Consider the following 54,939-nt stretch of genomic DNA (forward strand, 5'->3'; position numbering starts at 1 on the left):
TCTCGATGAGTCAACGAATCAGACTTCGCGGGCATCTTGACATGAGGCAACAGGGACCCGCACCTGCCCCGCGGCTCGCGTCATGCAGCGATCGTCGCGTGCATCTCCCACACGATGATCTCGGCGCCGGTGTCGGTGGTCACCTGTTGGCCGCCGCCACCGCTGAGCCGGACGGCGTCACCCTCGGCGAGGATGCCGACGCCTTCCATCGACGCTTCGCCGCGCGCGACGAACACGTGGAGGAACGGGGCGTCGGGCAGGGTGATCGGCGCTTGCCCGGGCTGCAGACGTGCGACGTGCATTGCGGCGTACTTGTTCTTGATCCGGATCGCCGAGTGGTCCGCGTAGTGCGGCATGCCCGATGCGACGGGCACCAGTCCCCCGGCGAGCAACTCGTGGTCGATCTCGAGTTGCTCGTAACCGGGTGTGATGCCGGCTTCGTCGGGCACGACCCACATCTGGATGAAGTGGACCGGATCGGTGTGCTCGTCGGCGTGCTCACCGGTGACGCCGTCCAGTCGCCACGAGTCGTTCTTCTCCGAGTGCAGGATTCCGGTTCCGGCGCTCATGCGCTGGGCCAGTCCGGGGTAGATGACGCCGGAGTGTCCCATCGAATCCTGGTGCACCAGTGAACCCTGGAGCACCCAGGTGACGATCTCCATGTCCTGGTGGGGGTGGGTGTCGAAGCCCTGACCCGGGATGACGATGTCGTCGTTGTTGACCATGAGCACCCCGTGATGGGTGTTGGCCGGGTCGTAGTGGTTGCTGAACGAGAACGAATGCTTGGAATCCAGCCAGCCGGCGTCGGTCTTGAACCGGTCGTCGGCTCGGCGGACGTCGATGCGGGGTGGGGTGATGGCGGCAGTCATGAGCGAATCCTCTCCAGGTTTCTCAGAGCCAGGCTTCTCAGAGTCGGGGTTCTCACAGAACGTGTGAGCCGTACATTTCGCCGAGCGGGTCGGCGATGAGTTCGAGGCGGGCACCGTCGGGGTCGCGGAAGTACATCGACACCTCGCTGTGTTCGACCAATTCGACGCCGGCGTCGATCAGTTTCGTGCGCAGGTGGTTCCAGCGGCCGGGTTCGACGCTGATCGCGATGTGGTGGAGTCCGCCGAGCACTTCCCGGTACGGGCCGACGTCGAGGCCCGGGAAGTCGAAGAATGCCAGCAGGTTGCCGTTGCCGATGTCGAAGAAGAAGTGCGACGACCCGGCGTAGTCCCGGTTCTCGATCAGTTCGGTGAGCGGAAACTCGAGTAGGTCTTGATAGAACCGGACGGTGCGCTCGACGTCACTGCTGATCAGCGCGGTGTGATGGAGTCCGCGGGCCGAGGATGCGGGCCTCGACGCCACCGGCTTCAGATGCTCGGCGCGGATCCGGTCGCGTTGCTCCGCGAACCTCTGCGAACGCTCCTGCTCGTCTGTGGTGCTCATTGCCCTGCCCCTCTCCGCGGAGCGCAGTGATTGCGCTTTCAACTAAATTCAGACTACAGCAAGTCGTTGCGCTGTCAACTACTTGGGCTATGCTGGTGCTGTGGAACCGACCCGATGGCTCAGCGCCGACGAACAGAACACCTGGCGCGCCTACCTGGACGCCACACGCCTACTCCTGCAGGCGCTCGATCGACAGCTCACCCGCGACGCCGGCATCTCGTTCACGGACTTCGAACTGCTCGTCGTGCTGTCGGAGGCGCCGCAGCGGCAACTGCGGATGCGCGAACTCGCCGACGCGGTGACCACCACCCGCAGCGGCGTGACCAGGGCCATCAGCAGGCTGGTCGACACCGGCTGGGTGCGCCGCGTCGAATGCGAAGACGACAAGCGGGGAACATTGGCCGAACTGACCGACGCCGGAGCCGAGAAGCTCGCCGCCGCCAGCCCCGGACATGTCGCGGAGGTGCGACGCAACATGTTCGACCTGCTCAGCCCCCGCGACGTCGGCATCCTCGGTCACGACTTCAGCGAAATGCGCACCCACCTGCTGGAAAACCCCTGAGCCCGGAAAGGTCGACCATGAGCAGCACGGCACCCGTGAACGAGTACGTCCACATCGACAAGCAGAGTCCGGCCGTCTATCAGGCGCAAATCGGCGTCGCCAAGGCCGTCCGTCATGCGACCACCGAGGTCGGGATGGACCGGCGATTCGTCGAGCTGATCAACGTGCGCGTCTCCCAGATCAACCGCTGCGCGTACTGCCTGGACGTTCACGTCGCCGCGGCGCTCGCGGCCGGCGAGACCCAGCAGCGCCTCGCGGTTCTGCCCGCCTGGCGGGAGACGGAACTCTTCTCCGACCGGGAGGTTGCGGCGCTCACCATGGCCGAATCGATCACGACCCTCCCGGACGCGCATACCCAGGAGGCCGACTACGCGTTCGCGCGCCAGTTCCTCTCCGAGCCGGAGATCGCCACGGTGAGCTGGATCGCCGTCACCATGAACGCCTTCAACCGGATCTCCATCGTCAGCCGCCATCCGGTCCGGCCGAAGCAGTAATACCGCCGTTCACCAGCCTTTCGCAGAATTTAGTTGACTTCGCAACGACATCGGCCTAACGTAGTAGTTGCAGATTCAATTACCTCGATTTCGAGTGACCGTTCCACAGCCCAAGGAGTTTTCATGACCACCGCCACCGCCACCCTGCCCAACCTCACCGCCGGAACCTGGGCAATCGACACCGTCCACTCCACCGTCGGCTTCTCCGTCCGCCACCTGATGGTCAGCAAGGTCCGCGGCACCTTCAACGACTTCACCGGCGCGATCACCGTCGCCGAGGACGGCACCGCCGCCGTCACCGCCGAGATCCAGGTCGCGTCCATCGACACCAAGAACACCGACCGCGACGCCCACATCAAGTCCGCCGACTTCTTCGACGCCGAGCAGTACCCCACCGCCACCTTCACCTCCACCGCCGTCCGCCCCAAGGGCGACGACTACGTGGTCGAGGGCGAATTCACCCTCCACGGCGTCACCCGCCCCGTCGAGCTCGCCCTCGAGTTCAACGGCGTCAACCCCGGCATGGGCAACGGCCCGGTCGCCGGCTTCGAAGCCACCACCGTCCTCAACCGCAAGGACTTCGGCATCACCATCGACATGCCCCTCGAAGGCGGCGGAGCCGTCGTCGGCGACAAGATCACCATCACCCTCGAGATCGAGGCCGGCCTGCAGGCCTGACCCCACTCGCACCAGCGCCCCGTCATCCACCCGGATGGCGGGGCGTTTCGTCGTTAATACGACGCAACACTTTCGATCGACGTGATCCAGGTCATTGTGATCTTGGGCGGGCTCGAGTGACCCTGGCCCCTTCGATAACGGCGACTGCGAAACGAAGGTGACCACATGGGTAGCGACTCCGAACTCTCGTTCGCGCTCGACCTCACGCTGGACGAGGCGCGGCGGCGCACCGCTGTTCTCGAGGCGATCGGCGAGGACTGGGACCCCGTCGCCGTGCTCGCGGAGGAAGAGCGGGCGTACGACATGCTGTACTCCGGCCTCGACCCCGAGCAGCAGCGCATCTACGACGAGCTGGTCCAGGCGGGTGTGCTCCCGGATCGGACGGTGGGCCGTGTTACCGATTGATCCGACCGCGGACTTCTCCCGTCGCGCCTGGTTGCCCTGCCCTGGCTGCGATCACGGCTCGGACTGCCACGACTGCGGGTCCGGCCGCAATTGCGACCGGCATTGGCAGTACCTGCTGAGCAATCAGGGAACCCACGTCCATCTGCAGTGCCCCGACTGCACCCACCTGTGGAGTATCGACACTCGCCACGGGCGACCGCAGCGGCGGCGGAAGGCGGCGTAGGCGCCGGCCCACCGCTCGGTCATCCCCGACTCCGCGGCCTGTCGGCGAGCAGTTGGGTGAGCCGGTGCGCCTGGCGGAGGAGGAGTTCGCCCAGTTCGCGGCGGCGCTCCTCGCGGAACCGGCTCTCCACCCCCGTGATGCTCAGCGCCCAGGCCGGTGATCCCTGGGCGTCGAAGACGGCGGCGCCCATCCCCCAGCTGCCCTCCACCAGCAGTCCGGGATTGACGGCGTACCCGTTCAGGCGTGTCTCCGCGATGCGCTCGGCGATCTCGTCCCGCCTGTGCTGTGTTCCCCACTCGCCGGTGACGTCGGCGCGCGACAGGTAGTCGTCGATGTCGCGGTCCGGCAGGTGGGACAGGATGACCAGACCCGCCGACGCCACCCCGAGCGGTAGGCGGATGCCGACGTACAGCACGTGGGAGCGCAGCGGGAAGCTGCCCTCCTCGCTCGCGATGCAGACCGTTTCGTCGCCGCGGCGGGCGGACAGGAAGACACTCTCGCCGGTCTCGCGGGCCAGATCGCGCAGGACGTCGCGGGATCGGTCCGTGATGTCGTACCGGCTGGCCGCGAGCGAGCCGAGCAGGTATAGCTCGGGTCCCAGCGACCATTTCCCCGACTTCTGGTCGCGGTCCACCAGCCCCTCCTCGGCCAGCGAAACGAGGAGACGGTGCACGGTGGGGCGGGCGAGACCCGTCTCCCGTGCCAGGGCGGACGTCGAGGATCCCGACGATTCGAGGGCGGCGATGGCCCGGAAGAGGGCGCCCACCCGCCGAATGACCTGCGGCCGCTGCGCGTCGTCCATGACCGCAGTATACGTTCACTCAGTGAACGCTCTCCGGCACTACGTTCAAACCGCGAGCACTCTCTCCGAAACCCTTGAAATGCATGAAGCGACCCCTTTTAGTGGAGCAAAGCTCGTCGCACGAAGACGTTCATCAGGTGGACGATGAGATGCGGAAGACGGTATCGCCGGTACGGCGGCCAGGAGAAAGGATGCACATGGGATCGAGAGTGTTCGACACCCCGGAAGAAGCAGTCGCGGACGTGTCCGACGGCGCGTCGATCGCCGTGGGCGGGTTCGGCCTGTGCGGAATCCCCGACTCGCTGATCCGCGCGCTCGCCGACTCCGGTGTCGGGAATCTCGAGGTCTTCTCCAACAACTGCGGTGTGGACGACCACGGACTCGGAATTCTGCTGGGCGCCCGCCAGATTCGGCGTGTCACCGCGTCGTACGTCGGCGAGAACAAGGAATTCGCGCGTCAGTACCTTTCCGGTGAGCTCGAGGTGGAGCTGACCCCGCAGGGCACGCTGGCCGAACGCCTTCGGGCGGGCGGAGCGGGCATCCCCGCGTTCTTCACCCCCGCCGGTGTGGGCAGCCCGGTCGCCGACGGCGGACTGCCGTGGCGGTACGCCGCCGACGGTTCCGTCGCCCTCGCGTCGCCCCCGAAGGAGACCCGCGTGTTCGGCGACAAGCGCTACGTTCTCGAACTCGGCATCACCGCCGACTTCGCCCTGGTCCACGCACTGCGGGGCGACACCGCCGGCAACCTGGTATTCGACAAGTCGGCCCTGAACTTCAACCCCCTCGCGGCGATGGCCGGGAAGGTGACCATCGCGCAGGTCGAGGAACTCGTGCCCGCAGGCACCATCGATCCCGCCCAGGTGCATCTGCCCGGAGTCTTCGTTCAACGCATCGTCGAGACCGGCCCCCAGAACAAGCGGATCGAGAAGCGGACGGTCAGCAGCACGGAAGGAGCCACTCGATGACCGGCACCAACGGATGGACACGTGAGCAGATGGCCGCTCGCGCGGCCGCGGAGATGGTCGACGGCGAATACGTCAACCTCGGCATCGGACTGCCGACGCTCATTCCCGGATACCTCGGCACCGACGTCACCGTGACCCTGCATTCGGAGAACGGGATCCTCGGCACCGGCCCCTACCCCACCGACGAGAACGTCGACCCCGACCTGATCAACGCCGGCAAGGAAACGGTCACCGTCAATGCCGGTGCCGCATTCTTCGACTCCGCGCTGTCGTTCGGCATGATCCGCGGCGGCCACATCGACACCGCCGTCCTCGGCGGCATGCAGGTCTCCCGCACCGGCGACCTCGCCAACTGGATGGTCCCCGGAAAGATGGTCAAGGGCATGGGTGGCGCGATGGACCTCGTGCACGGCGCGAGCCGCGTCATCGTCCTCATGGAACACACCGACCGGGACGGCAACCCCAAGATCATCGACGCCTGCACCCTGCCGCTGACCGGCCAGGGCGTCGTCAACCGCATCATCACCAACCTCGCCGTCATCGACGTGGTCGGCGACGGCACCCTCGCTCTCCGTGAGGTCGCTCCCGGCGTCACCGTCGACGAGGTCGTCGCCGCCACCGGAACCCCCCTCGAGATCCGCGAATCCGCACTCGTCTGAGCAATATTCGTCACGACACCAAGGACAATCCCATGACTTCTTCCGCCAGGTCCGTCATCGTCGCCGGAGCCCGGACCCCCGTCGGCCGGCTGACGGGTTCGCTCGCGTCACTCTCCGGATCCGATCTCGGTGGCATCGCCATCAAGGGCGCCCTCGACAAGGCCGGGGTGGCACCGGAACTGGTGGAGTACGTGATCATGGGGCAGGTCCTCACTGCCGGTGCCGGTCAGATCCCGGCCCGGCAGGCCGCGGTCAACGCGGGCATCCCGATGTCGGTGCCCGCCTTGACCGTCAACAAGGTGTGCCTGTCGGGTCTCGACGCCATCGCGCTCGCCGACCAGCTGATCCGCGCCGGCGAATTCGATGTCGTCGTCGCCGGTGGGCAGGAGTCGATGTCCCAGGCGCCGCACCTTCTCCCGAACTCGCGGAGCGGTTTCAAGTACGGCGACACCACCCTCGTCGACCACCTCGCCTATGACGGCCTGTACGACATCTTCACCGAGCAGGCGATGGGTGCGCTCACCGAGGACCGGAACGCGAACACCGACAAGATCGGTCGCGAAGAGCAGGACGCCTTCGCCGCCGCCTCACATCAGCGCGCCGCGGCCGCGTGGAAGAACGGACTCTTCGACGACGAGGTCGTACCCGTCACCATCCCGCAGCGCCGGGGCGAGCCGCTCGTCGTCACCGAGGACGAGGGCGTCCGCGCCGACACCACCGCCGAGTCGCTGTCGAAGCTGCGGCCCGCCTTCAGCAAGAACGGCACCGTCACCGCGGGTTCCGCGTCGCAGATCTCCGACGGCGCGGCCGCCGTCGTGGTGATGAGCAAGGCCAAGGCCGAGGAGCTGGGACTCGAATGGCTCGCCGAGATCGGCGCCCACGGCGTCGTCGCCGGACCGGATTCGACGCTCCAGCAGCAGCCCGCCAATGCCATCGACAAGGCGTGCACCCGTGAGGGACTCGACCCCTCGGCGCTCGATCTCGTCGAGATCAACGAGGCCTTCGCCGCCGTCGGCATCGTGTCGACCCGGCAACTCGGAGTCGACCCGTCGAAGGTCAATGTGAACGGCGGCGCCATCGCCATCGGGCACCCGCTCGGCATGTCGGGGGCACGGGTCGTGCTGCACCTCGCGCTCGAGCTGAAGCGACGCGGTGGTGGAACCGGCGCCGCCGCTCTCTGCGGCGGCGGCGGACAGGGCGACGCCCTGCTTCTCCACGTCCCGGGCGAGTGATCACCAGTCACGCACAGTAGGTTTTGCGTCACCACCGGGTCATGATCGACCCGATGCGAGCGCGGCGACGGCCGGCGCGAACATGGTGGACTTGATGGCGCCGAGGGTGCCGGTGTCCTTCCCCGCGAGCGGCGCGATCAGGTCGACAGCGGCGCCGAGGACCGCCCCTTCGGGGGCGGTCCCGTCGACCAGCCCACTCGTCTGCGCGTCGGGGCCGCCGTAGCGGCGGCCGGTGGTCATGGCGGTGATCGCGGTCTGCGGTGTCAGCTTGGCCTGGATCAGCGCGGCCATCCCCGGGGTGAACGGAATGTGGATGTCGACCTCGGGAAAGCAGTAGTACCCGCGGTCGGACCGCATCATCCGGTAGTCGTGTGCGATTCCGAGCATGGCACCGGCGCCGAACGCGTGCCCATTGACCGCGGCCACCGTCGGCAACGGGAGCGTCAGAATCCGGCTGAACAGGGCCTGCACGCGCCCGACGTACCAGTCTGCGCGGTCACCGTTGGCCATCAGCCAGTCCAGGTCGAGGCCGTTGGAGTAGAACTTCCCGGTGGCCGTGGTGACCAGGGCCTGCGCGCCGTGGTCGTGGGCGTCGTCGAGGAGCCGGTCGACGGTGTCGAGCCACTCGGGGGAGAAACGATTCTCGTCGTCGCCGAGGTCGAGGACGGCGATCGTGTCCTGGTAGGTCAAGGTGGCGGTCATCGGGAACCTTTCGTGTTGCTGTCGTGACGTTTCCCCGGGGGCGGGGGGTCGAGAGTGAGGACGGCGCGGACCGCCGCCTCCAGGCGCAAGCGCATGGCGTCGTCCGGTTTTCGCCGGGCGTGCAGCAGCAGTCCGGTGGGGAGCCCGACGACGCACGCTTCGATCACTTCGACCGCGCGACCGTCCTTGCGCCCCCACAACGCCAGCGCCAATCGGACGAACAGTTCGACGAGGACGGAGTCGAGGCGCGACAATTCGGCAGCGACGTCCTCGGGGACCTCGGAGCCGAGCAGTTCGTCGCGGCGCACGGTGAGAAGGAGCCGCGACGACTGCGGGAATCGCTCGGCGAAGACGGCCGGGGTGTCGGCGGCCGCGACGACGGCGTCCACGGGACCGCGCCCCAGAGCCTCCTCGACCGATTCCTGTTGCAGGTCGAGAAATCGGTGCGCCGCCCGCAACCAGGCGCGCCCGACCAGCCCTCCCCGCGAGCCGAATGCGTGATAGATGGCGCCGTTGGACATCTCCGCGGCCGCGGCGACCGCGCGCAGGGTCACCGCGCTCGGTCCGCCATCGACGGCCAGCCGTTCGGCGGCATCGAGCGCGGCGTCGAGGTCGTGGACTCGTGGCCTGGGCATACGGCGAACAATAACAGATCGTGCGTTCTATTACTCGCGGGTAGGTAGCGACCGATCGCGCCGCGGGAACCGCCCGATGATTGGCTTGCCGTTGTGCGCCGAGTCACAATGGGTTAGCTTTGTTCGGACATAAACACATTACGTGTTCTGTACATGGAATACGTCGAGGAGATGTTCATGGCCAGCGATCTCACCCGAACTACCGCCCCGTCCCTGCCTGCCGACGCCCCTGGGCGGCACTCGCACAGACTCGGCATCATCGCCGTCGTCGCCACCTTCGGCGGCCTGCTATTCGGATACGACACCGGAGTCATCAACGGCGCACTCGCACCGCTGAAGGAAGACCTCCAGCTCACCTCGTTCACCGAGGGCCTGGTGGTGAGCATCCTGATCTTCGGTGCCGCGATCGGCGCTCTCATCGGCGGACGGATGTCCGACCGGTTCGGACGCCGGCACAACATCCTGGTGCTCGCGATCATCTTCATGATCGGGACGATCGGCTGCGTGCTGTCCCCGACGTGGGAGGTGCTCGCACTGTTCCGCTTCATCCTCGGCCTCGCCGTCGGCGGCGCATCCGCGACCGTGCCCGTCTACCTCTCCGAGATCTCCCCCACCGAACGACGCGGCAGCGTGGTCTCCCGCAACGAGGTCATGATCGTCGTCGGACAGTTCGCCGCATTCGTGATCAACGCCATCATCTTCAACATCTGGGGCGAGCACGAGAACGTCTGGCGCTTCATGCTTCTGGTCGCCGTCATTCCGGCCATCTTCCTGTTCGCCGGAATGCTGCGGATGCCGGAGAGCCCGCGCTGGCTGATGTCGCAGGACCGGCACGACGAAGCGCTCGCCGTGCTTCTCCAGGTTCGGTCCCCGGTGCGGGCACGTGCCGAGTTGGAGGAAGTTCGGGCGCTCGCCGAGGAAGAGAAGCTCTCACAGACCGGCGGGGCCGCCGACCTGTCGGTGAAGTGGATCCGCCGCCTCATCTTCATCGGCGTCGGCCTCGGAGTGTTCCAGCAGGCCACCGGCATCAACTCGGTGATGTACTACGGCACCCAGCTGCTCGGCGACGCCGGATTCTCCTCCAACGCCGCCATCGTCGCGAACACCCTCAACGGTCTGTTCAGCGTGCTCGGCGTCCTCACCGGCGTCGCCCTGATCAACCGGATCGACCGTCGGAAGATGCTCATCGGCGGCTTCACCCTCACCACCACGTTCCACGTGCTCGTCGGCCTGTCCGCGTTCCTGCTGCCCGACGGCACGCTCAAGGCATACCTGATCCTGACGTTCGTGGTGCTGTTCGTCTTCTCGATGCAGGCCACGATCGGCCCCCTGGTGTGGCTGATGCTGTCGGAGATCTTCCCGCTGAAGATCCGCAGCTTCGCCATCGGTGTCTGCATCTTCGCGCTGTGGATCGCCAACGCGGTTGTCGCGCTGCTCTTCCCACCCGTCGTGGCCGCACTGGGAATCGGTGCCACGTTCTTCATCTTCGCCGGCCTCGGCGTGCTGGCTCTCGTCTTCATCAAAACCCAGGTCCCGGAGACCCGTGGCCGCTCGCTCGAGGAACTCGAAGATCAGTTCCGGCGCGACTACTCGTGACAGTCGCCGCACCGTGTCCCCTGAAAGGTTGATCCCATGACAGTGCTCGTAGCCGTGACCGACTCCTCCGAAGGATCGCACGCCCTCCTCGCCGGCAAGAAGGAAGCCGCGATGCTGGGTGCCGACCTCCTGGTGGTGAACCTCTCCCTCACCGAACCCGAAGAGGTGCACACTCTCGCCGACGACGGTGTGACCGTCCTCGACCGCATCGGACGCGGAGACCGCGATCCCGCGACCGCCGTGCTCGACCTGCTCGACGAACGACCCGACATCGAACGACTCGTGATCGGCGTCAAACGACGCAGCGCGGTCGGCAAGGCGCTGCTCGGCAGCGTGAGCCAGCGCCTCATCCTGCAATCCCCGATCCCCGTCCTCGCGGTCAAAACCCCTCAGTAGGAGCCGAGTTGAGCAAGCAAGGGAGCCTGCGCCTGGTCGCGGGCATGGTCGGCGGCGGGCAGGGCGCCGACATCGGCAAGACCCACCGCTACGCGATGCGCCTCGACGACCGATACGACCTGCACGCGGGGGTCTTCGGGCGAGACGGCGCATCGTCGGCGCGGATCGCCGAGAGTCTCGGTGTGCCGGCCGACCGCACCTATCGCGACTACCGGGAGATGGCGGAACGGGAATCCGCCCGCGAGGACGGCGTCGACGTGGTCGCCGTGACCACGCCGAACGACAGCCACTTCGTCATCGCGCGCACGTTCCTGGAGGCGGGCATCTCGGTGGTGTGCGAAAAGCCCCTCACGCCCGACTCGGCGTCGGCTGCGGAACTGGTCGCGATCGCCGAGTCGTCCGGTGCGATTCTCGCCGTCCCGCACTGCTATTCGGCGTATGCGATGGTCCGGCAGGCGGCCCGGATGGTGCGCGACGGCGACCTCGGCCGGATCCGATTCGCCGCGGTCGAGCACGCGTCCGGTTGGGCCGCGGCACCCGTCGAACTCGGCGAGCACCGGCAGGCACGCTGGCGCACCGACCCCGGCGTCGCGGGATTCCCCAGCGTCGTCGGCGATCTCGGCACCCACGCCTTCCACCTCCTGCGGTACATCACCGGACTCGAAGCCACCAGGGTGTCTGCCGAACTGGACACCCTCGTCCCCGGACGGCGGGTGTTCGACAACGCTACCGTTCGCCTCACCCTCTCCAACGGGGCACCCGCGACACTGTGGGCGAGCATGGCCGCCACCGGCAACGAGCACGGCCTGCGCATCCGGGTGTTCGGCGACACCGCGAGCATCGAATGGCGACATGAGGACCCCCCGCACCTGACGGTGCGCGACCTCGACGGTGGCACGACGATCCTCGCGCAGGGGATGCGCACGCTGTCCGAGGACGCCGGCCGGCTCACCCGCCCCGGCCTGGGACATCCCGAAGGCTTCCTCGAGGCGTTCGCGAACTTCTACCGTGATCTCGCGGACGAACTCCGCGCCCGCCGCGACGACACCCCCACCACCGTCCGCGATCTGTCCTTCCCCACCGGACGCGACGGGCTGATCGGCGTGCAGTTCGTCGAGGCGACGGCCGCCTCGCACGCCGCCGACTCCGCCTGGGTGGTTCCCGCTTTCGCACTCGACAGGGTCGGTATCTGACATGCAGCGTTTCGCCCTCATCGGAGCCGGATTCATCGGTGGAGTGCACGGCGCCAACCTCGCCGCGCACCCCGACGTCGACCTGGCCCTCGTCTTCGACATCGACCTCGCTCGCGCGACGGACCTCGCCAAGCGGCACGGCAGCCGTGCGACGACCGATCTCGCGGAAGTCTTCGACCCCACGGCAATCGACGCCGTCTTCATCGCGTCGTCCACCGACACCCACGGCGAGCACCTTCGCGCCGCGGCGACGGCGGGGATCCCGGCCCTGTGCGAGAAGCCGATCGACCTCGATCTCGCGCGCGCCGTCGACATCGTGCGCTTCGCCGAGACCCGATCGCTGCGGGCGATGGTCGATTTCAACCGCCGCTTCGACCGCGACTACGCCGAACTGCAGCGGGTGGTCGCGTCCGGTGAGATCGGTTCGGTCGAGCTGATCCAGATGACCAGCCGCGGTCCGGCGATGCCGCCGCTCGAGTACGTCGCGGTCTCGGGTGGGCAGATGCGTGACCAGACCGTCCACTTCTTCGACCTGGCTCGGTGGATCTCCGGGCTCGACCCCGAGTCCGTCTTCGCGACCGGTTCCACGCTCGCCGAACCCCGCCTCGCCGAGTACGGCGACGTCGACACGTCGGCAGTCACCCTGCGTCTGCCCGGCGGCGCGCTCGTCCAGATCGACTGCACCCGGCGGATCGGCTACGGCTACGACGAACGCATCGAGGTGCTCGGTTCGACCGGCATGGTCGAAGCACGCCGTCAGCGCGCCGGATCCGTTTCCCGGTACAGCGCGGGCCGCGTCGTCGACGACGGCTTGCACGCGGGATGGTTCGAACGGATCAGAGGCAGCTACCGCACCGCGCTCGACCACTTCGTCGACGCGCTGGAAAACGGTGCCGCGATCGGCCCGACCCTGGCGGAGGCGCTGAAGGCGCAGGCGATCGCCGAAGCCGCGACGCGCTCACTCACCAGCGGCCGGATGGAACCGATCGAGTACCCGGCCTGAACCCGGTCACACCGGGTCACCGAGCACGACGACGTCGGCGCGGGCGCGGCCGGGCGCGACCAACGCGGTGTTGCGTTCGTCGCTGCGCCGCACCCACTCTCGCGCATCGTCGGGCGACTTGCCGAACCGGATGTGCCGCTCGACGAGCCGGGTGACGCGCTCCTCGTCGTCCGGCGCGAGGAACCATGCCTCGTCGAGCAGGTCACGCACCCTCGCCCACGGCTGCTCGTCGAGGAGCAGGTAGTTGCCCTCGGTGATCACCAGCGGCACGTCCGGCGGGACGGCGATCGACCCGGCGTAGGACTCCTCGACGTCGCGGTGGAACTTCGGGGCGTACACCGTCTCGCCGCCGGGTTCACGCAGCCGGCGCAGCAGGGCCACGTAGCCGGCGGCGTCGAACGTGTCGGGTGCGCCCTTGCGGCCGGCCCGGCCGAGGCGGACCAGTTCCGCACCCGCCAGGTGGAATCCATCCATCGGCACCACCACCGCGGACGGTCCCAGCGCCGCCAGCACTGCCGCGGCAACGGTGCTCTTGCCTGAGCCCGGAGGTCCGGCGATACCGAGAATCCGGCGCGTGCCCGGCTCGGTCAGCGCCCGGGCGCGCGCAATCAGTCCCGGCAGTCCACCCTCATACCGCACCGGACCGCCAGTCGTGCCCATTGCGTGCTCGTCGTCCATAGGCAGACCCACCGTGGGCGGGTAGTAGAAGCCTTTCGCCCGCGCATCGTCGGTGAGCCGCGACCCACCGGTGACGACCTTGCCGCCCTCCTCCTGGGCCAGTTCGACGTAGCCGTGCACCTTCTCGAGGTGTCTTTGCTCGATCAGCGGGCCGAGGAAATTCGACGGGTCTTTCGGGTCGCCGACGGTGAGTTTCTTCGCCTCCTCGGTGAACCGGTCGAGGAATTCGTCCATGATCGAGTTCTGCACCAGCAGGCGGGAGCCGGACAGGCACACCTGCCCGTTGCCGCCGAAGATCGCCCGGATCGCCATCGGAACAGCGACGTCGAGGTCGGCGTCGTCGAAGACGATGTTCGCGGACTTGCCGCCCATCTCCGCCGAGACCGGGGTGTGGTTCACCGCGGCGGCCTGGAGGATCCGCACGCCGGTGGCGCTCGAACCGGTGAACGTGATCCGGTCGACCCTCGGGTCCGCGGTGAGCGGACCGGCGACGGCCTCGCCCCCGAATCCGTGGACCACGTTGAGTACGCCTTCGGGAAGGCCGGCCTCGAGGGCGAGTTGCGCGAACCGGTGCGCGGTGAGCGGCGTCTGCGGTGCGGGTTTGAGAACGGTGGTGTTGCCGAAGGCCAATGCGGGGGCGATCTTCCACGTCGCGAGCATCAGCGGCGCGTTCCACGGGCTGATCGCCGACACCACCCCGGCGGGTGGGTACAAAACGTAGGAGAGCAGGTCGCCGTCCTGGTAGGCCTCGTTGGCGGCCATCGACACATAGTCGGCGAAGAACCGCAGATTGTGTGCCACCCGCGGGATCTCGGCGTGCAGGGACTGGTTGATGCTCTTGCCGCCGTCACGGGTCTCGATCAGCGCGAGTTCCTCACGGTGTTCGTCGACCTTGTCGGCTACTGCGTGCAGGATCTTCGCACGCTCCTTCGGCGACATCCGCGGCCACGGACCGTCATCGAATGCGGTGCGGGCTGCGGTGATCGCGGCCTCGCCGTCGTCGGCGGTTCCGCGGGGGACCGTCCCGAGCAGTGAACCGTCGTGCGGATCACGGGTTTCGAAGGTCGCCCCGTCCGAGGCGGCCACCCAGTCGCCACCGATGAGGTGACGAACCTCGGTCGCCCCGGTTACGGATTCCGTCGTGGTCATGGTGCTCCTTGCCTGTCAGACCCCGGCCGGGGCCGGGGTCTCGTAGGTGCGGCCTGCGAGTTCGGAGGCGACGTCGATGATCATGTCTTCCTGACCACCGATGACACCGCGACGGCCGAGTTCCATGAGGATGTCGCGGGCGGGCACCCCGAACTTCTTCGCGGCCCGCTTGGTGGGGTGGAAGAACGTGGAGTACACACCGGCGTAGCCGAGGACCAGTGCGGTCTCGTCGACGATCTGCGGTTCCTTCATCAGCGGTGCGACGATGTGTTCGGCGGTGTCGATGAGCGGGAAAAGGTCGACCCCGGTGTCCCAGCCGGCGCGTTCGAACGCGGCGGCGAGGACCTCGGTCTGCGCGTTGCCGGCGCTGGCGCCGAGACCGCGCAGGGACCCGTCGATGAACGTGGCCCCGTTCTCCGCGGCGGTCAGCGCGTTGGCGATCCCGACACCGAGGTTGTTGTGGGCGTGGAACCCGATGTCCGCGGTGATCGCCTGCCGCAGAGCGGCGACCCGGTCCCCGGCGTGCCGGGGAACCATGGCACCGGCGGAGTCGACGACGTAGACGACGTCGGCACCATAGGAGTCGAGTTTGGCGGCCTGCTCGGCCAGCGGCTCGGGCTCGAGCTTGTGGCTCATCATCAGGAACGTCATCACCGTCAGCCCCTGCTCCTTGGCCCACTCGACCGGCTGCTGCCCGCAGTCGGCCTCGGTGCAGTGCACCGCGATGCGGACGGTCTTGATGCCGGCGTCGATGGCCTTCTGCAGTTCGGCGAGCGTCGCGATGCCGGGCACGTAGAGGGCGGCGATGTCGGCGTTCTCGACGGCGTCGACGGCGGCGCGGACGTAGTCCGGGTCGGTGGCGGCGGCGAACCCGTACTGGATGGACGAGGCGCCGAGACCGATGCCGTGCGCGACCTCGATGGTCGACACTCCGGCCTTGTCGAGCCCGCGGGCGATGTCGGCCACGTTCTGCGGGGTGAACTGGTGCGAGACGGAGGACATGCCGTCGCGCAGGGTGGTGTCGACGATCGTGACTTTCTTACTCACTGTGCTGCTCCCTGGACGAGGTTCTGCTGGGCCATGACGTCGGCGACCTGGACGGCGGCGGCGGTGATGATGTCGAGGTTGCCGGCGTAGGTGGGCAGGTAGTCGCCGGCGCCGACGACCTCGAGCATGACGGTGACCAGGTCGCCGTCGACGTCGACCAGACGTAGCGAGTAGCCGGGGACGTACCGCTGGACCTTGGCGACCATGTCGACCACGGCGCGTTCGATGGCGGCCGGGTCGGGGTTGCGGACCTTGGCGTAGACGGTGTCGCGCATGTTCATCGGCGGCTCGGCCGGGTTGATCACCGAGATCGCCTTGGCATGGTCGGCGCCGGCCACCTGGGCGAGGGCCTTCCCGGTCTTTTCGCTGAATTCGCTGAGGTTCTGCCGGGTGCCGGGGCCGGCACTGTGGGAGGCGATGGCGGCGACGATCTCGCCGTAGGAGGCGTCGGCGACCTCGTTGATGGCGTAGAGGATCGGAATGGTGGCCTGGCCGGCGCAGCTGACCATGTTCACGTTGGGTGCGCTCAGGTGCGCGTCGAGGTTGACCGCGGGGACGACGTACGGGCCGACCGAGGCCGGGGTGAGGTCGATGGCGGTGATTCCGGCGTCGGCGTAGCGCGGCGCCGCGGCGGCGTGGATCTTCGCCGACGTCGCCTCGAACACGAAGTCCGGCAGTTCCGGTTGGGCCAGGAGCCAGTCGAGTCCGCCGGCGGAGGCTTCGAGGCCCTCCTGGCGGGCCCGGGCCAATCCCTCGCTGTCGGGGTCGATGCCCACCATGCACACGGGTTCGACGTGCTCGGACCGCAGCAGCTTGTACATCAGATCCGTACCGATGTTCCCGGATCCGACGATCGCGGCTTTCAATCGACTCATCTTCTAGGCCTTCCCTGGGCAGGCGGGGTGATGCGGTCGACGCTAGGAAGAATTCGCAGGTCCGGGACCGGCGATTCGGCTGTGCCGGACAGCGAGCGCCATCACGCGACCGCTGTTCGGCTATCACGAAAAGCGCTGACCGCCCCGGACCCCGTCCGCCACGCTCGTGACATCGACCACAACCGGTGCAGCAGGCCCGGACGTCGGAAACCAGGAGAAGCCATGAGTGACGCTCGTTTCGACATCGCGCACCTCGCCCGTGCCGAACTGTTCAGCCCCAAGCCGCAGGAGACGCTGGACTTCTTCACGAAGTTCCTCGGGATGTACGTGACCCACAGGGAAGGGCAGTCGGTGTACCTTCGCGGATACGAGGACCCGTATCAGTGGAGCCTGAAGATCACCGAAGCACCCGAGGCCGGGATGGGCCACGCCGCGATGCGGACGAGTTCTCCCGAAGCGCTCGAGCGACGGGCCAAGTCACTGACAGACGGCAACGTCGACGGCACGTGGAGCGAAGACCAGTTCGGGTACGGCAAGACCTTCGAGTACCAGTCACCCGACGGACACAATCTGCAGCTGTTGTGGGAAGCCGAGAAGTACGTCGCTCCCCCGGAACTGCGGAGCAAGATCCTCACCCGGCCGTCCAAGAAGCCGCTGCAGGGTATCCCCGTCAAGCGCATCGACCACCTCAACCTGATGTCGTCCGACGTGACCGCGGTGAAGGACTCCTTCGAACGGCACCTCGGATTCCGGACCACCGAGCGGGTCGTCGACGGCAACGTCGAGATCGGGGCGTGGATGAGCTCGAACGTGCTCGGTCACGAGGTCGCCTGCATGCGCGACATGACCGGCGGGCACGGCAAGCTGCACCACCTCGCGTTCTTCTACGGCACCGGGCAGCACAACATCGACGCCGTGGAGATGTTCCGCGACTACGACATTCAGATCGAAGCCGGCCCCGACAAGCACGGCATCACGCAGAGCCAGTTCCTGTACGTCTTCGAACCGGGCGGCAACCGCATCGAGCTGTTCGGCGAGGCCGGCTACCTGCACTTGGACCCGGACGCCGAGACCAAGACCTGGCAGATGTCCGACATCGACACCGGACTGGCCGTCGGAGGCGCCAAGCTGCCGTGGGAGTCGTATTTCACCTACGGCACCCCGAGCCCGCTGTCCCTGGACCAGCACATCGAAAAGTACGCCCACTTCGGGCCCGGTGCCCCCGATCCCGACGCCCTCGCGGCGGAACTCTCCGTCCCCGACGAGTTGGAGCACTCCCGCGCTGTCGCCGACGCGTCGCTCTGACACACCCTCGGTGAGCGCCAGGGTGGTCGCGGCCTCGTGCCGTGACCACCCTGGCGTCGCGTCGTCTTCGCGATCGAAGACCCACCGGTGTCAGTTCACTCTGCAGCCCTCGGCGATCGGGGTGTCGTTCAACCGGTCGACGATGTAGGACACGGCGCCGTTGGTGTCGTAGCCGTCGATGAGTTCGGGGCCGAAGTGGTTGGGGATGGTGGTGCCCGGTGCGATGGGCGGTAGGTCGTTGGTGCGGAAGGTGACCTGTGCGCCTCGGTCGCACCAGTCGGTGGCGAGTTGGCGGGCCTGCTCGTAGGGCACGGTGTCGTCGTTGCGACCGCTGGTGACGAGCACCGGGCTGCTCGGGGTGAGGGTGCCGAGGCGCTGCGCGTCGAAGACGGGGGCGGCTTCGGGGATGTCGCGTAGGTTGTCGAGCAAGGATTTGTGGTCGTTCGTGTACGTGCTGGTGCGCAGGAACGGCTGGTTGGTGATGACGTCACCGATGCACTCGGTGCTCACCGTGTTCAGCATTGCCTGGCCCTCGGGAGTGATGCGTTCGTGCAGTGGTTTCTGCAACTCGGGATGGCGTGCGACGAAGCGTTGATCGCGAACCCGATGGCACCGCCGATGAGGTTGCCGTCGATCTGGGCGAGCACGGTGAGGAGGTCGGCCGGCGGTCCGCCCGCCCAGGTGCCCTTGACGTTCAGTTCCGGGGCGTAGGAGGACTGGAGCTCCGCGGCGGCCGCGGCGGCTCCACCGCCCTGGGAGTATCCCCACAGGGCCAGTGGCGTCGTCGGATCGCTGCCGCCGAGTGCGTTCGCGGCGCGCGCGGCGTCGAGAACGGCGTGGGCTTCTTCGAGCCGGTTGACGTAGGTGTGGACTCCGGGGGGTGCCGAGGCCGATGTAGTCGGTGACGAAGACGCGCGCTCCCATCGCGCTCCACACGTTGGCCGACAGCGCTTCCTGGTTGGCGGACAACGAGAACGGGGCCGTGGTCACGTTCAGCCCTGTGGAGAACGCGTGCGACGGGGCGCACTGATCACCCTGCCCGACCGTGCCGGGCGCGATGATCACGGTCGGCCGCGTGCCGCTGCCATTCCAGGGCCGGGTGGCGTCGATGAAGGTCCCGGTGACCGCTGTCGGGGAACCGTCCTGCAGCCGCGACGTGTACATCACCCGCTGCCCGGCGCCCGGCCAGGTGCCGTCCGTTCCGGGCACCGAGGCGAACAACGGCATCGGTTCGGTGCGGATGATCGATCCCGGAGCCGACGCGAATTCGGCTGGCAGAGTGTAGAAGTCGTCGCCGGGGGCGGCGTGTGCCGGATGAGCGCCGGCAGTGAGCGCGACCGCGGCGGCTATACAGCTGACGACGGCGAGGACGGCGACCCGGACAGCGTGCGGTGTGTGCGAGCGGCGAAGACGAGAAGGGGTGGTGCGCATGGTCAGATCACCGTTCCGACGTCGCGGGCGACCAGGTGGTCCAGGGCGCGTTCGGCGACCGCGGCGATGGTCATCGACGGGTTGCAGGCCGCGGTGTTGCCGGGCATCAGGGCACCGTCGAGCACATACAGACCGCGCTGGCCGAGCACCCGGCCCTCGAGATCGCAGACCGAGCCCATCGACGCCCCGCCGAGCGGATGCCAGGTGGAAGGGAAGATCGAATTGGTGTCCGTGAGTATGGATCCCGGCCCGGCGATCTTCCGCACCATCGGGTCGATGCGGCCGTTCTGGATGACGGCGTCGCCTTCCCTCGGCCAGCGCAGTACCGCGTCGTCGGTGGCCGAGTCGTACACGAAACTCCCACGGCCTTCGCTGACGCCGTATCCGACGAGCATGGTGCTGCGTGCGTCGAGGGACAGTGGTGGCATCGACGCCTGGATGACCGTGACGGCGGTGGCGGGGTCGTCCCAGTTCAAGCTGCCGTAGACGACCGGGCCGCCCTGCGGAGCGCCGAATCCTTCTTCGAGGCTCGTCCAGACGTAGATTCGGTCGGCGTTGGTTCCCCAACCGGTTCCGAGTTCGTCCGGCAGATCCGGGATGCGGCCCGTCGACGCGGCACGCACCAGCAGCTTCGTGGTGCCCACGCTTCCGGCGGCCATCACGAGGGCATTCGTGGTGAGGATCTTGTTCTCGAGTACGTTGCCGGACGTATCGATCCGGTCGACGTGCACCGTCCAACGGCCGTCCGGGGCGCGTTCGACATCGGTGACCTGGTGCAGGGTTTCCACCCTCACCCGGCCGGTCGCTTCCGCGGCAGCGATGTAGGTGACGTCGACCGAGTGCTTGCCGCCGTTGTTGACCCCGAGGGCGCCGTCGCCGTTGGTGTACGAAGGTTTCATGCGGCCGCGGAGTTCGTCGAGCGCGAAGTTCCAGTCGATCGGCATCGGGATCTTCGACACGGGCAGTCCCGCTCGCTGCACGTTCTGTGCGAACACCCTCGCGGCCTGGTAATTCGGGCTGTCGATCAACTCGTCGGGGGCGACGGCGAGCCGCAACATCCGCGCGACCCGCGGGTAGTGAACCCGGTCCATCGTGGCCCAGTCGAGCGCTTCGGGCAGGTGCGTGTTGAAGACGGCCTCGGCCGGTTGCAACGTCATCCCCTGGTAGACGAGGGAACCACCGCCGACGCCGGCGGCGCACAGTGCGGTCATGTTGTCGCCGGGCACCGCCTCGAGCAGACCGGTGTACGGCTCCAGCGCCACCGGCTCACCGAACAGTTGCGGACTGGACCGGTACCAGAGGATGCGCTTGTCCGGGGCGGTCGCACGGGGAAAGGTGTCTGCGTCCGGCCCTGTGGGCCAGCGTATTCCACGCTCGAGCACCAGAACGGGCACGCCGGCCTCCGCGAGCCGGAGCGCCGCGACGCCGCCGCCGAACCCCGACCCGACGACGATGACCCGGTGATCTTCGCGGGTGAGCGGCACGGTAGTCCGGCGGCCTCCGGTCACGGCCTGCGCGATGCGCGGACTCGCCAACGCGACGCCCGCGGCAGCGGCCCCGGCCAGAATGGAGCGGCGATTGAGTGCAGACACAGATTTCCCCCAGATCACAGACGGACTCACTCGGCGAGATGTCGAAAGATCAGCGTGGAGCATTTCTCTAAGGCGAGCTCAAACTAGACACTCTGAGCGAGATGTGTCAAGAAGTAACTGTGACTGCCGTTACGAGCTGGACGGCATCGCCGGCGACAGCCAGCGGGTGAGAAACCGGCGAAGGTCGTCGTCGGTGTGAACGGCGTCGTCGTCGAAGAGGACGACCGACAGCGCCAGCCGAAGTGCGATCTCGACGATATCGTCCAGGCTCGACTTCACGCCGGGATCGCGCTCGACGAGGGGCTCGAGCAGTTCGCGCGCTACGGGTTTCGCGCGGGACATCATGCCCGTGTCGAAAACAGGGTTTCCCCGTTCCGCCTGCAGCAGGGTAGCCAGCACCGGATGCGCGCGCACCGCGGCCCGGCCCGCGACGATGAGTTCGACGACGTACTCGCACGTTGTGTCGGTCGCTTTCGAGCGGGAGTGGATCCCGCCCAGCACCTCGACGGCGAGACCGGCGATCGCCTGCGACACCAGTTCTTCGCGCGACCCGAAGTTGGAGTACACGGTCTGCCGCGTGACGCCCGCACCCTGCGCCGCCGCCGCGATGGTGACCCCCTCGAAACCGTCACTCGCGATCAAGTCGAGCGTGGCGTCCAAGATCTTCCTCCGCGACCGCATGCGACCATTATCGATCACGATCCCGAAGGGCCCGCACCCTCGCTATTCGCGTTGCGGATAGGCCCGTTTCAGTTGCGTCTCGTCGGCTCGCCCGCAGCCGAATTCGCCGATGACTTGCCAGAGTTGTTCCGCGAATCGAGTTGGGCACATCCCGAAGTTGACGAGGGTCTCCTCCTCCGGGGGTCCGCCGAATGGCGCCCAGGTTCGGGCGAAGTCGAGGATGTCGTCGACCTCTTTGCCCGGTCTCGGCTGTCGGGCGCGGTGTCGTTCGGCTTCTCGTCGTCGATCGCGCCACCGGCGGTAGCGCCGGACGTCCACCTCGAACTGATCGGATTGCTGTGAAGGCACGTCTAGGTGGCCTTGCCGCGCGGGATGGGACTGGTGCTCACTTCTCCGGGCGGGACCGAGGGTTCGGCGTCCACGTCGGTGGTGCCCAGCCGGGCATAGAGATCGGGGTGGCGTCGCGCGAGCCGCGTACCGAGCGCCAGCCCGATCGCCAGGCTTACCGGTGTCACGGCGACGAGGACCGTGTTCACGGCGGGTCCTGCGGCAGTGAGCAAGTCCATCTTGGCCACGATCAACCACGTCGCGTAGGTCAACATGGCGAGGGCGGCTGCGGGGGCTACCCGCACCCTCCACACCGAATGCCCGCGGCGATCCCGCCAGAAGAATGCGAGAACGGCGGCGGCGGCCATGGCCTGGAGTACGACGATGCCGACGACGCCGGGCGAATTCACCCACAGCAGGAGCTGAAGGTAGGGGTCGGCGCCGGCGAGCGCGAACCCGACGATCACGACCATCGCAAGCAGACTCTGCACGGCGCTCGCCACGTACGGCGACTTGTAGACCGGGTGCAGTGTGCCGAGGACCCGCGGCAGTACGTGCTCGCGCGACAGCGCGAAGGCGTAGCGGGTGATCGCGTTGTGGAACGCGAGCAGGCTGGCGAGGATGCTCGTGATGATCAGCAGTTCCATGAGCGTGCTCGCCCAGCCGCCGACGTAGTTCTCGATGGCGTCGAAGTACATTGCGGCGGGATCGGAGGCTGCGAGCGCGAGCGCCTGATCCGGGCCGTAGGCCTGGATGATGATCCACACCATGAAGGCGTAGAAGAGGCCGAGGAATGCGACCGCGAGGTAGGTCGCCCGGGGGATCGTCCGGGAGGGGTTTTTCGCTTCCTCCCGATACAGGGCGGTCGCTTCGAACCCGATGAACGCGGCGAACGCCAGGGTCAGCACCCCACCCAGGCCGGGGCTGAAGACGTGGGCGGGAGCGAACGACTCGACACCGAGCCCCTCGGCGCCGCCCCGGAGAAGGACGGCGGCCGCGAGCAGGACGAGGATCCCCGTCTCAGCGGAGAGCAGCAGGATCAGGAACCGGGCGCCGACATGGACCGATCGCGACCCCAGGAACCAGACGAGCCCGACGCCGATCAGCGACCACAGTCCCCACGGAAGATTCAGTCCGACCAGATCCGCCATGGTGGACTGGGTGAAATACCCGAGGGCGCCGAAGATCCCGATCTCGAGGGCGTTGTAGGAGACGAGGGCGAGTACCGCGGCCGCGAGGCCCCAGCGGGGGCCGAGTCCGATCGAGATGTACGAGTAGAACGCTCCCGCGTTGTGGATGTACTTGCTCATCGCGGTGAAGCCGATCGCGAACACGCCCAGCGCGAGTCCGGCCAGGATGTACCCGCCGGGCGCCCCGATGCCCGCGACGTTCAGGGCCAGGGGAGCCACCCCCGCCATCACCAGCAGCGGCGCGGCGGCCGCCACGACGAAGAACACGATGCCGGAGGTGCCGAGGGCGCCGCCTTCCAGCTGCGTGCCGGAGGCGGGTCCGGGTGCGGATTTCTTCATGAGGGACGTCTCCAGTCAGGGCAAGGGCGCGGCGGCGGGGAAACCCGGGGGCGCGGATACGCGACGAGGTTCTAATCGAATGTGTTTCGATTAGACTAGAACGTTGTGACCGGCGCCACAAGGGCATAATCGAATGAATTTCGATTGGAGAGGTGGGTGCACCGATGGGCAGACCTCGCGTCGCACGCCTGGACCGCGAACGCATCGCGGAGGCGGCGCTCGAACTGGTCGATCGTGACGGCGACTTCAAGATGCCGGATCTGGCCCGGCACCTGAATGTGCAGGTGTCGTCGATCTATCACCATGCCAAAGGCCGCGCGGCCGTCGTCGAACTGGTTCGCCACCGCGTCGTCCGGGAAATCGACGGATCGGCCTTCGAGCGCCTGCCCTGGGACGAGGCCTTCTCCGAATGGGCCCGGTCCTATCGGGCAGCGTTCAGCAGGCACCCCACCGCCATCCGCCTCCTGGCCACCGAGACGGTGCGCGATCCCGGCTCGCTCTCGGTGTACCACTCGGCGGCGGCCGGACTGCGCGACGCCGGCTTCCCGGACGACCACATCATGGCCGTCATCACCGCCGCGGAGAATTTTCTCCTCGGGGCCGCCCTGGACGCGGCCGCGCCGGAGGTCATGATCGAAGCGGATTCGACGACGACCGACGACGCCCTGACGCGGGCGCTTGCCGCCGCACCCCGCGGCCCGGCGAGGGCCGAGCAGGCGTTCGAACTCGGCCTGGCGGCCCTGCTGGCGGGCTTTCGCAACCTCCTGCAGGAATGCGGCGCGGTGCAGCGGTAGCGCCGAACCTCAGTGAACCTGCGTGCCGCCCAACCAGGTTCGGGTCACGGCAAGGTCACTGAGCGCCTGCGTGGACGACAGGTCGTAGGGGTCGACCGGCAGCTGGATCATGTCGGCCCGCATTCCTGGCCGGAGGCAGCCCCACAGGTTCTCCTCGAATCCCTGATAGGCGACGCCGGCCGAATACGCGGCGAGGGCTCGTTCGAGGCCGACGCGTTCGCGCGGCAGCCATCCTTCCGTCGGTACGCCGGACGGGGTCTGGCGGTGAATCGCGGTGGCAATTCCCTTGATCGGCTCGTAGGCGGTGATGGGCCAGTCACTGCCGAAGGCCACCCGTGCACCTCGTTCGGTGAGGGTTCCGATGCGATACTGCTGCGCGCTTCGTTCGGCCCCGATCCGCGGAATCGTCAATTCCGTCATCAGGGCGTCGAGTTGGGCCCACAGCGGCTGGAAGTTGGCGATCGCCCCGAGGGACGTGAACCGGTCGAGGTCGTCACCGTCGACCAACTGCAGATGTGCGATCGTGGCGCGCCGATCACGCGGACCGTTGCTGCGGTCCACGTGCTCGATCGCATCGAGCGCCATGCGCACCCCGGCGTCGCCGATGGCATGGATGTGGATCTGGAACCCGAGCCGGTCCACTTCGGCCGCAGCCCGAGACAGTTCGTCCGTCGTCCAGTTGCTGATGCCGTGGGAGTGCGGACAGTCCGTGTAGGGCGCCAGAAGCGCCGCCGTACCGGCCTCGATCACCCCGTCGGCGAAGAACTTGACCGTTCCCGCCCGAACCGCGTCGCCGCCGCGTTCCTCGACCTTCCGCCGCGCCAGGACGAAGGCCTCCCGGTCGGCCTCCCAGCTCTCCGGGGTAGCACGAAACGCGAGGTTGGCACGGGTCGACAGCCTCCCGCGGTCCGCGGCGGTCAGCCAGACCTCGACGTCGTCGAGTTCGGTCCACGCATCCTGCACCCACGTGATGCCCGCGGCGGCAAGCATCTTCGACACTGTCGCCAGCGCATCGACCCGGTCGTCGAGGGTCACCTCCGGCACCAGTGCGAGAACCGGATTGATCGCACCCCATTCACGCAGAGTGCCGAGCAGCTCACCGTCGGCGGTTCGCACGATCTCTCCGCCTGCCGGGTCCGGGGTGTCCCGAGTCAGTCCGGCACACCGCAGCGCCGCACTGTTGACCCACGCGGTGTGATGGTCCATCGTGCGCAGGACCACCGGCCGGTCCGGCACCACACTGTCGAGCCACCGGGCCTCGAAGCGCCCGCTCTCGGCGAGCGTCGGCGAAACCCCGTCCCCGAATACGCAACCGGCTCCGGGATTCTCGTCCGCCCACCGGCGCACCTCGCGCAGGACCTCGTCGACGGTTCCGCAGTCGCGGATCGAGGCACCGCGCAGACCGAGCCCGCCCATCAGCGGGTGGACGTGCCCGTCGCCGAACGACGGCAACAACGCGCCCCCGCGCAGGTCGATCAGTTCGGTGCGGCTCGACTGCAGGGCACGAGCCCGCTCCCCCAGCGCGACCACGCGGCCGCCGGCCACGGCAAGCGCGTCGGTGACCGGCCGGTCGGGATCACCGGTGCGCACCGTGCCTCCAACGACGAGCAGTTCGGCGTCCACGGCACCTCCTCAAATTAATCGAATATGATTCGATTAAGCTAGGTCGTGCTCGGGCCTGCGTCAAGAGTTGCCCGGTCGCGGGGCGGAAATGGAGAGTTCAGCCGCCCTCTTGCGAATCGTAGACCGGTCGTATACAACTGGTGTACGGCCTTTTCGTGATCGGCTTCACAGTCGGATGAGGCAAGAAAAAAAGCGGGCTCGGCAGCTGTTGGAGCAGCCACCGAGCCCCGGCAGCACCATCTGCGCGACCGTTCGAGTCGCCTACTTGGAGGTAGGCGCAAGGACGTGCAGCTCGTCACGTAGCGACGATTCGACCTAGGAGTCGACTATGGCAACCGCCAACAACAAATCTATCAATCGCAGACCCCACACCAGCCTGCCCGTCATTGCAGGTTCGAGCCTCGCCGGTACCGCAGTCGAGTGGTACGACTTCTTCCTGTACGGAACAGCGGCGGCGCTGGTGTTCAACAAGCTGTTCTTCCCCACCGAGGATCCCCTGGTGGGAACCATGCTCGCGTTCGCCACCTACGCGGTCGGCTTCGTGGCGCGTCCCCTCGGTGCCGCGGTGCTCGGGCACTACGGGGACGTCAAAGGCCGGCGGGCCACCCTGATCGCCAGCCTGATGCTGATGGGAGTGTCGACCTTCCTCATCGCCTTCCTGCCCACGTACGCGTCCATCGGCGTCGCCGCACCGTTGATCCTGGTGCTTCTGCGGCTGGTGCAGGGCTTCGCCCTCGGTGGCGAATGGGGTGGCGCAGTCCTGCTGGTCTCCGAACACGGCGATTCGAAGAGACGGGCGTTCTGGTCCGCCTGGCCGAATCTCGGTCCGCCGCTGGGCAACCTGCTGGCTGCCGGGGTGCTCGCCGTCCTCGGTTCCACGCTGTCGGAGGACGCGTTCCTGTCCTGGGGTTGGCGGATCGCCTTCGGGCTGTCGGCCCTGCTGGTGATCATCGGTCTGGTGCTGCGGCTGTACGTCGCGGAGACCCCGCTGTTCGAGCAGTCCCGGGAAACCGCGACCGCCGAGAAGAAGGGCATGCCGCTCGCCGCGGCCGTCCGGGGACACTGGCGCCAGATCCTCCTCGCGGCCTTCACCCGCTTCGGCGAGAACGCCGGCTTCTACATCTTCTCGCTGTTCGTCATCACCTACATCACCCAGATCCTCGAACTCGAGCGCAGCACCGGGTTGAACGCCGTCATGATCGGCATGGTCGTCGCCCTGGTGACGATCCCGGTGTTCGCCGTGCTCGCCGACCGGATCGGCCGGCGACCGATCTACATCGCCGCGTCCGCCGCCACCATCGTGTGGGCGTTCGTGTTCTTCGCGCTGCTGGACACGAAGAATCCGGCGGCGATCACCCTCGCGGTGGCGGTGGGGTTGCTGATCTTCGCGGCCTACAGCGCAGTGATCGGCGCGTTCTTCTCCGAACTGTTTCCCACCGAGGTCCGGTACTCCGGGGTGTCGCTGGCCTACAACCTCGCGTCCGTCCTGGCCGGCTCGCTGGCCCCGATCATCGCGATCGCGCTCTACACCCGGTTCGGCACCGGATACGCCATCGGTGCCTATCTCGCAGCCATGGGAGTCATCTCCCTGATCGCCTCACTTCTCGCGCGGGAAACGCAGTCCGTGGATCTCGCGGCCGTGGGCGACGAGGCCATCTCCCGGACACCGGAAACACCGGCGTCCGTCCACAACTGACTCTCCTCGAAGGGGCAAGCCATGACGACATCGAAGACCACCGGGGCAACGGCACCGGAGCTGGCCTACGAGTGGCTGAAGAACACCATCATCACCCTGCCCCGCGACGAGGAGATGTTTCTGTCCGAGGCGCAGGTCGCCGCGTCCTCCGGAATTTCCCGAACCCCCGTGCGCGAGGCGCTGTTACGTCTCGAGGCCGAAGGTTTCATCCGGCGAGTGCCCCACAAGGGCGCCTTCATCCCGGCGTTGTCCGACAGCGACGTCGAAGCCATCATGCAGGCCCGCCGGGTGGTCGAGGAATGGTCGGTCACCGAAGTGGCGCCCCAGCCGGGCCTGGTGCCGGACCGGCTCCGCATTCTCCTGGACCTCCAGGAGAACGACACCGACCCGGTCGACTTCATCGCGCACGACCTCGAATTCCACACGGCCATCATCCGTGCGGCCGGCAACCCACTGATGAACAACTTCTACAGCTCACTGCGGGACCGTCAGATGCGGATGGGTATCCGCATCGTGATGGCCGACGAAACCCGTAAGAAGCAGGTTCTCGTCGAGCACCGCGCCATCGCCGACGCGATCGCGGCAGGTGATCCGCAGGCCGCGGTACAGGCGGTGCGGGAACACCTCGACACCACCCTGCAGTCAATGAAACGGCCGAACATCTAACGGCACGAAGGAAACCCATGAAGATAGCCCTGACTCAACTGGCCAGCCCCGATTCCGAGACCCCCGCGCATCGACTCGAGCGCGTACGCAACCTCCTGACCGGACTCGACGAGCGAGTCGACCTGATCGTTCTGCCCGAGCTGTGGCGCGTCGGATACAACCATTTCGACGACTACTCGACAGCCGCGGAAACCCTCGGCGGCGGTACCGTCCAGGTTCTGGCGGCCGTCGCCGTCGAACGGCAGTGCTACATCCACGCCGGCAGCATCGTCGAACAGGGCGAAGAGGGCAGGCTACGCAACACCGCGGTCCTGATCGGCCCGGACGGACAGATCCACCACCACTACAGCAAAGTTCACGTGTTCGGTTACGACTCCCTCGAAGCGCAGCTCCTGCAGCCGGGGACGCAGATCCACACCACCGACACCCCGTTCGGCCCGATCGCGGCCACCACCTGCTACGACCTGCGGTTCCCCGAATTGTGGACCGAATTGGTCGCCGCCGGAGCGCAACTCGTCATCGTTCCCGCGGCATGGCCGAAGGCCCGCAAGGAGCATTGGCGGCTGCTGACCTCGGCCCGCGCCGTCGACAACCAGGTCTTCGTGATCGCTTGCAACGCCACCGGCACCCACAATTCCGTCGAACTCGGCGGCCACAGCCGGATCGTCGACCCGTGGGGAAGGGTGATCGCCGAGGCGGATTCGTCCGAGGGCATCACCATCGCCGAGATCGACCCCACCGTGGTCGACCGCACCCGCGCCGAGTTCCCGGTCCTGAGGGACCGGCTCGACGACTACAGCTTCCTCAACCGCAGAAAGGTCCTTTCATGACCGGCGCCACCACGGAGGTGCTCACCTTCGAAACCCTCGATTCCTCCGAGATCCTGCAATTCGGCGACGGCCGAACCCTGGTCGCCGGGTACACCGGCCGCGACGAAGCAGCGGTGCAACATCACATCGACGAACTCGCCGCCATCGGAGTCGCACCGCCGGCACAGGTGCCGATGTTCTACCCCGTCGAGATCGCGACGATCACGACCGCGACGCAGGCCCCCGTCACCGGCGCGCACACCTCCGGCGAGGTCGAGCCGGTGATCCTGAGGCACCGCGGGCGGTACTACCTCGGTGTCGGCTCCGATCACACCGACCGCCAACTCGAGACCGTCGACATCGGTGATTCGAAGCGGGCGTGCCCGAAGCCGGTAGGCCCGGCCGTCGTCGAGATCGCGGACTGGGCGTCGTTCGACTGGGACGCGTGCCGGGCCCGATCGTGGGTCGACGGGGTCCTGTATCAGGACGGCGCCCTGGCCAACCTTCGCACACCGCACAACCTTCTGCAGATCTTCGCCGACCGGATCGGCGACACCGGCGAAGACCTGCTCTGCTTCGCAGGCACCCTGCCGCTGCTCGACGGCAAGTTCACCCCCGGTCACCGGTGGGACCTCGAACTCACCCTGCCCGACGGCCGAACCCTGACCCACTCCTACACCACCGAAGGACACTGACATGCGCACCGGAGCCGACTACCTGGCCTCCCTGAACGACGGGCGCGTAGTGCTCATCGACGGGGAGAAGATCGACGACGTCACCACCCATCCGGCTTTCGCGCCCGTGACCCGGACGATTGCCGAGATGTTCGATCTGGCCGCGGACGAGGCCAACGGCATGCAGTACGTCGCCCCCGAAACCGGGAACGCGGCCAACCGGGTGTTCTCGATCCCCCGGTCGCGGGAGGAGCTCGCGCAGCGGCGGGAGGCGATCGAGCGGTGGGCGAAGCACACGCACGGCTGGATCGGCCGTAGTCCCGACCATGTGGGGACGTTCCTTGCCGCGTTCGCGGCGCATCCCGAGGTGTTCGCGGCCGAGGGTGGGCACGACTTCGGGGCGAACGTGTCCGAGTTGTACCGGCGGCTGCTCGACGAGAACCTCTACGTCTCGTACGCGATCATCCCGCCGCAGGTCTCACGCGCGACGACGGCGTCGGGCTGGGAGGGCGAGTACCTGCAGGCCGGCGTGGTCGAGGAGACCACGGAGGGTCTGGTCATCCGTGGTTCGCAGATGCTCGCGACCGGCGGAGCGATCGCCGACGAAATCTTCGTCTCGTGTATCAAGCCGCTCGGCCCGGACGACAAGGACTTCGCCGTCGGGTTCGTGGTCCCGACCAATGCCCCCGGCCTCAAGCAGTACGTCCGCCGCCCGTACATCCCGGCCGCGACGAGCTCGTTCGACTACCCACTGACCTGCCGCTACGACGAGCCCGACTCGCTCCTCGTCTTCGACGACGTCCTCGTGCCGTGGGATCGAGTGTTCGTCGACCGCGACACCACCGGCGTCCGCCGACAGTTCTTCGAGACAGGCGCCCACGTTCTCGGCAACTGGCAGGCGCAGATCCGCTTTGCGACGAAGCTCGAATTCATTGCCGGCGTTGCGCGTCGGGTCACCCAGGTCAACGGGGTGGACAAGATCCCCAGCGTTCAGGAGAAGCTCGGCGAACTCGCCGCACTCGTCAGCGGCGTCCGTTCCGCGGTGCTGGCCGCCGAGTACACCGCCGAGCCGGATTCGGCCGGGATGTGGTTGCCGGGCAGGCAGGCACTGTACGGGTCGATGGGCCTGCAGTCGGAGATCTACCCGCGGGTGATCGCGATCCTGCGGGACCTCGTCGGCGGCGGTGTGCTGCAACTCCCGTCGAGCGTCAAGGATCTCACCAGTCCGCTGACGTCCCGGGACATCGAGCACTACGTCCAGTCCCCCGGTGTGCCGTCCGAGGAGCGCGTCAAGCTCTTCAAGCTGGCCTGGGACATCATCGGATCCGAATTCGCCGGACGACATCAGCAGTACGAGATGTTCTACGCCGGTGCCCCTTTCGTGGTGAAGGGTGCATACACGTACCGCAACTACGACTACGACAGCGCCGTCGCGGCAGTGCAGCAGTTCACCGACGGCTACAAAGCGGAAAGCGAGTAAACCATCATGGCCAAGCCCGAATTCGAATTCTTCCCGGTCACCGACGTCGAGTGGACGGTATGTCCGGGTGACGATCCGAAGATCACCGAACGCATCCTCGCCAAGGACCCGGAAGGCAACGTCGCCACCCGGATCCTGCGCTACGAACCCGGCGCCGACTCGACACCGATGGGCGTGCAGAAACACGACTTCTGGGAGGAGGTCTACATCCTCGAGGGGTCGTTCACCGACCTGACCCTCGGCGAGACGTTCACCGCGGGAATGTACGCCTGCCGGCCGCCCGGCATGCCGCACGGCCCCTGGAGCACGGACGAGGGCGTCGTCACCTTCGAAGTCCGGTACCACAGTAAGTAGGCCCACGATGACCCTTCCGGCATTCCACGCCCCCACCCCGACGGACATGCGACGAAGCATGGGCCGGTTCACCACCGGCGTCGCCGTCGTCAGCGCCGACGACGGCGACGGCGACGGCAACCCCAGTGCCATGACGATCAGCTCCCTGACCTCGATCAGCCTGGACCCGGCGATCCTGCTCGTCTCACTCACCCACGGCTCCCGCACCACCGAGGCCGTGGAAGCCGCGGGCTCGTTCGCCGTGTCCGTCCTCGGCTCACGCCAGGAAGCCCTCGCCCGCCGCTTCGCCACGCGGGGCGGCGCCCGATTCGACGACCTGCCCTGCGATCGCAGCCGCTCGGGTCTGCCGCTGATCAAAGACGCTCTGGCCCAGCTCGAATGCAGGGTCCACAGCGCCCACGACATCGGCGACCACCGCGTCTTCTACGGCGAAGTCACCGACATGCGCTGCCGGGAGGGCACCGGCCTGGTGTTCTACTCGGGGCGGTTCGGCGACTTCCACGACTTCGGTCACGACGAAGTCCCCTGGTTGTTCTGATCCGGCCGAACCTGCTCGCCGGCGCATCACCGACGGTGCGCCGGCCAGCACGTGTAATTCGGGGTCATCGACGGGACTACCGGGTGGAGCCCCGCACGACGAGTCGTCCGTGGAGGTGCCCCGGGGGGACCGGCCGGTCGGAGTTGTCGAGGCGGTTGACCAGCAGTGTGACGGCTACGCGGGCAAGGTGTTCGGGCTGCAGGTCCACCGAGGTGATGGGGGGAACGGCGGATCGGGTGTGTTCCGAGTCGGAGCCGCCGACGATCTGCACGTCGCCGGGGACGTCGAGTCCTCGTTCCCGGACCCGCGCGAGCACCCCGGCCGCGTGCCGGCCGGTGAGGCAGTACACCGCGTCGGGTGGGTCGCTCCGGTCGAACAGTTCGTCCGCGGCGTCGCGTCCGCCGGCCTCACCGGTGGTCTCGGGCCGGATGGCGACCCGAGCGTCCTGACCGCGCGTCGCTGCCCACGCGCGGTAGGCGGCCTCAGCGCCCAGGTTCCACGAATTGGGATCAGTTCCGGCAACGAGAGCCACTCGCGTCGCCCCCGCGTCCTCGAGGTGCCGCAGCACTCGGCCGGTCATGAGTTCGGTGTCGGTGTCGAGCCAGGCGTCGTACGCAGCCCTCGCCGGATCCTTGCCGACGGACAGGAACGGCACCCCCTCCCCGAGGAGCATCTCGATGAGAGGGTCGTGCGTGACGGGTTCCGTGATCAGGAACCCGTCGCAGGCGAGGGCGGCGGCCGGCGACTCGTCGCGGGTCGGATCGGACACCAGCATGAGCCCGTATCCGAAATCCATCGCGGCCAGAGCCGCCGAACCCGCGAATCGCAGGAAGTAGTCGACGCCCTCGGGGAGAGACGAATCCAGTGTGTCGAGTGGCCGGAGCACGAGGGCGAGCACGCCGAGACGGTTGCTCCGCAGGCTCCTCGCCACCACGTCCGGCCGGTAGCCGAGGGATTTTGCGACCGAGCGGACACGCTCGCGCGTCGCGGTGGCGACGACGCCCTTCCCGCTGAACGTGTGCGACACCGTCGTGGTCGACACCCCCGCGTGCCGAGCCACGTCGGCGATGGTGGGCCTCGATCGCTTCTCCGTCACGCACTCAGGCTACCAACAGCCCGACCTGCACCAAATCGATTTGTAAATTCGCTTTCGCGAGTCTTGTCCAAATCGATTTGGTTCCGTACGGTGACCGGGGTCACGCCAGATCGGCGATTGCGCCCACCAGCCGCACATCCGAGCTCATCTATCCGGAGGACCCCATGGCATCGACAAAAGCAGACCCGCGCGCGGTGACGCCCGGCGAAACACCGCCGGCCGATCGCGCCGGGCAGGTGGAGACACACGGCATCGACTTCATCCCCGACAGCGAACGGCACGGCCGCGCCCGGGACCTGTTCGCGGTGTGGGCGGCGCCCAACGTGAGCTACCTGGCCCTGGTCGTCGGCGGCGCACTGATCCTGATGGGCCTGTCCTTCTGGCAGGCGCTGGCGGTGATCGTGGTCGGCAACCTGTTCTCGATCCTCACCGGGATCGTCGCCGCCAGCGGACCCGCGTCGGGAACGCCCAGCGAGGTGATCACGCGGGCGATCTTCGGCATCCGCGGCAACCGGGTGAACATTCTCGTCACCAGCTGGTTCATCAGCGTCTGCTACCTGGCGCTGAACTGGGCGGCCGCGTCGTACACGGCCTTCCGGCTCGTCGAACGGTTCGGGATCGACGCGACCACCCCCGTCAAGGTCGTCGTCATCCTGGCGATCGCCGCCGTCACGCTGGCCATCGGCGTGTACGGGCACGCCACGATCGTGCGGCTCTACCAGCCGCTGGCCCTGGTGCTGACGTCGATCTTCGTGGTGATGGCCGGGTACGTCCTCGGTAACGCCGACTGGGGCTACCAGCCGGCGGAGGCACTCCACGGCATCGGCCTGTGGGCGACGGTGGCCGCGGGTGTGTCGATCGTGGCGTCGGCTCCGCTGTCCTACACCAACAGCGCGGACTTCGCCCGCTACCTGCCGGCGACCACCTCGCCGGTCTCCGTCGCCGTGTGGACGGCGCTCGGCGCGTTCGTCCCCAGCGTGCTGTTCACCGCGCTCGGCGCACTCGCCGGTACCGGACTCGACATGGCCGACCCGCAGATCGCGCTCGAGGCCATCCTCCCGGCGTGGTTCACGCCGATCTTCCTGCTCGCCGTCATCGTCGGCACGATCGCCAACAACGCGATGACCGCCTACAGCTCCGGACTCGCCCTGCAATCGGTCGGCCTGCGCCTGCGCCGCTCGCGCAGCGTCCTCCTCGACGGCTCGATGGGTGTGGCCATGACGCTGTACGCCCTGCTCGTCTCCAACTTCCTCGACACCGTCAGCAACATGATGCAGCTCGTCGTGACCGTGATGGGTCCCGTCATGGCCGTGTACGTCGCCGACGTCCTGTGGCGACGCAACCGCTACGACGGCCTCGAGCTCGGCAACGAAACCAGCAGCAGCCCCTACTGGTACAGCGGTGGGATCAACTGGGCGGGAACGGTCGCCGTCTTCACCGGCATCGCCGCGGCGGCGCTCTGCGTCGCCGCCCCGGTCTACACCGGTCCGATCGCGAACGCGGTCGGCGGCGTGGACCTGTCGCTGCCGGTCGGGTTGATCGTGTCCGCAGCACTGTACGTCGTGCTGATGCGTTCGTACCGAACCCGCTGATCGACTGTGATCGACCGGCACACAGCACTATTCACACCAGCAACACAACGAGGATCACGATGACCGAGACCAGTACCGACCACTCCCACGTCAGCGTGGACGACACCCGGCCGCGCGAACGCGGCATCGCCCGCGGCACGCAGCTGCGCACCGACCTGTCCGCGTCCGTGGAACTGTATCTGCGCCTGTTCGACACGATCGGCGTAATCGAGTCTCGCACCCGCGACAGCGCGCACCGCCTCGCGGATGTCCTGGCGGCGTGGGGACCCCGGTACCTCGAGGAGATCGAGGGCATCGCTGCCGGCGCCGGGCTCGAGCCCTGGCACGTGATGGCGTTGAACGGCCGGACGGAGATCCTGTCGCAGGCGACCGCGGCCCGTCCCGGCGAGTGCTCCACCATCGCGTACGCACCCGCGGATCGTCCGTCGGCGCCGTTCGGCGTCCAGACCTGGGACTGGCACGAGGAACTGGACCCGTACTGGCACACCCATCAGGTGCGCGGAACCCGCCACAGTTACGTGGGGCTGACCGAGCACGGCATCCTCGGCAAGATCGGGATGAACAGCGCGGGTCTCGGGGTCTTCTTCAACATCCTCGGCCACCGCGACGACGCACCGGCCGGGGTGCCCATGCACGTCCTGTCGGCGGCCGTCCTCGGTGAAGCCGGAACCGTCGACGAAGCCCTCGAGTTGCTGCGCTCGGCACCGATCGCCACCTCGGGCGCACTGACCCTGATCGACCCTGACACCGTCGCGTGTGCCGAGGTCAGCCCCGTCGGCGTCGCGACGCTCCGCCCGAGCGACGGATTCCTGACCCACACCAATCACTTCCTCGACCCGGCCAACGCCGCCCGCGAGAAGACCGGTCTGTACGAGCCGGACTCGCAGGACCGCTACGGTCTGATCGCGTCCCGGCAGCAGCGGTACGCCGAGCCGGCCGTCGCCGATCACCTCGTCGAGTACCTGTACTCCGATCCGGGGCAGCCCCAGCTGTGCTGCGTCCCCGCCCCGGACGCCGTCTTCGGTCAGCGCTGGGCCACCCTCGCGACAGTGCTGCTCGAACCCGAGCACCGCCGTGCCCGCATCCTCGCCGGCACACCGATCGACGCCCGCCGACGGTCGTGGACCACACTCGACGCCACCGGGACCGCCTGCGTCGTCGGCGGGTGACGCGGCGGCCTGTCCCGGGTACGTGAGCGGCAAAGCGTGTGCCCGCACTCTTTCCCACTCACCTGGGGTCAGGACACCAGATTCGCGGAGGCCCAGTCCATGTGCGTCTGAATCGCTGTGGCAGCTTCGTCGGCGTCGCCGGTTTCGATGGCGTCGACGATGGCGCTGTGGCGACCGACGTCCATGTTGCCGACGGCGCGGTCGAGGCCGGCGAACATGATCGACATCCGGATGGATCCTTCGAGTGAGATCCACGAGTGCAGGAGTGTGTCGTTGCCGGTGAGAGAGCACATGGTGCGGTGAAAGTTCAGGTCGGCCTCGATGCGGGCTTCGAGGACGGCGGTGTCCATGACGTCGAGGGCGGCGCGCAGTTCCGCGATGACGGTGGTGCGGTCGGCCAGGCCGGCGAGCTCCCGGACGGCCAGCGCCTCGAGTGCGGCGCGGACGGCGAAGATGTCGCGGATCTCCTTGGAATCGAGATGCCGGACGTACAGCCGGCCCCGCGCGCCTGCGGAGATCAATCCCTCCTGCTGGAGTTGCCGCATCGCCTCGCGGAGCGTGCCGCGGCTGATCTGCAGCATCTCGGACAGTTCGGTCTCCACGAGCGGGCTGCTCGGCGCGAGTTCCCCGCTGGTGATCGCGACCCTCAGGGCGGCGACGGCTTGCTGGCGGAGGCTGGTCTTCTCCAGCCCGAGCAGTGCGGCGGGTTGTCCGGCCATGGGTGCCTCCGTGGGGTCAGCGATCAACTGTCGACAGCGGTCTGTTGACAGCAACCTGTTGACAGCCATCGTACGGCCCGCGCCGCCCGGCCTGCGGCGTGGGCCGTACGCGCTGGTCATGCCAGTTCGCCCAGAACCTTGGCGACGATCCGGTCCGTGCTCAGGCCGTACCGCTCGTGCAGGGTGGGCAGGGCACCGGCGTCGAGGAACTGGTCAGGGAGAGCGATCGGCACGATCCGCTTGCCGAGCCCGGCCGTGACGACGGCGGCGGCCACGGTCTCGAACAGGCCGCCGATCACGGTGTGGTTCTCCAGGGTGACCACGAGGCGGTCGGTGTTCACCTCTGCGAGGACGGTCTCTGCGTCGAACGGTTTGATCGTCGGCGTGTGCACGACCGCGACGTCGACGTTGTGCGCGGCGAGTCGGTCGGCGGCCTGCAGAGCGCGCATCGTCATCAGCCCACTGGTGACGAACACGACGTCGTTGCCGCCGCGGAGCACCTTGGCCTTACCGAGTTCGAACGTGTAGTCGTACTCGTCGAGCACGGTCGCGACCTTCCCCCGCAGCAGCCGCAGGTAGGTGGGACCGTCGGACGCGGCGAGCTGCGGGACGGCCTGTTCGATGTCGATCGAGTCGCACGGGTCGACGATGGTGAGGTTGGGGATGCCCCGGAAGATGGCCATGTCCTCGGTGGCCTGATGGCTGGGCCCGTAGCCGGTGGTCAGTCCGGGGAGGCCACCGATGATGTTGACGTTGAGGTTCGGTTCGGCGATGTCGAGGCACAGGAAGTCGTAGGCGCGGCGCGCGGCAAACACCGAATACGTGGACGCGAACGGCACCAGACCGGTCTCGGCCATCCCGGCGGCGGCTCCGAGCAGGAGCTGTTCGGCCATCCCCATCTGGAAGAACCGGTCGGGGAACTCCTGAGCGAAGATGTGCATGTCGGTGTACTTGGCGAGGTCGGCGGACAGGCCGACGATCTTGTCGTTCTCCCGGGCAGCCTTCACCAGCGCGTGCCCGAACGGCGCGGACGTGGTCTTCTGGCCGTCGTCGACGAACGAGGCGATCATGGCCGAGGTCTTGAGCTTCGGCTTGCTGGCGGTGGTCATGTCAGGCGTCCTTGTGGTCGAAGCCGGTGGTGAGTTGGTCGCGGCAGATCTGCCACTCGTGTTCGTCGATGCGCATGAAGTGCGCCTTCTCCCGGGACTCGAGCAGGGGCACACCCTTCCCGACGCGGGTGTCGCAGAGGATGATCGACGGTTTGCCACCGGATTCGGCGGCGGCGTTGTCGAACGCGCGCACCAGTGCGGTGACGTCGTTGCCGTCGACGCGTTCGACGTGCCACCCGCAGGCCGCCCACTTGTCGTGCACGGGTTCGGTGCTCAGCACCGTCGAGGTCGCACCGTCGGCTTGGAGGGCGTTGATGTCGACCATCGCGGTGAGATTGCCGAGCCGGTGGTGGTGGGCGCCCATCGCCGCCTCCCACGTCGAACCCTCGTCGAGTTCGCCGTCGGAGAGGAAGTTGAAGACGCGGGCGGTGGAGCGCTGGTGACGCAGACCGAGGGCCATCCCGACCGCGATGGTCAGACCGTGGCCGAGGGAGCCGCCGGAGATTTCCATGCCGGGGGTGTACGTGGACATTGCCGACATCGGGAGGCGGGAGTCGTCTGAGCCGTAGGTTTCCAGTTCGCTGCGGTCGATGATTCCGGCCTCGGCGAGTGCGGCGTAGAGGCCGATGGCGTAGTGGCCGGTGGACAGCAGGAACCGGTCCCGGCCCTCCCATGCGGGATCGTCGGCGCGGTAGCGCAGTTGGTCGGCGTAGACGGTGGCGAAGATGTCGGCGGCTCCGAGCGCCTGCCCGACGTATCCCTGGCCCTGTTCCTCACCCATGTCGATGACGTTGTGCCGCATGCGGTAGGCGAACTGTTCGACGGTCGCGATGCGCGACGCGTCACTGGTCGTGTCTTCGACCGCGGTGGTGGCGGTTGTGATGGTCACAGGAGTTCCTTTTCCTTGCGGATCGTGGGCGTGGTGCCGGTGGACGTCGGCGCGTCGGTGCTTTTGGAATCGGTGCGCGCCGCAGCCTCGGCGGCGAGGCGCCGTTCGGTGGGTCCCCAGGTCTCCCTGGTGATCAACGCCGCCCACAGTCCGATCAGGGCGTACGTGCTGAACAGCAGCGCCGGACCCCACCAGCCGAAGGAGACGAACAGCAGCGTGGTGACGAAGGGGGTGAAGCCGGAGACCATCGCCGAGATCTGGTAGGCGAGGGACGCTCCCGAGGCTCGGCGCGAGGCGTCGAACAGTTCGGGGAACCACGCTCCCTGCGCTCCCGCCATCGAGTTCTGGCAGACCGCGTAGGCGATCACGATGGTGGCGATGACCAGGATGAACAGACCGGTGTTGACCAGAAGGAACATCGGGATTCCGAACAGTGCCGCGAAGGCGCAGGACGCGATGTAGAGGGGGCGTCGTCCGATACGGTCAGTGAGGCGGGCCCAGGCGACGGTGGCGAAGACGCCGATTGCGGACGCGATGCACAGGGCGACAAGGGTTTCGGACTTTCCGGCGAGACCCTGGTTGTGCAGGTAGGAGATCATGTAGGTGATCGACACCGCGTAACCGGCCGTCTCGGCGACTCGAAGACCGATACCGCGCAGAATGTTTCGCCAGTCGTACTTGATGGATTCGAGTACCGGGGATTTGACGATGTCGCCCTCGTTCTTGACGTCCTCGAAGACCGGGGACTCGGGCACTTTCGACCTGATGACCAGGCCGACCATCACCAGGACGATGCTGGCGAGGAACGGTACCCGCCAGGCCCAGTCGCCGCCGAGGTGCACGCTGAACAGGAACACCAGATTCGCCAGCAGCAGCCCGACGGGGAAGCCGGCCTGCACGATGCCGGTGAACTTGCCCTTGGACTTCCAGGGGGCGTGCTCGTAGCTCATCAGGATCGCACCGCCCCACTCGGCTCCGAACGCGAGGCCCTGGACGACGCGGACGAGGACCAGCAGCACCGGCGCGATGAGCCCCACCTGTGAATAGGTGGGCAGCAGGCCGATCGCGAAGGTCGCGAGACCCATCGCGATCAGTGATGCCACCAGCACGGGCTTGCGGCCCAGCTTGTCCCCGAGATGTCCGCCGAGCACCCCGCCGAGCGGGCGCGCAGCAAAGCCGACACCCAGCGTCGCGAACGCGGCGAGTGTTCCGGTGACCGGGTCGGCGCCCGGGAAGAAGGCGGTACCGAAGTACAGCGCGGCGGCCGTGCCGAAGCCGATGAAGTCGTACGTCTCGATCACGGCCCCCACCGAGGAGCCGATTGCTACGCGCTTGGCGTCCTTCGTGCCATGGACGGGACCTCGCATCCTGAGTGTTTCGGTACTCATGGGGACTCCTCTTCGGGCTGCCGGTTTCTACGATTGCCGCCGATTTGTTGACTGTCAACAGTGCGGTTCCAACAGTGTGATCCGAGCCACGTCCATATGTCAACCGTTACTCGCCGACGGTTGACTGTTAACAGTCGATCGGCTTACTGTGGTGGCAGTCACCTACCGCGTCGTCGACCTCCCGGCTCTCCACCGCATCGGACGGGACGCGCGATTCCAGCAACACGAGGAGCGATCATGTCGTCCATTCAGCGCACCGCCGTCATCACCGGCGCCACCTCCGAGCGCGGGATCGGTCTCGCCACCGCCCGCCGCTACGCCGAAGAGGGCTGGGCGATCGTCGTTCTCGACCTCGACGGAGAGAAGTCCGCGAAGGTCGCCGCCGAGATCGGGAACGAGTTCGGTGTCCCGGCCTTCGGTCACGACATCGACGTCGCCGACGAGAACTCGGTCCAGCGGGCACACGACGCCGTCGCCGCCGAAGTCGCCGGCGGCAACCTCCCCGCCGTGGGTGCGCTCGCGAACATCGCCGGCATCACCTCGCCGGTGCCCTTCCTCGAGACCACGCTGGAACTGTGGAACAAGGTGATGGCGGTCAACGCCACCGGCACCTACCTCGTCACCCGCGCATTCCTGCCGGCCATGATCGACAACGGCTGGGGGCGTGTGGTGAACATGTCCTCCGTCTCCGCCCAGCGGGGTGGCGGCGTCTTCGGGAAGGTGCCCTACTCGTCCGCCAAGGCCGCGGTCCTCGGTTTCACCAAGTCACTCGCACGAGAACTCGGCGACAGCGGAGTCACCGTCAACGCCGTCACCCCCGGTGCGGTCGACACCAGCATCCGCGTGGGCAGCACCGCCGAACAGGAAGCCGCACTCTGCCGCGACATCCCCCTCGGCCGGGTCGCCACCACCACCGAGGTCGCCGCCGTCATCACCTTCCTGTCCTCGCAGGACGCCGCGTACCTCACCGGCACCACCGTCGACATCAACGGCGGCAGCCACCTGCACTGAGTCGGTGCAGCCACAGCGGTGGACGGTACCCACCGTCCACCGCCCGAATCCCCCGGGACACCCGATGATCGACCACACGACACTTCACGACGACCTACCCCCAACCGCCGCCGAACGCTGGGGATGGCGATACCGCGCCCACTGCCGCACCACCGAACCCTCCGCCTTCTTCGCACCGGACGGCGAACGACGCGGCGCCCGGATCAGGCGCGAACGACGCGCCAAACAGATCTGCGACGGGTGCGTCGTCACCCGGCAATGCCGCGCACACGCAACCGAACACCGCGAGACCCACGGAATCTGGGGAGGCACCACGGAAACCGACCGGCGCCGAGCCGGCCGGGCGCGATAGGTTCGAAAAAGATTCCGGCGAGTGTGTCGATTCATGTCACTCCCCGTTCGACCTGAGGATGAGAAGGTCCAAGAGGGACCCCGACATCCAAGGAGACGGAACCATGAAGTACATGCTGATCATGCGCGCCACCGACGAGACCTTCGCGGCGTTCCAGGACGTTGACTTCACCGAGATCATGGAGGCGATGGGCAAGTTCAACGACGAGATGATCCGCGCCGGCGTGCTGCTCGCGGCCGAGGGTCTGGACCCCGACCCCGAATCGGGTGTGGTGGTCGACTACTCCTCGGAGACACCTGTGGTGACCGACGGCCCCTACGGCGAGACGAAGGAGTTGTTCGGCGGCTTCTGGATGCTCAACGTCGCGTCGAAGGAGGAGGCCGTCGAGTGGGCCAAGCGTGCCCCGATGGCTGGTCCCGGTTCCAAGGCGGAGATCCGCCGGGTCGCGACGATCGACGAGTTCCCGCAGGACAACGTGTGGATCCAGAAGGAGCGGGCGTGGCGCGAAGCGACCGGTCAGCTCTGAGCGGATCGACGGGTGACGGCCACACCGGGCGTGAGGCCGTCGCCGCCGTCTGGCGGATCGAGTCGGCACGGATCGTCGGTGCGCTCGCGCGGTACACCGGCGATTTCGCGCTGGCCGAGGACCTCGCCCAGGAGGCGCTGGCCGAGGCACTCGTGAGCTGGCCACGCGACGGCATCCCCCACAACCCCGCGGGATGGTTGCTCACCGTCGGCCGCCGCCGCGCGATCGACGCGTTCCGCCGGCGCTCCGCCCTCGACGAGAGGTACGCCGTCCTCGCTCACGACCTGGGCGAGGGCGGCGCCGTCTCGGGCAGCGGACCCGCCGATCCGGCCCAGGGCACCGAGGACGTGCTGTGGGATCCGGACCAGATCGACGACGACATGCTGGCGTTGATGTTCATCTCCTGCCACCCCGTGCTGTCGCGGGAGGCGAGGGTCGCGCTCACCCTGCGGGTGGTCGGCGGTCTGACGAGCGACGAGATCGCGAAGGTGTTCCTCGTCCCGACCGCGACCGTGCAGGCCCGGATCACCCGGGCGAAGAAGACCCTCGGGGCGGCCCGGGTGCCGTTCGAAGTGCCGCCCGCCGCCGAGCGGACCGGGCGACTCGGCTCGGTGCTCAGCGTGATCTACCTGATCTTCACCGAAGGGTCGTCGGCCAGCTCCGGTGACGACCTGATCCGCCTCGACCTCGCGAGCGAAGCGCAGCGCCTCGCTCGAGTGCTGACCCGGCTGGTGCCCGACGAGCCCGAGGTGCACGGTCTGCTGGCGCTGCTCGAACTGACCGCGGCGCGGTTCCCGGCCCGCACGGGGGCGGACGGCGAACCGGTGCTGCTCGAGGACCAGGACCGTCGCCGCTGGGACCGCACCGCGATCCGCCGGGGACGCGCCGCCCTCGCCCGCGCGGAGCAGGTCGGCCGCGGGCTGGGCGCCTACGGCCTGCAGGCGGCGATCGCCGAATACCATGCCGTCGCGCCGTCCGTCGACGCGACGAACTGGGAGCGGATCGTCCTCATCTACGAGGCACTCGGCCGGCTCGCGCCGTCACCGGTGGTCGACCTCAACCGGGCGGTGGCGGTGTCCATGGCCCAGGGACCGGCCGCGGCGCTGCCGATCGTGGACGAGCTGGTGGCCGCCCGGGCGCTGTCGAACTCACACCTGCTGCCGAGCGTTCGCGGCGAACTGCTCACCCGCCTGGGACGCACCGACGAGGCGCGCACCGAATTCGAGGCGGCCGTGCGGTTGTGCGGCAACGAGCGCGAGCGGACGGTGCTGGGACGTAAGCTCGCCGACCTGCGCTGACCCCGACCGGTGAGCGATCAGAGTGCGTCCAGGCGAGCCTTCAGCAGGCAGAACTCATTGCCTTCGGGGTCGGCCAGGACATGCCACTGCTCCTGCCCTGTCTGGCCGATGTCGGCCCGGCGCGCACCGAGCTTCAGAAGGCGTTCGAGCTCGGCGTCCTGATCGCGGTCGGTGGCGTTGACGTCGATGTGCAGCCGGGATTTCCCCTTCTCCGGCTCATCCCTGCGGCTGAGGATGATCGTCGGCTGCGGACCGCCGAACCCTTCGCGCGGCCCGATCTCCACCGAGCCGTCGTCCTCGCGATCGAGCACGACGAAGTCCAGGACCTCGCACCAGAACCGCGCCAGCAGCTCAGGGTCGCGGCAACCGAGCACGAGTTCACTGACACGACATGCCATGACGAAACCTGCTCTCAGCCCGGGAACTGCCGGGAGCCCACACACGAACCTCATGGGCTCCCAGCGGTGAAGACAATCCCGCGATCGTACCGGGCAGTGCTGCCGGCCATCCAATGAAAAACTGGATTCGAGACCGACCTAGACGGGTGAGCCGACAGTGGCGTGACGGTACGTCGTCGTCTCGAAGTCCAGGTAGCCGCCGAACGACACGGGGTCGGCGAACGGCAGGACCTGGGTGGCCCAGTACCCGGCGATTCCGTTGCGGCGATCGATCCAGTAGTACGAGTTGGCGAGCCCGGCCCACCCGAGCGACCCCCGGGGCCGGCCGGTGGGCGCGTCCTCTTCGTTCACCATGAACGTGTACGCCCACGACTTGCGCTGTCCGGGAAAGAATTCGGCGTCGTTGGTGAGGGCCGGTATTACGGCAGGCAGCATCCCGACCTCTTGTCCCTCGAGGCCGTTGCACACGGCGGCCTGCACCGTGTCGGCCCGCAGCACCCGGCCACCTGGGGCGTCTCCGTCGTTCAGCCACATCCGCAGGAACTTCAGGTAGTCGCCCACCGTGGAGTAGAGGCCGTGCCCGCCCATGTCGATCTCGGGAGTCTGCGGCAGCACCAGATCCAAGGGAGTGAGCCGGCCGTCCTCCTCGCGCTGGTGGATGGTCGCGCGCCGGGCAGCCATCGACCCGGTCAGGGTGAAAGATGTGTCGTGCATGCCGAGGGGCGCGAACACCCGGTCTGTCATCACCTCGCCGAGCCGCTTGCCGCGGATCGCCTCGACCACCTGGCCGGCCCAGTCGATGTTCGTCCCGTACTGCCACTTCTCGCCCGGATCGAAGAGCAACGGCGTGGTCAACGACGCCCGGGTCGCGGTGATCACGCCGGGTTGACCGTGCTCCACCCCCAACCGGTTGTAGGTCTCGTCGAAGAAGTCGTATCCGAACCCGGCGGTGTGCAACAACAGCATCCGGGTGGTGACGTCCCGCTTCGGTGCTCTCAGCATCGGATCGCCGTGGGCGTCGAATCCCTCGATGACCTGAATGTCACCGAGTTCCGGAACGTATTCGCGGGCCGGCGCGTCGAGGTCGAGCAGACCCTCTTCGACGCACTGCAGCACGGTGGTTCCGGTGATCGCCTTGGTGGTGGAGAAGATCGCGAACACGGTGTCGGCGGTCATCGGCTCGCCGTCGGCCAGGGACCGCACCCCGGCGGCACCCTCGAACACCGTGCGGTCGCGATCGGTCACCATCGCCACCACTCCGGGCACCCTCGGCGCACCTTCCTCGGTCACGCTGTCGAGAACCTTGCCGAGCGCGGCGTTGAGATCGGACATCCCACTCTCCTGTCGTGTCTGTGGTCACTGATGGAACGTGACGTTATGACCGGGCGGAGGGTGGCGACGTCTCAGTTCGGCACGGCACGTCTCGGTTCGGCACCTGCTGATGGCGCCGGGATCTTGGTCAGCAGTTCGTGGGTGGCCTGGGCGATGTCGGGGTCGATACCGAGGGCGCGGAGCATGGCTGCCGCGGCGTCCATTTCGTCGGCGCGGCGCCTGGCGTGGCGACGCGTTCCGTCGACGACGCGGGCAATCGTGGCGGCGTCAGCCCGGGTCAACTCGTCGGCGATATTGGTGGTGAGCCATTCTTCGAGGCCGAGCGCGCGACCCGCGGTGAGGGCTTCGACGATGGCCGCGGACATGCCCTTGTAGAAGATGCTGCGCAGCAGTTTTCGTTCCGCGGCCGCACCCGCCGGTGCGTCGAGGATGTCGACGGATGCCCCGTGACGGGTGAGGATTTCCGCGGCCCGGTGTGCGTCGCGACCGCTCGCCATCAGAGGTGTCCGGAGTCCGCGGCCGGGGACCGGAGCCATGATCGCCACGTCGACGAAACCGAGTCCGCGTCGCGCGGCGTGGGCATCGAGGGTGCGTTTGAGGTCGGGCGCGGCGGTGTTCATGTCCACCCAGACGGCATCGGCACTCATTGCGGGGCTTCCCCGTTCGAGTGCGGCCTTTGCGGCGCGCGCGCGTTGTTCACGCTGAGGACGAGGTCGGCGGTGTCGACGGCCTCGGCCTCGGACCGGCACGCGACGGCTCCGTCCGGTGCGGCGACTGCGGGGTCGAAGGCGCGAACGGTGGCGCCGGCGGCGATCAGATCGCGCGCGAATGCGCCGCCTGCCTCGCCGAGTCCGAGGACGGCGATCGTCGTCTGCTGGGTCATCGGTTCCTCTTTCCTGGGTGGATCTGGTGCCATGTGCGATCCAGGTGACGACGGGTCGGTACAATATCGGTAACAATTTTGGTGATGATCTGAGCGGAGATAACCCGATGCCGGTGAAGGAAGCTCGCGAACACAGCACGGATCAGGCTGCGGTCACCGACCTGATTCGCACAGCGATCCTCGACGGGGATTTCGCGCCCAACCAGCGCATGGTCGAGGCAGACCTGTGTGCGCAGTACGACGCCAGTCGCAGCGCGGTCCGGGCGGCCCTGCACGAACTCACCGCCCAGGGCCTCGTCGAACGGATCCAGAACCGCGGCGCCCGCGTGCGGTCGGTGTCGCTGGACGAGGCGGTCGAGATCACCGAGGTACGGATGGTCGTCGAAGGACTGTGCGCGGCGAAGGCGGCCCAGAAGATCACCGACGCGGAGATCGAGGAACTCACCGCCCTGCGCGAGGAATTGACGACGACGGTCTCGGCCGGAGACGTGTTCGGGTATTCGCGGGCGAACCAGTTGTTGCACAAACGCGTTCGGGAGATCAGTGCGCAGCGCTCGGCCGACGAGATCCTCGAGCGCCTGCGTGGCCAGCTGGTGCGACACCAGTTCAAGCTGTCGATGCACCCCGGCCGGATGTCGGTGTCGCTGCCCGAGCACGTCGCGATCATCGACGCGGTCTGCGCGCGCGACCCGGAGCGTGCGGAGGCAGCCATGCGGCACCACCTGGCGAGCGTGACCACTGCGCTCGAGGACGTCGCCGAAGCCCGGCAGGGATGACCGCACGCGGGCATTCACAAGGAGACCCGTTCGCGCACTGAACTCGTCGTCGCACGCGACCCGACGCGGTCCGTCACGAAGACCACCACCAGCGCTGCCACCGCGAGCAGGGCGGCAACCGCGAAGGCCCCGAACCCCCACCGTGGAGTCCCGGAAGCGACGAGCACGCCGCCCAGCCAGGGGCCGAAGACAGCGCCGAACCGGCCGATCCCCGACGTGAGCCCGACGGCGGTGGCCCGGAAGTCGGCCTCGCTGTGCGCGGCGGCGCCGGCGTAGACCATGGTCTGGGCGCTGAACAACCACACACCGGTCGCGAAGACCACGGCGTAGGTCGCGGCGAGCGGCATCTGCATCGACAGCGCCGCGATACCGATCGCGGTCAACGCGAACCACACGAGCGCGGTCGGGATCGGTCCGACCCGGTCGGCCACCTGCCCGGCGATCAGCATGCCCACGATGCCACCGAGATTGATCACCAGCAGGAAGCTCAACGCCGAGCCGAGTTCGTACCCGGTCGACCGCATCATGACCGGCAGCCAGGTTGCCACCCCGTACACCAGCAGCAGCCCGGCGAACGACGCCGTCCACAACGCCGGGGTGGTGATCGCACGGGATCCGGTGAAGAGCAGGCGGATCCGGTGCGCAGTCGTCGACGACGCCCCGCCCCTGCCGGTCGGGGCCGTCACGAAGTCCGCGACCGCCACACCTCGACTGCGAGCGAGCGCTTCGGCATCGGCGACGCGGCCGCGAGCGAGCAGATACCCCATCGATTCGGGGAGGAACTTCAGCATGAGCGGCACGGCGAGTATCAGCGGTAGGCCACCGAGCAGGAACAGGAAGCGCCATCCGCGGCTGTCCAGGAAAAGCATGCTCAGGCCCGGAGCGAGGATGCCACCGGCCTGATGGGCGGTCATCAGCGACGCGACCATCAGGTTCGCCCTGCCGCGCGGGGCGTACTCCATGACCATCGAGATGGCGGTGGGGATGAGCCCGCCGAGGCCGAGGCCGGCCACACCCCGCGCCGCTGCGAAGACCTCGACAGAGGGGGCGACCGCGCAGGCCAGTGACGCGATCGAGAACAACGCGACGCCCGCGACGATCGCGGTGCGCCGGCCGAGCCGGTCGGCGATCGGCCCGGCAGCCAGCGCGCCGATCAGCATGCCGAGGGTCGCGACGCTGCCCACGGTGCCGGCGGCTCCGGGGCTCATTCCGAGGGCCGGGTCGGCGAGCATGCGCGGCAACACCGCACCATAGACGAAGGTGTCGAGCCCGTCGCACAGAATGGCGAACCAACACACGGCCAGCACCGTGAGAGCGAGGCGGGTCCGGGCGCGCTCGGACCCGGTGTGGTCGATGGTCATGGGCACTCCAGATGGTTGTGGGGCTTCAGCCCTGGTCATGCCGTGGTGGGTGCTGTCGGTACCTCCACGGGCGGATCGGTGAGCCGGGCCTGCCGGGTCCTGGGTCCGAAGACGGCCAGAGCGAGCGCACCGACCAGCCAGCTTCCGGCGATGAAGTAGAAGACGCTTTGATACCCGGTGCCGGTGTACAGCGCGGCGATGACGAGCGGACCGACAGCGTTCGACAGACGTCCGAGCCCGTAGGAGACGCCAGTGCCCAACGACCGGGTCCGAGTGTCGAACAGTTCCGGGGAGTAGGCGTAGGCCACTGCGGTGTACCCGCGCTCGAAGAAGTTCACGAGGAAGCCGAACACCACGATCATGATCGGGTTGAACGTCAGCCCGTAGAAGAGGCCGCAGATCGCGATCACCACACCGAATGCGACGAGGCACCACTTGCGTTCGACGCGGTCGGTGACCTGTGCGGCGAGGAAGCAGCCCAGCGGCGCACCGACCGTCGTCAGCGCGACGTAGAAGATCGACTTCTCCACGCTGAGGCCCTCCTGCGCCAACAGGGTGGGCGCCCAACTGGAGTAGCCGAAGAAGCCGACGGTCTGGGTCACCCACATGACAGAGAGCAGGACCGTGGGAACCAGGTATCTCTTCTGCAGGAGCAGCCGCAGCGGAGCCTTGGTCTGCTTGGTCGCAACCGCGATCGGGGCGGCAGGATCGGGCAGCGGGCCCTTCTCCGCGGCGACGCGGGATTCGATCTGGCTCAGAACGGCGTCGGCCTTCTCGTACTGCCCCTTGCTCTCGTACCAGCGGGGCGATTCCTTCAGGTGCCGGGTGAAGAGGAGGAAGAGGATGCCGAGACTGCCCCACAGGTAGACCAGCCGCCACGACCAGTCGGTGAGCGGAACGACCGCGGCGGCAACGAGGTTGGTGACCGGCGTGCCGCAGATGCCGATGACGATGGCGTAGGCCTGGTACTTCCCGCGAACGGCGGCGGGGTAGATCTCGTTGACGTAGATGACCGCCACCACGGTCATCGCCGACAGCCCCGCCGAGGTGAGAACCCGCAGTACGCCGAGGGACACGATGTCCCAGGAGAACACCGACGCGAACGAGAAGACCGCGAACCACAGGGTGGTAATGGCCAACGCGTTCTTACGGCCCCAGCGGTCGGCGATCCAGCCACCGATGAGGGAGCCGAAGAACATGCCGACGAAGGACAGGGAGGTCACGTAGGCGACCTGGTTGACGGTGACCCCCCACAGCTTGACGAGTTTGGGGACGGTGGTGGCGAACGTGTTGATGTCCGCGAACTCGAAGAAGTAGGCGAACGAGACGGCCACGAGGGTGATCTTGTGGAACCGCGAAATCGGCAGGCGGTCCAGCCGATTCGCTGCGTTGGAATGCTGCACGGGACAATCCTTCTCGGGAAATGTTGCAGTGGAGGGAGGGCTCAGTAGTCCTCGCCCGGCCAGTACAGGCGCATCGGGTTGGCCACGAGGAGTTTGTGCTGCAGTTCCGGCGTGGTGGCCACGTGGGGAATGTGGTCGACGAGGAGCCCGTCGTCGGGCATGTGGTCGGTGAGGTTGGGGTGAGGCCAGTCGCTGCCCCAGAGCACCGAATCCGGGAACTCCTCGACCACTCGCCGACTGAAGGGCACGACGTCGGTGTAGGCGTTCTGTTCGCCGTTCAGCGCCGGCGGGCCGGTGACGGTGAGCCGTTCCGGGCAGCTGACCTTCACCCACGCCTCGTTGCGCGCGACGAAGCTCAGGAATCGGCTGAACTCCGGCCCGTCGACAGGTCGAGTGACGTCCGGTCGTCCCATGTGGTCCACCACCAGCGGGGTGGGCAACGTGTCGAAGAAACCCTCCAGGCCTTCCAGGTCGGGGCCCTCGAAATAGATGACGATATGCCAACCCAGGGGGGCGATCTTCCGCGCGATGGTGGTCAGGTCGTCCTTCGGGGTGCCCTCGACCAGTCGCGGAAGAAAGTTGAACCGCACTCCTCGCACGCCCGCCTCGTCGAGCCGGCGCAACTCGGCGTCGGTGATGTCGGGGCGGACCGTGGCGATGCCGCGTGCCCGGCCGCCTGCCGCCCGAACGGCGTCGACCATCGCGCTGTTGTCCGTTCCGTGGCAGGTCGCCTGAACGATGACGTTGCGACTCATCCCGAGGTGATCACGCAGCGCGAAGAGTTGATCCTTGCTCGCATCGCACGGGGTGTACTTGCGTTCGGTCGCGAAGGGGAACTGGGCGCCGGGCCCGAAAACGTGGCAGTGGGCGTCCACCGATCCCGCCGGCACCTCGAAGCGCGGCGTGGATGGGTTCTGGTACCAGTCCAGCCAGCCCGGGGTCTTGGTGAAAGGTCCGGTCCCCGCCAGTAGTGCGGACGTACTTCCCTGGAACGCGCGTCGACTCAGATCCGACATAGTTTCTTTCTCCTTGGCATCCTGCACAATGCGTCAGCAGTGCGGCCGTTGTGTCCATGTTGACCGGAAATCCCTGCGGGCCAACGAGTACCGACGGCACCGCATCGCTCGCGCCCGAATCGGCGCGGCGCCGCGGCGCCGAACGAAACAGCCGGCATGGCACTCCTCACAGCGATGATCCGATCGCGTGACTCAGGTCACTCGGCACATAACCTATACGATCCGCCACGATCTCCACAACCTTCTCGTCGTGAAAAATGAGTACGTGATTGTTGACAATTTGGTCGGCAATATGCGCTACTTGCTACCGGGCGAGGTGCCCCCGTCCACATCTCGGACAGCGAGGAAAGGAATCTCTCATGGCACATCAGGTAGAACCGGCCCTGCTGGTCGTCAGCGCCCACGCGGGCGACTTCGTCTGGCGGGCCGCCGGAGCCATTGCCGCCGCCACTGCTCGCGGCGAACGCGCGAAAGTCGTGTGCCTGAGCTACGGCGAGCGCGGTGAATCCGCTCGGGCATGGCGGGACGGCAAGTCGCTCGAGGAGATCAAGGACATCCGGCGGGGAGAAGCGGAAGCGGCCGCGTCGGCACTGGGAGCGGAGATCGAGTTCTTCGACGCCGGCGACTACCCGCTGCTGCCCTCGCCGGAGTTGGTCGACCGGTTGGTGCACGTCTATCGCGACGTCAATCCTACTGTCGTGCTGACCCATCCGCTGATCGACCCGTACAACGCCGACCATCCCGCGGCCGCCCGAATGGCGCTCGACGCCCGCATCCTGGCGCAGGCGATCGGGTACCCCGCCGAGGGTGAGCCCCTGGGCGCCCCGCCGGTGTTCTTCTTCGAGCCGCACCAGCCCGAGCAGTGCGACTTCAAGCCGAACGTGCTGATCGACATCACCGACGTCTTTCCGCAGAAGCGCAAGGCGATGGAATCCCTTGTGGCGCAGGAACACATGTGGACCTACTACACCGACCTCGCGCGGCGCCGCGGTGTCCAGGTCAAGCGCAACGCCGGACCGAACCTCGGCTTCAGCACCGACACGATGGGTGAGGCGTACGTGCGGTACTACCCGCAGGTGGCGGAGGTGCTGTCGTGAAAGACCCCGTGATCCTCACCGACCCGGCCAAGACCCCCCTCGACACGGTCGACGCCCTCGCCGAGTTCGGCACCGCGACGGTGCACGAGGCGCAGGGGCGTACCGGCCTCGCCGGCCCGCAGTTCCGGCCCATCCAGTCCGGCGCCCGGATCGCCGGCACCGCCGTCACCGTCCTGTCCTGGCCCGGCGACAACCTGATGATCCACGCCGCCATCGAACAGTGCAGCGCCGGCGACATCCTGGTGGTCACCACCAACTCCCCCTCGACGGACGGCATGTTCGGCGAACTGTTCGCCACCGCCCTGCAGGCGCGGGGTGTCCGCGGACTCGTCATCGACGCCGGCGTCCGCGACGTCGCCGAACTGAACGAGATGGGCTTTCCCGTGTGGTCCACCGCGGTGTCCGCGCAGGGCACGGTCAAGGCCACCGCCGGCGCGGTGAACATCCCCGTGACCCTGGGCCTCGTGTCCGTCGACGCGGGCGACGTCGTGGTGGCCGACGACGACGGTGTGGTCATCGTGCCCCGCGCCACCGCCGCCGACGCGGTCGCCGCCTCCCGCGCCCGGCTGGAGAAGGAAGAGGCTGCGCGACAGTCCTTCCGCGCCGGCGAGCTGGGCTTGGACCGGTACGGTCTGCGTCCGGTCCTCGACTCCCTCGGCGTGCGGTACCTGTCGCAGAAGCAGTACCGGCTGGAACAGCAGGAGACGCTGTAATGCGCGGCATCGCCTGCACGTGGATCCGGGGCGGTACGTCCAAGGGGGCGTTCTTCCTTGCCGCGGATCTCCCCTCCGACCTCCGCGAGCGGGACGATCTCCTGCTGCGCGTCATGGGCTCCCCCGATCCCCGTCAGATCGACGGGATCGGCGGCGCCCACCCGCTCACCAGCAAGGTCGCGGTGATCGGCCCGTCGGATGATCCGCGCGCGGACGTCGACTACCTGTTCCTGCAGGTTGCGGTGGATCAGGCCCTCGTGTCGTCGGCGCAGAACTGCGGCAACATCCTCGCCGGCGTCGGCCCGTTCGCCGTCGAACACGGCCTGGTGCCTGCCGATTCCGAGCACACGAGTGTCCGGATCCGGATGGTCAATTCGGACGGCTTCGCCACGGCAACGTTCCCGACACCGGGCGGGCAGGTCGATCACGCCGGCAGCTGCGAGATCGCCGGAGTGCCCGGCGCCGCCGCCCCGATCAGCATCGCGTTCTCCGGCACCGCCGGCTCGACCTGCGGGACGCTGCTCCCGACCGGCCGCGTCGTCGACACCGTCGACGGAGTGGACGTCACCTGCATCGACAACGGCATGCCGACGGTCGTCATCGCTGCCGCCGATCTCGGGGTGAGCGGACACGAGAGCCCCGCGGACCTCGAGGCCGACACCGACCTGGCCGACCGGCTCGCCCACATCCGTTCGCAGGCAGGCAAATTGATGGGCCTCGGCGATGTGTCCACCACGACCGTTCCCAAGATGACCTTGGTCGCCGCCCCGCTCGGCGACGGCACCCTCGACACCCGCACGTTCATCCCCGTGCGGTGCCACACCGCCATCGGCGTGCTCGGAGCGCTCACCGTCGGCACCGCGGTCCGGATCCCCGGATCGGTCGCCGATCGACTCAGCCGTCACCGCGACGACGGCGTCGTCCGCATCGAACACCCCACCGGATACTTCGACGTCGACATCGACCTGACCTACACCGGTGACGCCGGCGTCGACATCCGCCGCGCCGCCGTGATCCGCACCGCCCGCACCCTGTTCGACGGCACCGTCTACCCCCGGCCCGCCGGCCCCCACACCGAGGACAACTCATGAGCACCGACGACGCCCGCTTCGACATCGCCCACCTCGGCTACGTCGAACTGTTCACCCCGACCTTCGACGAGAGCAGGTGGTTCTTCACCGAACTGCTCGGCCTGCGCGAGGTCGCCGCCGACGGCGACAGCGTGTACCTGCGTTCGTGGGACGACTACCAGCACCACTCCCTCAAGCTCACCGCCCACGACACGTCGGGCATCGGGCGGCTGGGCTACCGGACGTCGAGTGCTGCGGCACTGGAACGCCGTGTCTCGGCGATCGAGGCCGCCGGCCGCGGCATCGGGTGGCGCGACGGTGATCCCGGAATCGGCAAGACCTACACGTTCGCCGACCCCGACGGTCACCCGATGGACCTGTACTGGGAGGTCGAGAAGACCGCTCCTCCGGCGGAGTTCGCGCCGGCGCTGAAGAATCAGGCCGAACGCTACCCGGGTGCGCCCGCCACGGTTCGCCGCCTCGATCACGTGAATTTCCTCGCCGCGGACGTCGAGACCAACGGCACCTTCGTCCGAGACGTGCTCGGCGGCCGTCCCACGGAACAGATCCGGCTGAACACGGGCAAAATCGCCGGACAGTGGCTGACCTTCACGAACAAGAGTTACGACGTGGTGTACACCGAGGACTGGACGGGCAGCAACGGGCGTCTGCACCACATCGCCTTCGCCACCGACACCCGCGAGGACATCCTCCGCGCCGCCGACGTCTTCCTCGAAAACGGCGTCCACATCGAGACCGGACCCCACAAGCACGCCATCCAGCAGACATTTTTCCTCTACGTCTACGAGCCGGGCGGCAACCGTATCGAGTTCTGCAACCCCGGAGCGCGGCTGATCCTCGATCCCGACTGGGACGTCATCGAATGGACCGAGGCCGAACGGTCGAAGGGTCAGGCGTGGGGAATGAAGACCATCGAGACGTTCCACACCCACGGCACCCCACCCGTTCCGAGCACCCACTGAGACACGGGACGCACCGTCGAAAGGGACCGACATGACCGACGACATGACGGGCGGCGAATCGCACGCGACCGTCCGCACCGACCGGCCCGAACGGTACGGCAAACAACTCGTGTCCCACCTCGGCCGCCGCAACGGCGGAGAGTGGACACGGACACACGATCCGGCTGGATCGACCTGGCCGGCGGCCGCGCCACGGTGACCGCCGGAGACGGCGAACTACACCTGCACCTCGTCGCCGAATCCGACGAGCTGCCCCGACTGGAAGACGTCGTCGGAAGGCATCTCGTCAGATTCGGCGAACGTGACGGTCTGACCGTCGGATGGGTAAGGGACGGTCAGGTGCCGACGTAGGCCGCGAGGTGCTCGCCGGTGAGGGTGGAGCGGGCGGACACCAGATCCTCCGGCCTGCCCTCGAACACGATCCGCCCGCCGTCGTGGCCGGCGCCCGGGCCGAGGTCGATGATCCAGTCGGCGTGCGCCATGACCGCCTGGTGATGCTCGATGACGATGACCGACTTACCGGAGTCGACGAGC

The 54,939-nt window shown here is 67.6% G+C and carries 60 protein-coding genes and 2 pseudogenes (1 of these 62 only partly in view); 34 read left to right on the forward strand and 28 right to left on the reverse strand.

The annotated features are described in order from the left end of the window. Positions 1–80: 80 nt before the first annotated feature. Complete coding sequence (locus QM841_RS36155) at positions 81–869, reverse strand: pirin family protein (RefSeq protein WP_009476980.1); 789 nt, start codon at positions 867–869, stop codon at positions 81–83. A gap of 52 nt (positions 870–921) precedes the next feature. Further along, complete coding sequence (locus tag QM841_RS36160; RefSeq protein WP_283335695.1) at positions 922–1,431, reverse strand: VOC family protein; 510 nt, start codon at positions 1,429–1,431, stop codon at positions 922–924. Positions 1,432–1,531: 100 nt separating this feature from the next. Here QM841_RS36160 and QM841_RS36165 point away from each other — a divergent pair, with 100 nt between their 5' ends. The 4 genes from QM841_RS36165 to QM841_RS36180 all read left to right on the forward strand — a co-directional run bounded on the left by QM841_RS36165 (position 1,532) and on the right by QM841_RS36180 (position 3,570). After that, positions 1,532–1,993 carry a MarR family winged helix-turn-helix transcriptional regulator gene (locus QM841_RS36165; protein ID WP_009476979.1) on the forward strand — a complete coding sequence of 154 codons (462 nt, stop codon included), beginning with the start codon at positions 1,532–1,534 and terminating at the stop codon, positions 1,991–1,993. Positions 1,994–2,010: 17 nt separating this feature from the next. Further along, positions 2,011–2,487: a carboxymuconolactone decarboxylase family protein gene (locus QM841_RS36170; protein ID WP_283335696.1), complete on the forward strand. Its 477-nt coding sequence runs from the start codon at positions 2,011–2,013 to the stop codon at positions 2,485–2,487. Positions 2,488–2,610: 123 nt separating this feature from the next. Then, a complete protein-coding gene (locus QM841_RS36175) occupies positions 2,611–3,165 on the forward strand; it encodes a YceI family protein (RefSeq protein ID WP_283330859.1) in 555 nt (184 codons plus the stop codon). A 165-nt stretch (positions 3,166–3,330) separates the two neighbouring features. Beyond that, the gene (locus QM841_RS36180) at positions 3,331–3,570 is read left to right on the forward strand and encodes a DUF6400 family protein (protein WP_005237803.1); all 240 of its coding nucleotides are present in this window, start codon (positions 3,331–3,333) and stop codon (positions 3,568–3,570) included. Positions 3,571–3,812: 242 nt separating this feature from the next. On the opposite strand, the gene QM841_RS36185 is transcribed toward QM841_RS36180, so the two are convergent. Further along, a complete protein-coding gene (locus tag QM841_RS36185) occupies positions 3,813–4,595 on the reverse strand; it encodes an IclR family transcriptional regulator (RefSeq protein WP_009476976.1) in 783 nt (260 codons plus the stop codon). A gap of 197 nt (positions 4,596–4,792) precedes the next feature. On the opposite strand from QM841_RS36185, the gene QM841_RS36190 reads away from it, so the two are divergent. The 3 genes from QM841_RS36190 to QM841_RS36200 are packed head-to-tail and all read left to right on the forward strand — an operon-like array spanning position 4,793 to position 7,451. Further along, positions 4,793–5,560, forward strand: coding sequence for a CoA transferase subunit A (locus tag QM841_RS36190; protein ID WP_016884572.1), 768 nt, complete (start codon positions 4,793–4,795; stop codon positions 5,558–5,560). Next, complete coding sequence (locus QM841_RS36195; RefSeq protein ID WP_005260718.1) at positions 5,557–6,219, forward strand: 3-oxoacid CoA-transferase subunit B; 663 nt, start codon at positions 5,557–5,559, stop codon at positions 6,217–6,219. The genes QM841_RS36190 and QM841_RS36195 overlap by 4 nt, the downstream gene beginning before the upstream one ends. A gap of 32 nt (positions 6,220–6,251) precedes the next feature. Continuing rightward, positions 6,252–7,451: an acetyl-CoA C-acetyltransferase gene (locus tag QM841_RS36200; RefSeq protein ID WP_105414646.1), complete on the forward strand. Its 1,200-nt coding sequence runs from the start codon at positions 6,252–6,254 to the stop codon at positions 7,449–7,451. 39 nt (positions 7,452–7,490) lie between these two features. On the opposite strand, the gene QM841_RS36205 is transcribed toward QM841_RS36200, so the two are convergent. Then, positions 7,491–8,153, reverse strand: a complete 663-nt coding sequence (locus QM841_RS36205; protein ID WP_283335698.1) for an enoyl-CoA hydratase-related protein — start codon at positions 8,151–8,153, stop codon at positions 7,491–7,493. Continuing rightward, positions 8,150–8,788 (reverse strand): TetR family transcriptional regulator, encoded by a 639-nt coding sequence (locus QM841_RS36210; RefSeq protein ID WP_283335699.1) that lies wholly within the window; start codon positions 8,786–8,788, stop codon positions 8,150–8,152. The genes QM841_RS36205 and QM841_RS36210 overlap by 4 nt, the downstream gene beginning before the upstream one ends. A 153-nt stretch (positions 8,789–8,941) precedes the next feature. On the opposite strand from QM841_RS36210, the gene QM841_RS36215 reads away from it, so the two are divergent. From QM841_RS36215 to QM841_RS36230, 4 genes are read left to right on the forward strand one after another with little or no spacing between them, the layout of a single operon-like run. After that, positions 8,942–10,384, forward strand: coding sequence for a sugar porter family MFS transporter (locus tag QM841_RS36215; RefSeq protein WP_283335700.1), 1,443 nt, complete (start codon positions 8,942–8,944; stop codon positions 10,382–10,384). Between the two features lie 36 nt (positions 10,385–10,420). Continuing rightward, positions 10,421–10,780 (forward strand): universal stress protein, encoded by a 360-nt coding sequence (locus QM841_RS36220; protein WP_009476970.1) that lies wholly within the window; start codon positions 10,421–10,423, stop codon positions 10,778–10,780. An 8-nt stretch (positions 10,781–10,788) separates the two neighbouring features. Next, positions 10,789–11,973 carry a Gfo/Idh/MocA family protein gene (locus tag QM841_RS36225; RefSeq protein ID WP_283335701.1) on the forward strand — a complete coding sequence of 395 codons (1,185 nt, stop codon included), beginning with the start codon at positions 10,789–10,791 and terminating at the stop codon, positions 11,971–11,973. Position 11,974: 1 nt separating this feature from the next. Continuing rightward, on the forward strand, positions 11,975–12,976 hold the full coding sequence (locus tag QM841_RS36230) for a Gfo/Idh/MocA family protein (protein WP_283335702.1): 1,002 nt from the start codon (positions 11,975–11,977) through the stop codon (positions 12,974–12,976). Between the two features lie 6 nt (positions 12,977–12,982). Here the strand turns inward: QM841_RS36230 and QM841_RS36235 are convergent, their stop codons facing one another. From QM841_RS36235 to QM841_RS36250, 4 genes and pseudogenes are all read right to left on the reverse strand, one after another. Beyond that, positions 12,983–13,636: a nucleoside/nucleotide kinase family protein gene (locus QM841_RS36235; protein WP_283335814.1), complete on the reverse strand. Its 654-nt coding sequence runs from the start codon at positions 13,634–13,636 to the stop codon at positions 12,983–12,985. Continuing rightward, a pseudogene (locus QM841_RS36240) lies at positions 13,613–14,803 on the reverse strand (aldehyde dehydrogenase family protein); the annotation flags it as partial. The pseudogene QM841_RS36240 and the gene QM841_RS36235, both read right to left, overlap by 24 nt. A gap of 15 nt (positions 14,804–14,818) precedes the next feature. Continuing rightward, positions 14,819–15,850, reverse strand: coding sequence for a 4-hydroxy-2-oxovalerate aldolase (gene dmpG, locus QM841_RS36245; RefSeq protein WP_283335703.1), 1,032 nt, complete (start codon positions 15,848–15,850; stop codon positions 14,819–14,821). Then, positions 15,847–16,725, reverse strand: coding sequence for an acetaldehyde dehydrogenase (acetylating) (locus QM841_RS36250; protein WP_283335704.1), 879 nt, complete (start codon positions 16,723–16,725; stop codon positions 15,847–15,849). The genes dmpG and QM841_RS36250 overlap by 4 nt, the downstream gene beginning before the upstream one ends. Before the next feature lie 222 nt (positions 16,726–16,947). Here QM841_RS36250 and QM841_RS36255 point away from each other — a divergent pair, with 222 nt between their 5' ends. Beyond that, positions 16,948–18,030 (forward strand): VOC family protein, encoded by a 1,083-nt coding sequence (locus QM841_RS36255; protein WP_005260745.1) that lies wholly within the window; start codon positions 16,948–16,950, stop codon positions 18,028–18,030. 90 nt (positions 18,031–18,120) lie between these two features. Here the strand turns inward: QM841_RS36255 and QM841_RS43250 are convergent. Further along, positions 18,121–18,836, reverse strand: a pseudogene (locus QM841_RS43250) (lipase family protein); the annotation flags it as partial. A 95-nt stretch (positions 18,837–18,931) separates the two neighbouring features. Here QM841_RS43250 and QM841_RS43260 point away from each other — a divergent pair. Next, complete coding sequence (locus QM841_RS43260) at positions 18,932–19,060, forward strand: hypothetical protein (protein ID WP_349307448.1); 129 nt, start codon at positions 18,932–18,934, stop codon at positions 19,058–19,060. Positions 19,061–19,105: 45 nt separating this feature from the next. Next, on the forward strand, positions 19,106–19,315 hold the full coding sequence (locus QM841_RS43265; protein WP_349307449.1) for a hypothetical protein: 210 nt from the start codon (positions 19,106–19,108) through the stop codon (positions 19,313–19,315). A gap of 148 nt (positions 19,316–19,463) precedes the next feature. On the opposite strand, the gene QM841_RS36265 is transcribed toward QM841_RS43265, so the two are convergent. The 4 genes from QM841_RS36265 to QM841_RS36280 all read right to left on the reverse strand — a co-directional run bounded on the left by QM841_RS36265 (position 19,464) and on the right by QM841_RS36280 (position 23,590). After that, the gene (locus tag QM841_RS36265; RefSeq protein ID WP_283335705.1) at positions 19,464–21,053 is read right to left on the reverse strand and encodes a GMC oxidoreductase; all 1,590 of its coding nucleotides are present in this window, start codon (positions 21,051–21,053) and stop codon (positions 19,464–19,466) included. Between the two features lie 129 nt (positions 21,054–21,182). After that, on the reverse strand, positions 21,183–21,734 hold the full coding sequence (locus QM841_RS36270; RefSeq protein WP_283335706.1) for a TetR/AcrR family transcriptional regulator: 552 nt from the start codon (positions 21,732–21,734) through the stop codon (positions 21,183–21,185). A gap of 42 nt (positions 21,735–21,776) precedes the next feature. Beyond that, positions 21,777–22,082, reverse strand: a complete 306-nt coding sequence (locus QM841_RS36275; RefSeq protein WP_283335707.1) for a hypothetical protein — start codon at positions 22,080–22,082, stop codon at positions 21,777–21,779. Positions 22,083–22,084: 2 nt separating this feature from the next. Then, positions 22,085–23,590, reverse strand: coding sequence for an APC family permease (locus tag QM841_RS36280; protein WP_283335708.1), 1,506 nt, complete (start codon positions 23,588–23,590; stop codon positions 22,085–22,087). Between the two features lie 164 nt (positions 23,591–23,754). Between QM841_RS36280 and QM841_RS36285 the strand changes: the two genes are divergently transcribed. Continuing rightward, positions 23,755–24,384, forward strand: a complete 630-nt coding sequence (locus tag QM841_RS36285; RefSeq protein ID WP_283335709.1) for a TetR/AcrR family transcriptional regulator — start codon at positions 23,755–23,757, stop codon at positions 24,382–24,384. A 9-nt stretch (positions 24,385–24,393) separates the two neighbouring features. Here QM841_RS36285 and QM841_RS36290 read toward each other — a convergent pair whose 3' ends face one another. Continuing rightward, entirely contained in the window at positions 24,394–26,007 is a 1,614-nt protein-coding gene (locus QM841_RS36290) for an amidohydrolase (protein WP_283335711.1), read from the reverse strand. Positions 26,008–26,335: 328 nt separating this feature from the next. Between QM841_RS36290 and QM841_RS36295 the strand changes: the two genes are divergently transcribed. Genes QM841_RS36295 through QM841_RS36325 form a run of 7 tightly spaced genes read left to right on the forward strand, consistent with a single transcriptional unit; the run spans position 26,336 to position 32,224 of the window. After that, on the forward strand, positions 26,336–27,703 hold the full coding sequence (locus QM841_RS36295; RefSeq protein ID WP_283335713.1) for an MFS transporter: 1,368 nt from the start codon (positions 26,336–26,338) through the stop codon (positions 27,701–27,703). A gap of 21 nt (positions 27,704–27,724) precedes the next feature. Beyond that, the gene (locus tag QM841_RS36300) at positions 27,725–28,369 is read left to right on the forward strand and encodes a GntR family transcriptional regulator (protein WP_283335714.1); all 645 of its coding nucleotides are present in this window, start codon (positions 27,725–27,727) and stop codon (positions 28,367–28,369) included. A gap of 17 nt (positions 28,370–28,386) precedes the next feature. Next, positions 28,387–29,199, forward strand: coding sequence for a carbon-nitrogen family hydrolase (locus tag QM841_RS36305; RefSeq protein ID WP_283335715.1), 813 nt, complete (start codon positions 28,387–28,389; stop codon positions 29,197–29,199). Further along, positions 29,196–29,873 carry a DUF2848 domain-containing protein gene (locus tag QM841_RS36310; RefSeq protein WP_283335716.1) on the forward strand — a complete coding sequence of 226 codons (678 nt, stop codon included), beginning with the start codon at positions 29,196–29,198 and terminating at the stop codon, positions 29,871–29,873. The genes QM841_RS36305 and QM841_RS36310 overlap by 4 nt, the downstream gene beginning before the upstream one ends. A gap of 1 nt (position 29,874) precedes the next feature. After that, complete coding sequence (locus QM841_RS36315) at positions 29,875–31,332, forward strand: pyrrole-2-carboxylate monooxygenase subunit (protein WP_283335717.1); 1,458 nt, start codon at positions 29,875–29,877, stop codon at positions 31,330–31,332. A 6-nt stretch (positions 31,333–31,338) separates the two neighbouring features. Then, positions 31,339–31,686 (forward strand): cupin domain-containing protein, encoded by a 348-nt coding sequence (locus tag QM841_RS36320; RefSeq protein ID WP_016884597.1) that lies wholly within the window; start codon positions 31,339–31,341, stop codon positions 31,684–31,686. A 7-nt stretch (positions 31,687–31,693) separates the two neighbouring features. After that, the gene (locus QM841_RS36325; RefSeq protein ID WP_283335718.1) at positions 31,694–32,224 is read left to right on the forward strand and encodes a flavin reductase family protein; all 531 of its coding nucleotides are present in this window, start codon (positions 31,694–31,696) and stop codon (positions 32,222–32,224) included. Positions 32,225–32,300: 76 nt separating this feature from the next. Here QM841_RS36325 and QM841_RS36330 read toward each other — a convergent pair whose 3' ends face one another. Beyond that, a complete protein-coding gene (locus QM841_RS36330; RefSeq protein WP_283335719.1) occupies positions 32,301–33,320 on the reverse strand; it encodes a LacI family DNA-binding transcriptional regulator in 1,020 nt (339 codons plus the stop codon). A gap of 164 nt (positions 33,321–33,484) precedes the next feature. On the opposite strand from QM841_RS36330, the gene QM841_RS36335 reads away from it, so the two are divergent. Beyond that, positions 33,485–34,912: a purine-cytosine permease family protein gene (locus QM841_RS36335; RefSeq protein ID WP_283335720.1), complete on the forward strand. Its 1,428-nt coding sequence runs from the start codon at positions 33,485–33,487 to the stop codon at positions 34,910–34,912. Between the two features lie 59 nt (positions 34,913–34,971). Beyond that, entirely contained in the window at positions 34,972–36,081 is a 1,110-nt protein-coding gene (locus tag QM841_RS36340) for a C45 family autoproteolytic acyltransferase/hydrolase (protein ID WP_283335721.1), read from the forward strand. A gap of 68 nt (positions 36,082–36,149) precedes the next feature. On the opposite strand, the gene QM841_RS36345 is transcribed toward QM841_RS36340, so the two are convergent. The 4 genes from QM841_RS36345 to QM841_RS36360 all read right to left on the reverse strand — a co-directional run bounded on the left by QM841_RS36345 (position 36,150) and on the right by QM841_RS36360 (position 40,186). Beyond that, a complete protein-coding gene (locus QM841_RS36345) occupies positions 36,150–36,800 on the reverse strand; it encodes a GntR family transcriptional regulator (RefSeq protein ID WP_283335722.1) in 651 nt (216 codons plus the stop codon). Between the two features lie 116 nt (positions 36,801–36,916). Continuing rightward, the gene (locus QM841_RS36350; protein WP_283335723.1) at positions 36,917–37,909 is read right to left on the reverse strand and encodes a transketolase family protein; all 993 of its coding nucleotides are present in this window, start codon (positions 37,907–37,909) and stop codon (positions 36,917–36,919) included. Position 37,910: 1 nt separating this feature from the next. Continuing rightward, a complete protein-coding gene (locus QM841_RS36355) occupies positions 37,911–38,798 on the reverse strand; it encodes a transketolase (protein ID WP_283335724.1) in 888 nt (295 codons plus the stop codon). Then, positions 38,795–40,186, reverse strand: coding sequence for an MFS transporter (locus QM841_RS36360; RefSeq protein ID WP_283335725.1), 1,392 nt, complete (start codon positions 40,184–40,186; stop codon positions 38,795–38,797). The genes QM841_RS36355 and QM841_RS36360 overlap by 4 nt, the downstream gene beginning before the upstream one ends. Before the next feature lie 237 nt (positions 40,187–40,423). Here QM841_RS36360 and QM841_RS36365 point away from each other — a divergent pair, with 237 nt between their 5' ends. The 4 genes from QM841_RS36365 to QM841_RS36380 all read left to right on the forward strand — a co-directional run bounded on the left by QM841_RS36365 (position 40,424) and on the right by QM841_RS36380 (position 43,373). Continuing rightward, on the forward strand, positions 40,424–41,197 hold the full coding sequence (locus QM841_RS36365; RefSeq protein ID WP_280782775.1) for an SDR family NAD(P)-dependent oxidoreductase: 774 nt from the start codon (positions 40,424–40,426) through the stop codon (positions 41,195–41,197). A 64-nt stretch (positions 41,198–41,261) separates the two neighbouring features. Continuing rightward, the gene (locus tag QM841_RS36370; protein ID WP_280782776.1) at positions 41,262–41,549 is read left to right on the forward strand and encodes a WhiB family transcriptional regulator; all 288 of its coding nucleotides are present in this window, start codon (positions 41,262–41,264) and stop codon (positions 41,547–41,549) included. Positions 41,550–41,652: 103 nt separating this feature from the next. Further along, complete coding sequence (locus QM841_RS36375) at positions 41,653–42,075, forward strand: YciI family protein (protein WP_037236036.1); 423 nt, start codon at positions 41,653–41,655, stop codon at positions 42,073–42,075. Continuing rightward, positions 42,048–43,373, forward strand: coding sequence for an RNA polymerase sigma factor (locus QM841_RS36380; RefSeq protein WP_283335726.1), 1,326 nt, complete (start codon positions 42,048–42,050; stop codon positions 43,371–43,373). Before QM841_RS36375 ends, QM841_RS36380 begins: the two co-directional genes overlap by 28 nt. 17 nt (positions 43,374–43,390) lie before the next feature. Here the strand turns inward: QM841_RS36380 and QM841_RS36385 are convergent, their stop codons facing one another. The 4 genes from QM841_RS36385 to QM841_RS36400 form a co-directional block, all read right to left on the reverse strand. After that, complete coding sequence (locus QM841_RS36385; protein WP_283335727.1) at positions 43,391–43,771, reverse strand: VOC family protein; 381 nt, start codon at positions 43,769–43,771, stop codon at positions 43,391–43,393. Between the two features lie 138 nt (positions 43,772–43,909). Further along, complete coding sequence (acmB, locus tag QM841_RS36390) at positions 43,910–45,103, reverse strand: methyl acetate hydrolase AcmB (RefSeq protein ID WP_283335728.1); 1,194 nt, start codon at positions 45,101–45,103, stop codon at positions 43,910–43,912. Positions 45,104–45,174: 71 nt separating this feature from the next. Continuing rightward, positions 45,175–45,750, reverse strand: a complete 576-nt coding sequence (locus QM841_RS36395) for a DUF1932 domain-containing protein (protein ID WP_283335729.1) — start codon at positions 45,748–45,750, stop codon at positions 45,175–45,177. Continuing rightward, the gene (locus QM841_RS36400) at positions 45,747–45,986 is read right to left on the reverse strand and encodes an NAD(P)-binding domain-containing protein (RefSeq protein WP_283335730.1); all 240 of its coding nucleotides are present in this window, start codon (positions 45,984–45,986) and stop codon (positions 45,747–45,749) included. The genes QM841_RS36395 and QM841_RS36400 overlap by 4 nt, the downstream gene beginning before the upstream one ends. Before the next feature lie 107 nt (positions 45,987–46,093). Between QM841_RS36400 and QM841_RS36405 the strand changes: the two genes are divergently transcribed. Further along, positions 46,094–46,762 carry a GntR family transcriptional regulator gene (locus QM841_RS36405; RefSeq protein WP_283335731.1) on the forward strand — a complete coding sequence of 223 codons (669 nt, stop codon included), beginning with the start codon at positions 46,094–46,096 and terminating at the stop codon, positions 46,760–46,762. 14 nt (positions 46,763–46,776) lie between these two features. Here the strand turns inward: QM841_RS36405 and QM841_RS36410 are convergent, their stop codons facing one another. Genes QM841_RS36410 through QM841_RS36420 form a run of 3 tightly spaced genes read right to left on the reverse strand, consistent with a single transcriptional unit; the run spans position 46,777 to position 50,542 of the window. Further along, complete coding sequence (locus QM841_RS36410; RefSeq protein WP_283335732.1) at positions 46,777–48,123, reverse strand: MFS transporter; 1,347 nt, start codon at positions 48,121–48,123, stop codon at positions 46,777–46,779. A gap of 35 nt (positions 48,124–48,158) precedes the next feature. Continuing rightward, the gene (locus QM841_RS36415) at positions 48,159–49,526 is read right to left on the reverse strand and encodes an MFS transporter (RefSeq protein ID WP_283335733.1); all 1,368 of its coding nucleotides are present in this window, start codon (positions 49,524–49,526) and stop codon (positions 48,159–48,161) included. Positions 49,527–49,567: 41 nt separating this feature from the next. Further along, entirely contained in the window at positions 49,568–50,542 is a 975-nt protein-coding gene (locus QM841_RS36420) for an amidohydrolase family protein (protein ID WP_283335734.1), read from the reverse strand. 359 nt (positions 50,543–50,901) lie between these two features. Between QM841_RS36420 and QM841_RS36425 the strand changes: the two genes are divergently transcribed. The 5 genes from QM841_RS36425 (at position 50,902) to QM841_RS36445 (ending at position 54,756) form a co-directional block, all read left to right on the forward strand. Beyond that, a complete protein-coding gene (locus QM841_RS36425) occupies positions 50,902–51,639 on the forward strand; it encodes a PIG-L deacetylase family protein (RefSeq protein WP_283335735.1) in 738 nt (245 codons plus the stop codon). Next, a complete protein-coding gene (locus tag QM841_RS36430) occupies positions 51,636–52,352 on the forward strand; it encodes a 4-carboxy-4-hydroxy-2-oxoadipate aldolase/oxaloacetate decarboxylase (RefSeq protein ID WP_280782786.1) in 717 nt (238 codons plus the stop codon). The genes QM841_RS36425 and QM841_RS36430 overlap by 4 nt, the downstream gene beginning before the upstream one ends. Then, complete coding sequence (locus QM841_RS36435) at positions 52,352–53,443, forward strand: 4-oxalomesaconate tautomerase (RefSeq protein ID WP_283335736.1); 1,092 nt, start codon at positions 52,352–52,354, stop codon at positions 53,441–53,443. Before QM841_RS36430 ends, QM841_RS36435 begins: the two co-directional genes overlap by 1 nt. Continuing rightward, the gene (locus tag QM841_RS36440) at positions 53,440–54,405 is read left to right on the forward strand and encodes a VOC family protein (RefSeq protein ID WP_283335737.1); all 966 of its coding nucleotides are present in this window, start codon (positions 53,440–53,442) and stop codon (positions 54,403–54,405) included. The genes QM841_RS36435 and QM841_RS36440 overlap by 4 nt, the downstream gene beginning before the upstream one ends. Positions 54,406–54,546: 141 nt before the next feature. Further along, complete coding sequence (locus QM841_RS36445; protein WP_283335738.1) at positions 54,547–54,756, forward strand: DUF2218 domain-containing protein; 210 nt, start codon at positions 54,547–54,549, stop codon at positions 54,754–54,756. Here the strand turns inward: QM841_RS36445 and QM841_RS36450 are convergent. Then, positions 54,741–54,939: the end of an ATP-binding cassette domain-containing protein gene (locus tag QM841_RS36450; protein WP_283335739.1), read on the reverse strand. It continues 2,297 nt past the right edge of the window; the window shows 199 of its 2,496 coding nt (coding positions 2,298–2,496); the start codon falls outside the window, past its right edge — the gene reads right to left on this strand; its stop codon occupies positions 54,741–54,743. The genes QM841_RS36445 and QM841_RS36450 overlap by 16 nt on opposite strands.

The sequence above is a fragment of the Rhodococcus sp. IEGM 1307 genome, from assembly GCF_030056915.1.
GTDB lineage: Bacteria > Actinomycetota > Actinomycetes > Mycobacteriales > Mycobacteriaceae > Rhodococcus_F > Rhodococcus_F opacus_D.

What these genes read in the sequence shown, in the direction of transcription:
- QM841_RS36230 (WP_283335702.1), top strand. Translation starts at nt 11,975, where the DNA reads ATGCAGCGTTTCGCCCTCATCGGAGCCGGATTCATCGGTGGAGTGCAC.
- QM841_RS36395 (WP_283335729.1), bottom strand. Translation starts at nt 45,750, where the DNA reads ATGAGTGCCGATGCCGTCTGGGTGGACATGAACACCGCCGCGCCCGAC.
- QM841_RS36235 (WP_283335814.1), bottom strand. Translation starts at nt 13,636, where the DNA reads ATGGGCACGACTGGCGGTCCGGTGCGGTATGAGGGTGGACTGCCGGGA.
- QM841_RS36315 (WP_283335717.1), top strand. Translation starts at nt 29,875, where the DNA reads ATGCGCACCGGAGCCGACTACCTGGCCTCCCTGAACGACGGGCGCGTA.
- QM841_RS36440 (WP_283335737.1), top strand. Translation starts at nt 53,440, where the DNA reads ATGAGCACCGACGACGCCCGCTTCGACATCGCCCACCTCGGCTACGTC.
- QM841_RS36285 (WP_283335709.1), top strand. Translation starts at nt 23,755, where the DNA reads ATGGGCAGACCTCGCGTCGCACGCCTGGACCGCGAACGCATCGCGGAG.
- QM841_RS36420 (WP_283335734.1), bottom strand. Translation starts at nt 50,542, where the DNA reads ATGTCGGATCTGAGTCGACGCGCGTTCCAGGGAAGTACGTCCGCACTA.
- QM841_RS36335 (WP_283335720.1), top strand. Translation starts at nt 33,485, where the DNA reads ATGGCATCGACAAAAGCAGACCCGCGCGCGGTGACGCCCGGCGAAACA.
- QM841_RS36360 (WP_283335725.1), bottom strand. Translation starts at nt 40,186, where the DNA reads ATGAGTACCGAAACACTCAGGATGCGAGGTCCCGTCCATGGCACGAAG.
- QM841_RS36215 (WP_283335700.1), top strand. Translation starts at nt 8,942, where the DNA reads ATGGAATACGTCGAGGAGATGTTCATGGCCAGCGATCTCACCCGAACT.
- QM841_RS36435 (WP_283335736.1), top strand. Translation starts at nt 52,352, where the DNA reads ATGCGCGGCATCGCCTGCACGTGGATCCGGGGCGGTACGTCCAAGGGG.
- QM841_RS36280 (WP_283335708.1), bottom strand. Translation starts at nt 23,590, where the DNA reads ATGAAGAAATCCGCACCCGGACCCGCCTCCGGCACGCAGCTGGAAGGC.
- QM841_RS36400 (WP_283335730.1), bottom strand. Translation starts at nt 45,986, where the DNA reads ATGACCCAGCAGACGACGATCGCCGTCCTCGGACTCGGCGAGGCAGGC.
- QM841_RS36410 (WP_283335732.1), bottom strand. Translation starts at nt 48,123, where the DNA reads ATGACCATCGACCACACCGGGTCCGAGCGCGCCCGGACCCGCCTCGCT.
- QM841_RS36270 (WP_283335706.1), bottom strand. Translation starts at nt 21,734, where the DNA reads ATGCGGTCGCGGAGGAAGATCTTGGACGCCACGCTCGACTTGATCGCG.
- QM841_RS36195 (WP_005260718.1), top strand. Translation starts at nt 5,557, where the DNA reads ATGACCGGCACCAACGGATGGACACGTGAGCAGATGGCCGCTCGCGCG.
- QM841_RS36325 (WP_283335718.1), top strand. Translation starts at nt 31,694, where the DNA reads ATGACCCTTCCGGCATTCCACGCCCCCACCCCGACGGACATGCGACGA.
- QM841_RS36310 (WP_283335716.1), top strand. Translation starts at nt 29,196, where the DNA reads ATGACCGGCGCCACCACGGAGGTGCTCACCTTCGAAACCCTCGATTCC.
- QM841_RS36350 (WP_283335723.1), bottom strand. Translation starts at nt 37,909, where the DNA reads ATGACCACCGCCAGCAAGCCGAAGCTCAAGACCTCGGCCATGATCGCC.
- QM841_RS36305 (WP_283335715.1), top strand. Translation starts at nt 28,387, where the DNA reads ATGAAGATAGCCCTGACTCAACTGGCCAGCCCCGATTCCGAGACCCCC.
- QM841_RS36200 (WP_105414646.1), top strand. Translation starts at nt 6,252, where the DNA reads ATGACTTCTTCCGCCAGGTCCGTCATCGTCGCCGGAGCCCGGACCCCC.
- QM841_RS36370 (WP_280782776.1), top strand. Translation starts at nt 41,262, where the DNA reads ATGATCGACCACACGACACTTCACGACGACCTACCCCCAACCGCCGCC.
- QM841_RS36170 (WP_283335696.1), top strand. Translation starts at nt 2,011, where the DNA reads ATGAGCAGCACGGCACCCGTGAACGAGTACGTCCACATCGACAAGCAG.
- QM841_RS36340 (WP_283335721.1), top strand. Translation starts at nt 34,972, where the DNA reads ATGACCGAGACCAGTACCGACCACTCCCACGTCAGCGTGGACGACACC.
- QM841_RS36155 (WP_009476980.1), bottom strand. Translation starts at nt 869, where the DNA reads ATGACTGCCGCCATCACCCCACCCCGCATCGACGTCCGCCGAGCCGAC.
- QM841_RS36295 (WP_283335713.1), top strand. Translation starts at nt 26,336, where the DNA reads ATGGCAACCGCCAACAACAAATCTATCAATCGCAGACCCCACACCAGC.
- QM841_RS36365 (WP_280782775.1), top strand. Translation starts at nt 40,424, where the DNA reads ATGTCGTCCATTCAGCGCACCGCCGTCATCACCGGCGCCACCTCCGAG.
- QM841_RS36255 (WP_005260745.1), top strand. Translation starts at nt 16,948, where the DNA reads ATGAGTGACGCTCGTTTCGACATCGCGCACCTCGCCCGTGCCGAACTG.
- QM841_RS36425 (WP_283335735.1), top strand. Translation starts at nt 50,902, where the DNA reads ATGGCACATCAGGTAGAACCGGCCCTGCTGGTCGTCAGCGCCCACGCG.
- QM841_RS36205 (WP_283335698.1), bottom strand. Translation starts at nt 8,153, where the DNA reads ATGACCGCCACCTTGACCTACCAGGACACGATCGCCGTCCTCGACCTC.
- QM841_RS36320 (WP_016884597.1), top strand. Translation starts at nt 31,339, where the DNA reads ATGGCCAAGCCCGAATTCGAATTCTTCCCGGTCACCGACGTCGAGTGG.
- QM841_RS36175 (WP_283330859.1), top strand. Translation starts at nt 2,611, where the DNA reads ATGACCACCGCCACCGCCACCCTGCCCAACCTCACCGCCGGAACCTGG.
- QM841_RS36180 (WP_005237803.1), top strand. Translation starts at nt 3,331, where the DNA reads ATGGGTAGCGACTCCGAACTCTCGTTCGCGCTCGACCTCACGCTGGAC.
- QM841_RS36190 (WP_016884572.1), top strand. Translation starts at nt 4,793, where the DNA reads ATGGGATCGAGAGTGTTCGACACCCCGGAAGAAGCAGTCGCGGACGTG.
- QM841_RS36345 (WP_283335722.1), bottom strand. Translation starts at nt 36,800, where the DNA reads ATGGCCGGACAACCCGCCGCACTGCTCGGGCTGGAGAAGACCAGCCTC.
- QM841_RS36300 (WP_283335714.1), top strand. Translation starts at nt 27,725, where the DNA reads ATGACGACATCGAAGACCACCGGGGCAACGGCACCGGAGCTGGCCTAC.
- QM841_RS36210 (WP_283335699.1), bottom strand. Translation starts at nt 8,788, where the DNA reads ATGCCCAGGCCACGAGTCCACGACCTCGACGCCGCGCTCGATGCCGCC.
- QM841_RS36250 (WP_283335704.1), bottom strand. Translation starts at nt 16,725, where the DNA reads ATGAGTCGATTGAAAGCCGCGATCGTCGGATCCGGGAACATCGGTACG.
- QM841_RS36185 (WP_009476976.1), bottom strand. Translation starts at nt 4,595, where the DNA reads ATGGACGACGCGCAGCGGCCGCAGGTCATTCGGCGGGTGGGCGCCCTC.
- QM841_RS36385 (WP_283335727.1), bottom strand. Translation starts at nt 43,771, where the DNA reads ATGGCATGTCGTGTCAGTGAACTCGTGCTCGGTTGCCGCGACCCTGAG.
- acmB (WP_283335728.1), bottom strand. Translation starts at nt 45,103, where the DNA reads ATGTCCGATCTCAACGCCGCGCTCGGCAAGGTTCTCGACAGCGTGACC.
- QM841_RS36405 (WP_283335731.1), top strand. Translation starts at nt 46,094, where the DNA reads ATGCCGGTGAAGGAAGCTCGCGAACACAGCACGGATCAGGCTGCGGTC.
- QM841_RS36220 (WP_009476970.1), top strand. Translation starts at nt 10,421, where the DNA reads ATGACAGTGCTCGTAGCCGTGACCGACTCCTCCGAAGGATCGCACGCC.
- QM841_RS36160 (WP_283335695.1), bottom strand. Translation starts at nt 1,431, where the DNA reads ATGAGCACCACAGACGAGCAGGAGCGTTCGCAGAGGTTCGCGGAGCAA.
- QM841_RS36375 (WP_037236036.1), top strand. Translation starts at nt 41,653, where the DNA reads ATGAAGTACATGCTGATCATGCGCGCCACCGACGAGACCTTCGCGGCG.